General features: G+C 65.2%; 48 protein-coding genes, 1 tRNA gene and 1 riboswitch. Of the genes, 28 read left to right on the forward strand and 21 right to left on the reverse strand.

The window, feature by feature from the left end; all coding sequences use genetic code 11:
• Both NCR37_RS04660 and arfB read left to right on the forward strand, forming a co-directional pair.
• Positions 1–2,444 (forward strand): AAA family ATPase (locus NCR37_RS04660; RefSeq protein WP_502800483.1); only part of this gene is annotated, 2,444 nt, incomplete at its 5' end.
• Between the two features lie 30 nt (positions 2,445–2,474).
• Positions 2,475–2,882, forward strand: coding sequence for an alternative ribosome rescue aminoacyl-tRNA hydrolase ArfB (gene arfB, locus NCR37_RS04665; RefSeq protein WP_250471987.1), 408 nt, complete (start codon positions 2,475–2,477; stop codon positions 2,880–2,882).
• A 273-nt stretch (positions 2,883–3,155) separates the two neighbouring features.
• On the opposite strand, the gene NCR37_RS04670 is transcribed toward arfB, so the two are convergent.
• From NCR37_RS04670 to thiC, 6 genes are all read right to left on the reverse strand, one after another.
• Positions 3,156–4,094 (reverse strand): DMT family transporter, encoded by a 939-nt coding sequence (locus NCR37_RS04670; protein ID WP_250471988.1) that lies wholly within the window; start codon positions 4,092–4,094, stop codon positions 3,156–3,158.
• A 133-nt stretch (positions 4,095–4,227) separates the two neighbouring features.
• Positions 4,228–5,829 carry an L-lactate permease gene (locus NCR37_RS04675; RefSeq protein WP_250471989.1) on the reverse strand — a complete coding sequence of 534 codons (1,602 nt, stop codon included), beginning with the start codon at positions 5,827–5,829 and terminating at the stop codon, positions 4,228–4,230.
• Between the two features lie 205 nt (positions 5,830–6,034).
• A complete protein-coding gene (locus tag NCR37_RS04680; protein ID WP_250471990.1) occupies positions 6,035–6,181 on the reverse strand; it encodes a hypothetical protein in 147 nt (48 codons plus the stop codon).
• A 270-nt stretch (positions 6,182–6,451) separates the two neighbouring features.
• Positions 6,452–6,964: a hypothetical protein gene (locus NCR37_RS04685; RefSeq protein ID WP_250471991.1), complete on the reverse strand. Its 513-nt coding sequence runs from the start codon at positions 6,962–6,964 to the stop codon at positions 6,452–6,454.
• Positions 6,965–7,173: 209 nt separating this feature from the next.
• The gene (locus NCR37_RS04690) at positions 7,174–7,386 is read right to left on the reverse strand and encodes a YMGG-like glycine zipper-containing protein (RefSeq protein ID WP_244848327.1); all 213 of its coding nucleotides are present in this window, start codon (positions 7,384–7,386) and stop codon (positions 7,174–7,176) included.
• A gap of 256 nt (positions 7,387–7,642) precedes the next feature.
• Positions 7,643–9,574: a phosphomethylpyrimidine synthase ThiC gene (gene thiC / locus NCR37_RS04695; protein ID WP_250471992.1), complete on the reverse strand. Its 1,932-nt coding sequence runs from the start codon at positions 9,572–9,574 to the stop codon at positions 7,643–7,645.
• A gap of 127 nt (positions 9,575–9,701) precedes the next feature.
• Positions 9,702–9,844: riboswitch (TPP riboswitch) on the reverse strand.
• Positions 9,845–10,150: 306 nt separating this feature from the next.
• Between thiC and NCR37_RS04700 the strand changes: the two genes are divergently transcribed.
• The gene (locus NCR37_RS04700; protein WP_250471993.1) at positions 10,151–11,098 is read left to right on the forward strand and encodes an EamA family transporter; all 948 of its coding nucleotides are present in this window, start codon (positions 10,151–10,153) and stop codon (positions 11,096–11,098) included.
• A gap of 140 nt (positions 11,099–11,238) precedes the next feature.
• On the forward strand, positions 11,239–12,105 hold the full coding sequence (locus tag NCR37_RS04705; RefSeq protein ID WP_250471994.1) for a glycosyltransferase family 25 protein: 867 nt from the start codon (positions 11,239–11,241) through the stop codon (positions 12,103–12,105).
• A gap of 121 nt (positions 12,106–12,226) precedes the next feature.
• Here the strand turns inward: NCR37_RS04705 and NCR37_RS04710 are convergent, their stop codons facing one another.
• Positions 12,227–12,361: an entericidin A/B family lipoprotein gene (locus NCR37_RS04710; RefSeq protein WP_159835735.1), complete on the reverse strand. Its 135-nt coding sequence runs from the start codon at positions 12,359–12,361 to the stop codon at positions 12,227–12,229.
• A gap of 155 nt (positions 12,362–12,516) precedes the next feature.
• Positions 12,517–13,980 carry a sensor histidine kinase gene (locus tag NCR37_RS04715; RefSeq protein WP_250471995.1) on the reverse strand — a complete coding sequence of 488 codons (1,464 nt, stop codon included), beginning with the start codon at positions 13,978–13,980 and terminating at the stop codon, positions 12,517–12,519.
• A gap of 164 nt (positions 13,981–14,144) precedes the next feature.
• Here NCR37_RS04715 and NCR37_RS04720 point away from each other — a divergent pair, with 164 nt between their 5' ends.
• The 5 genes from NCR37_RS04720 (at position 14,145) to NCR37_RS04740 (ending at position 16,516) form a co-directional block, all read left to right on the forward strand.
• Positions 14,145–14,321 (forward strand): DUF1328 domain-containing protein, encoded by a 177-nt coding sequence (locus NCR37_RS04720; RefSeq protein ID WP_159835737.1) that lies wholly within the window; start codon positions 14,145–14,147, stop codon positions 14,319–14,321.
• A 100-nt stretch (positions 14,322–14,421) separates the two neighbouring features.
• A complete protein-coding gene (locus tag NCR37_RS04725) occupies positions 14,422–14,583 on the forward strand; it encodes a DUF1328 domain-containing protein (RefSeq protein ID WP_040048814.1) in 162 nt (53 codons plus the stop codon).
• Positions 14,584–14,743: 160 nt separating this feature from the next.
• A complete protein-coding gene (locus NCR37_RS04730; protein WP_175939956.1) occupies positions 14,744–15,319 on the forward strand; it encodes a ferritin-like domain-containing protein in 576 nt (191 codons plus the stop codon).
• 99 nt (positions 15,320–15,418) lie between these two features.
• Positions 15,419–16,051 carry a response regulator gene (locus NCR37_RS04735; protein ID WP_175939957.1) on the forward strand — a complete coding sequence of 211 codons (633 nt, stop codon included), beginning with the start codon at positions 15,419–15,421 and terminating at the stop codon, positions 16,049–16,051.
• A gap of 21 nt (positions 16,052–16,072) precedes the next feature.
• A complete protein-coding gene (locus NCR37_RS04740; RefSeq protein WP_250471996.1) occupies positions 16,073–16,516 on the forward strand; it encodes a response regulator in 444 nt (147 codons plus the stop codon).
• A 339-nt stretch (positions 16,517–16,855) separates the two neighbouring features.
• Here NCR37_RS04740 and NCR37_RS04745 read toward each other — a convergent pair whose 3' ends face one another.
• Positions 16,856–18,103, reverse strand: a complete 1,248-nt coding sequence (locus NCR37_RS04745) for an MFS transporter (protein ID WP_250471997.1) — start codon at positions 18,101–18,103, stop codon at positions 16,856–16,858.
• 99 nt (positions 18,104–18,202) lie between these two features.
• The gene (locus tag NCR37_RS04750; RefSeq protein WP_250471998.1) at positions 18,203–18,550 is read right to left on the reverse strand and encodes a hypothetical protein; all 348 of its coding nucleotides are present in this window, start codon (positions 18,548–18,550) and stop codon (positions 18,203–18,205) included.
• Between the two features lie 188 nt (positions 18,551–18,738).
• On the opposite strand from NCR37_RS04750, the gene NCR37_RS04755 reads away from it, so the two are divergent.
• Positions 18,739–19,020, forward strand: coding sequence for a hypothetical protein (locus tag NCR37_RS04755; RefSeq protein ID WP_250471999.1), 282 nt, complete (start codon positions 18,739–18,741; stop codon positions 19,018–19,020).
• A gap of 265 nt (positions 19,021–19,285) precedes the next feature.
• Here the strand turns inward: NCR37_RS04755 and NCR37_RS04760 are convergent, their stop codons facing one another.
• Positions 19,286–20,311: a DUF1254 domain-containing protein gene (locus tag NCR37_RS04760; RefSeq protein ID WP_250472000.1), complete on the reverse strand. Its 1,026-nt coding sequence runs from the start codon at positions 20,309–20,311 to the stop codon at positions 19,286–19,288.
• Positions 20,312–20,381: 70 nt separating this feature from the next.
• Positions 20,382–20,466, reverse strand: a tRNA-Leu gene (locus NCR37_RS04765).
• Positions 20,467–20,653: 187 nt separating this feature from the next.
• Between NCR37_RS04765 and NCR37_RS04770 the strand changes: the two genes are divergently transcribed.
• Both NCR37_RS04770 and NCR37_RS04775 read left to right on the forward strand, forming a co-directional pair.
• Complete coding sequence (locus NCR37_RS04770) at positions 20,654–21,238, forward strand: TMEM175 family protein (RefSeq protein ID WP_250472001.1); 585 nt, start codon at positions 20,654–20,656, stop codon at positions 21,236–21,238.
• A 1-nt stretch (position 21,239) separates the two neighbouring features.
• A complete protein-coding gene (locus NCR37_RS04775; RefSeq protein ID WP_250472002.1) occupies positions 21,240–21,701 on the forward strand; it encodes a metallophosphoesterase family protein in 462 nt (153 codons plus the stop codon).
• Between the two features lie 58 nt (positions 21,702–21,759).
• On the opposite strand, the gene proP is transcribed toward NCR37_RS04775, so the two are convergent.
• From proP to argA, 3 genes are all read right to left on the reverse strand, one after another.
• Entirely contained in the window at positions 21,760–23,235 is a 1,476-nt protein-coding gene (proP, locus tag NCR37_RS04780) for a glycine betaine/L-proline transporter ProP (protein ID WP_250472003.1), read from the reverse strand.
• 643 nt (positions 23,236–23,878) lie between these two features.
• Entirely contained in the window at positions 23,879–24,151 is a 273-nt protein-coding gene (locus tag NCR37_RS04785; RefSeq protein ID WP_062636188.1) for an oxidative damage protection protein, read from the reverse strand.
• Between the two features lie 90 nt (positions 24,152–24,241).
• Positions 24,242–25,612 (reverse strand): amino-acid N-acetyltransferase, encoded by a 1,371-nt coding sequence (argA, locus tag NCR37_RS04790; RefSeq protein WP_250472004.1) that lies wholly within the window; start codon positions 25,610–25,612, stop codon positions 24,242–24,244.
• A gap of 967 nt (positions 25,613–26,579) precedes the next feature.
• Here argA and hrpA point away from each other — a divergent pair.
• The 6 genes from hrpA (at position 26,580) to NCR37_RS04820 (ending at position 35,815) form a co-directional block, all read left to right on the forward strand.
• Complete coding sequence (gene hrpA, locus NCR37_RS04795) at positions 26,580–31,058, forward strand: ATP-dependent RNA helicase HrpA (RefSeq protein ID WP_250472005.1); 4,479 nt, start codon at positions 26,580–26,582, stop codon at positions 31,056–31,058.
• A gap of 156 nt (positions 31,059–31,214) precedes the next feature.
• Positions 31,215–32,237 (forward strand): YVTN family beta-propeller repeat protein, encoded by a 1,023-nt coding sequence (locus NCR37_RS04800; RefSeq protein ID WP_250472006.1) that lies wholly within the window; start codon positions 31,215–31,217, stop codon positions 32,235–32,237.
• A 110-nt stretch (positions 32,238–32,347) separates the two neighbouring features.
• Positions 32,348–33,364 (forward strand): sterol desaturase family protein, encoded by a 1,017-nt coding sequence (locus NCR37_RS04805; RefSeq protein ID WP_250472007.1) that lies wholly within the window; start codon positions 32,348–32,350, stop codon positions 33,362–33,364.
• 86 nt (positions 33,365–33,450) lie between these two features.
• A complete protein-coding gene (locus NCR37_RS04810) occupies positions 33,451–34,287 on the forward strand; it encodes an EI24 domain-containing protein (RefSeq protein ID WP_250472008.1) in 837 nt (278 codons plus the stop codon).
• A gap of 29 nt (positions 34,288–34,316) precedes the next feature.
• Positions 34,317–35,129, forward strand: a complete 813-nt coding sequence (locus tag NCR37_RS04815; protein WP_250472009.1) for a competence/damage-inducible protein A — start codon at positions 34,317–34,319, stop codon at positions 35,127–35,129.
• Positions 35,126–35,815 carry a copper homeostasis protein CutC gene (locus NCR37_RS04820; RefSeq protein WP_250472010.1) on the forward strand — a complete coding sequence of 230 codons (690 nt, stop codon included), beginning with the start codon at positions 35,126–35,128 and terminating at the stop codon, positions 35,813–35,815. The genes NCR37_RS04815 and NCR37_RS04820 overlap by 4 nt, the downstream gene beginning before the upstream one ends.
• A gap of 16 nt (positions 35,816–35,831) precedes the next feature.
• Here the strand turns inward: NCR37_RS04820 and NCR37_RS04825 are convergent, their stop codons facing one another.
• The gene (locus NCR37_RS04825; protein ID WP_244848345.1) at positions 35,832–36,296 is read right to left on the reverse strand and encodes a rhodanese-like domain-containing protein; all 465 of its coding nucleotides are present in this window, start codon (positions 36,294–36,296) and stop codon (positions 35,832–35,834) included.
• A 356-nt stretch (positions 36,297–36,652) separates the two neighbouring features.
• Here NCR37_RS04825 and glnA point away from each other — a divergent pair, with 356 nt between their 5' ends.
• The 3 genes from glnA (at position 36,653) to ntrC (ending at position 41,002) form a co-directional block, all read left to right on the forward strand.
• The gene (gene glnA / locus NCR37_RS04830; RefSeq protein ID WP_175939973.1) at positions 36,653–38,068 is read left to right on the forward strand and encodes a type I glutamate--ammonia ligase; all 1,416 of its coding nucleotides are present in this window, start codon (positions 36,653–36,655) and stop codon (positions 38,066–38,068) included.
• 167 nt (positions 38,069–38,235) lie between these two features.
• The gene (gene glnL, locus NCR37_RS04835; RefSeq protein ID WP_250472022.1) at positions 38,236–39,378 is read left to right on the forward strand and encodes a nitrogen regulation protein NR(II); all 1,143 of its coding nucleotides are present in this window, start codon (positions 38,236–38,238) and stop codon (positions 39,376–39,378) included.
• A gap of 139 nt (positions 39,379–39,517) precedes the next feature.
• Complete coding sequence (ntrC, locus tag NCR37_RS04840) at positions 39,518–41,002, forward strand: nitrogen regulation protein NR(I) (protein ID WP_250472011.1); 1,485 nt, start codon at positions 39,518–39,520, stop codon at positions 41,000–41,002.
• A gap of 14 nt (positions 41,003–41,016) precedes the next feature.
• Here ntrC and xth read toward each other — a convergent pair whose 3' ends face one another.
• Entirely contained in the window at positions 41,017–41,796 is a 780-nt protein-coding gene (gene xth / locus NCR37_RS04845) for an exodeoxyribonuclease III (protein WP_250472012.1), read from the reverse strand.
• 185 nt (positions 41,797–41,981) lie between these two features.
• Between xth and NCR37_RS04850 the strand changes: the two genes are divergently transcribed.
• From NCR37_RS04850 to NCR37_RS04880, 7 genes are all read left to right on the forward strand, one after another.
• Positions 41,982–42,089, forward strand: coding sequence for a potassium ABC transporter ATPase (locus NCR37_RS04850; RefSeq protein ID WP_250472013.1), 108 nt, complete (start codon positions 41,982–41,984; stop codon positions 42,087–42,089).
• Complete coding sequence (locus tag NCR37_RS04855) at positions 42,086–42,181, forward strand: potassium-transporting ATPase subunit F (RefSeq protein WP_175939976.1); 96 nt, start codon at positions 42,086–42,088, stop codon at positions 42,179–42,181. Before NCR37_RS04850 ends, NCR37_RS04855 begins: the two co-directional genes overlap by 4 nt.
• A complete protein-coding gene (kdpA, locus tag NCR37_RS04860) occupies positions 42,178–43,983 on the forward strand; it encodes a potassium-transporting ATPase subunit KdpA (RefSeq protein WP_250472014.1) in 1,806 nt (601 codons plus the stop codon). The genes NCR37_RS04855 and kdpA overlap by 4 nt, the downstream gene beginning before the upstream one ends.
• 13 nt (positions 43,984–43,996) lie before the next feature.
• Positions 43,997–46,126 carry a potassium-transporting ATPase subunit KdpB gene (gene kdpB, locus NCR37_RS04865; protein WP_284506788.1) on the forward strand — a complete coding sequence of 710 codons (2,130 nt, stop codon included), beginning with the start codon at positions 43,997–43,999 and terminating at the stop codon, positions 46,124–46,126.
• A 10-nt stretch (positions 46,127–46,136) separates the two neighbouring features.
• Complete coding sequence (kdpC, locus tag NCR37_RS04870) at positions 46,137–46,715, forward strand: potassium-transporting ATPase subunit KdpC (RefSeq protein WP_250472015.1); 579 nt, start codon at positions 46,137–46,139, stop codon at positions 46,713–46,715.
• A gap of 49 nt (positions 46,716–46,764) precedes the next feature.
• Entirely contained in the window at positions 46,765–49,503 is a 2,739-nt protein-coding gene (locus tag NCR37_RS04875; protein WP_250472016.1) for a DUF4118 domain-containing protein, read from the forward strand.
• Between the two features lie 491 nt (positions 49,504–49,994).
• Positions 49,995–51,269: an amidohydrolase family protein gene (locus NCR37_RS04880; protein ID WP_250472017.1), complete on the forward strand. Its 1,275-nt coding sequence runs from the start codon at positions 49,995–49,997 to the stop codon at positions 51,267–51,269.
• Between the two features lie 36 nt (positions 51,270–51,305).
• Here NCR37_RS04880 and NCR37_RS04885 read toward each other — a convergent pair whose 3' ends face one another.
• The 4 genes from NCR37_RS04885 to NCR37_RS04900 form a co-directional block, all read right to left on the reverse strand.
• Positions 51,306–53,432 (reverse strand): M3 family metallopeptidase, encoded by a 2,127-nt coding sequence (locus NCR37_RS04885; RefSeq protein WP_250472018.1) that lies wholly within the window; start codon positions 53,430–53,432, stop codon positions 51,306–51,308.
• A 164-nt stretch (positions 53,433–53,596) separates the two neighbouring features.
• Positions 53,597–54,451 carry a bifunctional methylenetetrahydrofolate dehydrogenase/methenyltetrahydrofolate cyclohydrolase FolD gene (gene folD / locus NCR37_RS04890; protein ID WP_250472019.1) on the reverse strand — a complete coding sequence of 285 codons (855 nt, stop codon included), beginning with the start codon at positions 54,449–54,451 and terminating at the stop codon, positions 53,597–53,599.
• A 175-nt stretch (positions 54,452–54,626) separates the two neighbouring features.
• Complete coding sequence (locus tag NCR37_RS04895; RefSeq protein WP_250472020.1) at positions 54,627–55,526, reverse strand: DUF2950 domain-containing protein; 900 nt, start codon at positions 55,524–55,526, stop codon at positions 54,627–54,629.
• A gap of 51 nt (positions 55,527–55,577) precedes the next feature.
• Positions 55,578–56,852: a DUF3300 domain-containing protein gene (locus NCR37_RS04900; protein WP_250472024.1), complete on the reverse strand. Its 1,275-nt coding sequence runs from the start codon at positions 56,850–56,852 to the stop codon at positions 55,578–55,580.
• Positions 56,853–57,367: the final 515 nt, after the last annotated feature.

Here is a 57,367-nt window from a genome sequence, read left to right on the forward strand (position 1 = left end):
CGCGCCGTCACGGCGGGCGCGCGCGCGAGGTCCGCGAGGCGCTGCTCGCGAGCGGCGTCGCGAGCCTCGCGCGCACGCAGTCGCCCATGCAGGCGGCGGATTTGCTGCCGCTCGTCATCGACGAGGACGGCCGGCTCTATCTCGCGCGCTACTTCGACTATGAGCGGCGGCTCGCGCTTGCGCTCGTCGAGCGGGCGCGGGCCGCGCGGGTAACGGTGTCCGGGCCCGAGCTCGCGGCGCATGGCGCGCGCATCGCGCGTTATTTCGGGAGGAGCGCGGGCGATGACATCGACTGGCAGCGCGTTGCGGCGCTCGTGGCGCTGCCGGGACGGCTGACCATCGTGAGCGGCGGTCCGGGCACCGGCAAGACGACGACGGTGGTCGGCGTGCTGGCCTGTCTGCTCGACGCCGATCTCAACCTGCGCATCGCGCTCGCCGCGCCGACCGGCAAGGCCGCGCAGCGCATGCAGGAGGCGCTGATCGAACGCGCGGACAAGCTTCCGCCCGAACTCGCGCAACGCTTGCCGCGCACGTCGTTCACGTTGCAGCGACTGCTGGGCGTGCTGCCGGACGGCGGCTTCCGGCATCATCGGGACAATCCGCTGCCGTACGACGTGATCGTCGTCGATGAAGCGTCGATGATCGACGTGGCGCTTGCGGCGCATCTGCTCGAAGCGGTCGCGCCGACGAGCCGGCTCGTGATGCTCGGCGACAAGGACCAGCTTTCCGCGGTCGAGGCAGGCGCGGTGTTCGCGGAACTGAGCGCGCAGCCGTCGTTCAGCCAGGGCGGCGCGCGGCGCATCGCCGAGGCGCTCGGCGTGGACTACGCGCGCTTGCGGGCGGCGTTGCCGTCGGGTTCGCCTTCGGTTGCTTCGTCAGACGACGATTGGGATGGCGAAGCGATCGGGACGGCGCCAAGGGAAGACGACGGAAATCTGTTCGCGCCGCGAGACGCGCGACGCGATGAGCAAACCCGCGTTGCGCCGATTGCGAGCGCTGCGGCGTTGCGCGCGGGATCGGCGTCGCGCACGCAAGCCGTTTTCGATGACCAAGGCTACGCCGACCTTTTCTCGACCATCGATACGGAGACGTATCCGGAAGACGAACCCGGCGACGGTGCGCGGCGGAACCTGGACGACGAGCAAAGTCAGCAGAAGGCACCGAACAAGCGCAATGAGCGGGGCGACAACGCCGAGCACGAACGGCGGGACGAGCTTAACGGGCAACGCGAGGGCGATCAGTCTGATAAGCGCGACCATCGATTTGAGCGTAACCGGCGCGACGAGGGAAACCAGCGCGACGACCGAAAGCAGTACGACGAGCGTGATCGGCGCGGCGAGCAGAGCGACGACAGCCAGCAGGACCGAAGCAGTGAGCAGGATCGGCACCACGAGCACTACGGCCACGACGAGCACAACGGCCGAAACGTGCGCCACGGCCACAACGAGCACGACGAGCACGACGAGCAACCGGAACGCGGGGAGCCCAAGCAGCACGCTAACCTGAACGAGCCCAGCGAAAACGACAGGCGCACCGGGTCCGACGATGCGAGCCACACCGACGCCCCGCTCACCGATTGCGTCGTCTGGCTCGCGCGCAACTACCGCTTCGGGCTGGACTCGGCGATCGGCCGCTTGTCGATCGCCATCCGCGACGGCGATGCGCAGGCTGCCCTCGCAACGCTCGATATCAGACAATCGCCCGCGACGAGCGACGCCGCCGCCACCGCTGCCGCCGCCGTGCTCTTCGACGACGCGCACGCGACGCTTTCCGAGCGCACGCTCGCGCACCTGGCGACAGGATTCGCGCCGTACGCCGACGCGCTCTCGTCCGTACTCGAGGCGGGGCGCTGCGCTTCAATCGGGACGCCGGCCGACGAAGCGCGACTCTTCGACGCGCTGAACCGCTTCCGTGTGTTATGCGCGACGCGCAAAGGCCCGCGCGGCGTCGATGAAGTGAACGCGCGCATCGCAGCGAGAGTGCGGGCGCAGGCCGGCGTTGCGCTTGCGCTCGGCGCACAATGGTTTGCCGGGCGGCCGGTGATCGTCACGCGCAACGACTACGCGCTCGGGCTTTTCAACGGCGATATCGGTATCGCGCTGCCGGGCGCGGACGGCGCGCTGCGCGTGGCATTCCGCATGGCCGACGGCTCGTTGCGCTACGTTTCGCCCGCCGCGCTGCCGCCGCACGATACGGCGTTCGCGCTCACGGTCCACAAGTCGCAGGGATCGGAGTTCGACGAGGCGGCGCTCGTCCTGCCGGGGAGCTTCGTGCGCGTGCTGTCGCGCGAGCTGGTGTACACGGCCATCACGCGGGCCAAGCGGCGGATCGAGGTAATCGGTTCGGCGGAAGTCTTCGCGCAGGCTGTGGATGCGCCGACGCGCCGCGATTCCGGCCTCGCGTCGAGGATGATGCGGTTGGTGAGCGCGAGCGCCGGGGCTTGAGGCGCGTGCCTATTCGAAGGAGTCACTCTCATGACCGATAGCCTCGCCATCTCGCCGGGCGAGATCGAGTTGACCGCCGTGCGCGCGCAGGGCGCGGGCGGGCAGAACGTCAACAAGGTGTCGAGCGCCATTCACCTGCGCTTCGACATTCGCGCGTCGTCGCTGCCGGAGCACATCAAGGCGCGTCTGCTCGCGCTCGCCGATAGCCGCGTGACGCGCGACGGCGTCATCGTCATCAAGGCGCAGGAGCATCGCACGCAGGACATGAACCGCGCCGCGGCGCTCGCGCGGCTGGACGAACTCATTCGCAGCGTGAACGTCACCCGTCGCAAACGCATTGCGACCAAGCCCACGCGTGCGTCGCAGGTACGCCGTGTCGAAGGGAAAGTGAAACGCGGCGCGGTGAAAGCGGGACGCGGACGCGTGCGGGACGAATAGAGCGGCAGTGCTGGTCCTCGAACGCGGGAAGGCAAGCGCTCGGTGACGTTCGCCGCTAGAGTCGTGCTCGCGAGCATCGGGAGCGGGACGCGCTCTTGGCTTCATATGCGCCGCGAAAAAGACGAGCGCGGATGCGGAGCCGGCATCCGCTCGGCAACTTCGGGGTTCGCGCAGCGCCCGCGCATCCTTCATCACGAGCGGCACGCGTTTATCGAGAGAAGGCCGCCAAAGCGAAGCGCCATCCCGTGCGACCTAGCCCGACGAGTGCGGAAATTACCGCGCGAGCGACTTCCGCCCGCCAAACGGCATCCGCTTGACGACGCCCGTCGCAAGCGCCGTGCCCGCGAGCACGACCGCGCATCCTTCCATCATCACGAGCGACACGTGCTCGTCGAGGAAAAGCGCGCCCCACAGGATGCCGAAAAGCGGAATGACGAACGTGACCGTCATCGCGCGCGCCGGGCCGGCCGACGCCACCAGCCCGAAGTAAAGGAAATACGCGATGCCCGTGCAGCACACGCCGAGCGCGATCACCGCCTCACACGAATGGGCGGAGATCGGCGTCGCGGGCCACGTCATCGCGGCGAGCGGGGCAAGCGCGATGGTCGCGCCGATCATGCTGCCGGCTGCGTTCGTGGTCGCGTCGACATCCATCAGATACTTCTTCGCGAAGTTGCCCGCGACGCCGTAGAGCGCCGATGCCGCCAGCGCCGCTGCGGCCGCCAGCAACCCGCGCACCGGCAGCGCCGATGCGCCCGCGTCGTGCGCGCCCGGCGTCGCGATCTGATTCCACACGAGCAGCAGCACGCCCGCGAAGCCGATCGCCATGCCGATGGTGCGTATCGTGGTCAACCGGTCCTTGAGCCACACGTAGGCGACGAGCGCGCCCCAGAGCGGCGTCGTCGCGTTGATGACGGACGTCGCGCCCGCCGACAGCGTGAGTTCCGCAAACGCGAAGAGACAGAAGGGCGCGGCCGAATTCAGAATGCCGACGACGAAAAGCGGCACGGCGCGCTTGCGCATCGTCGAGACCGTCTCGGCCCACGGGCGCCGCGCGAGCAGCATCGCGACGAGAAACAGCGCGCCGATGCCCACGCGCACGGCCATCAGCGGCGCGACGCCGAACTCGACGACACCCACGCGGATGAAAAGGAACGACGCGCCCCACATGGCGGCTAGGACGACTAATTGAAACAAATTGACGATGGACATGACGTTGCGGACTTCTTGCCTGCTGATAAAAGTCCGCGCATCTTACACCGCGCCGCGCGCCGCGAAGCGTTTGCCGAAAGAGACCGCAAGAAGCAGGAATGCGCCCCGTCGCCGAGCGGGGCGCGGGCTTTCGTCAGTGCGGGGGAATCATCCACGTGAGCACGTTCTGTTGCAGCCAGACGAGCACGCCGAGAATGATGGTGAGCAGAATGGAATGCTTGAAGGTTCGCGCGAACACGAGGCCTTCCTTGCCCTTCAGGTCGGTGGTCGCCACGCCCGTCGAAATATTTTGCGGCGAGATCATCTTGCCCATCACGCCGCCAGACGAGTTCGTCCCCGCCATCAGCACCGGATTCAGATTGAGCTGGTGCGCCGCCACCACTTGCAGGTTGCCGAAGAGCGCATTGCCCGACGTGTCACTGCCGGAGAGAAAGACCGCGACCCAGCCGAGAAACGCCGACACGAGCGGAAACAGCGGCCCGACCGACGCCACGCCCAGACCCAGCGTGTAGTTCATGCCCGAGTAGTTCATCAGATACGCGAGGCCGACAATGGTCGCCACCGTCAAAATGGCGATGCGCGTCTGCACCCACGTATCGACAATGGCCGCGCCGAATTCGCGCGCCGGCAGCTTGACGAGCGCGGCCGTGATGATGGCCGCGACCAGAATCGCCGTGCCCGTGGCGAGCGGCTGGAAGTCCCAGATCGCGCCGTACGGCTGGTTGTACAGCGTGATGTAGACGGCCTTGTCGAGCCCGGGCCAGGACACCTTCACATCGCCGATCAGGAAGATCTTCGCGACCGTCCACACGATCACGACGATCGACACCACGATCCACGGCAGCCAGCCTTGGCCGCCCGAAAGCGCGGCGCGCGTGGCGCCCGCGCGATCGACGTTCACCGCGAAGCGTTCGTCGGGCGCGGGTTTCCAGACGCGCAGGAACGCAATCGTCAGAATGAGCGAGATGAGCGACGACAGCACGTCCGTGAGCGCGTAGCTGATGTAGTTCGACGTGACGAACTGCGTCAGCGCGAACGCGCCGCCGGAGACGAGCAGCACCGGCCACACGCGCATCATGTTGCGAAAACCGGCGTACACCGCGATCACGTAGAAGGGCAGAAAGAACGCGAAAAGCGGCAACTGGCGGCCGACCATTTTCGCGAGCGCGTCCGTCGGCAGGTGCGTGACCGCGCCGAGCACGGTGATCGGCACGCCGAGCGCGCCGAAGGCCACCGGCGCCGTGTTGAAGATGAGCGTGAAGGTGAGCGCTTCGAGCGTCGGAAAGCCGAGCAGGATCAAAAGCGAACTCGTGATCGCGATAGGCGTGCCGAACCCGGAGATGCCTTCGAGCAGCGCGCCGAACGAGAAGCCGATCACCACCAGCACGATGCGCCGGTCGTTCGGCAGGTTATCGACCATCCAGAGCCGGAACGCTTCGAAGCGCCCGGAGCGTTGCGCGACGTTGTAGAGCAGGATCGCCGCGAACACGATCCACATGACCGGCCACAGCGCGAAGACGGCGCCTGCCGCGACCGAATTCAGCGCGAGGCCGACCGGGAACTTCCAGCCCGTGATCGCGATGATGAGCGCGGCGATCAGTCCCGCGAGCGATGCCTGCCACGCCGGGCGGCGCGCCCAGCCGAGCAGCACCAGCACGATGATGATCGGCAGCGCCGCCACGATGAACGACAGCGCCAGTGAACCGGCAATGGGTGTGAGTAGCTGATGGAACATCGAGTCTCCTTATCTCTCTTGTTGGCGAAGCGGCGGCCGCAGCCGCCAAGCGCGCGGAGTTCGATGTTTCAGTCGCTCACGCCCGACGTGCGCCGTCTTAAGCGCCGGCGTAACACGCCCACTAAGAATAGGTGACCGATGAACCGCGTCAAGCGGTGAAAGCCCGCGTACGCGCCGTGGTTCGTCGGGTCCGACCAGACGTGGATCATCCTTCCACGGCTGCGGCTGCGGCCGTTGCTGCCGCGCCAGCGCCGCTGTCGCGGGTGGCGGCCGGCGTTTGACGGAACACCCAGACGGTCAAGAGCGCAATCGACGCAAGCATCCAGAGCAGAAAAAATACGAAGGCCATCATGTCCTGTTCCCCGAGAACGTGAAGTGGGCGGCGGCTGTTGGCCGTCGCATCGCGGTAAATAGGGACGGTGATAAGCCAAAACCGTGCCCGTCGTCCGTCCAATTCCGCCAAACCCTTGTCAGAAAAGGAAAGTGGGGCAACGCACGAAGCCGACGACGCGGCACGACGAGCGTCCGTCGACAAAAAACGTTTCAGGAGCGTTACGGCGCGCCGATTGACGGGCGGCAAAGCGCCGAATTTTGTAACGCGGACGAACAGGCGCTGCCTTGGTCAGTGCCCGCGTCCGCCGCCGTGACCGCCCCCTCCGTGCCAGCCGCCGTATCCACCGGATCCGCCTTGCCATGTCCCGCCGCCGTGCCAGCCGCCGCCGTGGTGCCAGCCGCCGTGGTGCCATCCGTATCCGTGGCCCCAGCAGCATCCGCCGCCCCAATATCCGAAGCCCACTGAGATCGCCGGATAGCCGTAGCCGTAGTACGCCGGATAAGGGTACGGGTAGTACGGATAGCCGTAGGCCGGATAAGCGCCGTAGTAGCCGGCATAGGGGTAGACGGCCGAGTAGGGGACCTGTTCGGTCGAGTAGACGATGCCGGTTCCCGGCACCGCCGACGCGCCCGAGGCTGCGTCGGCCGGCAGCGCAAATTCGCGCTGCGCATAGATGGCGCTGACAGTGGGGTAACCCGCGCCCGGGTAGTCGGGATACGGGTAGTAACACCCGCTGACCAGAAGTCCCGCAGCGAGCGCGGCCAAGCCGCTCTTTGCGTGGACGATGCGTGCGGACATCATGATGCTGCTCCTTGAATTGCCTGCTGGACTCTTCGGGTTCAGTGATCTCGATAGAACCGATCCGGTCCGTTAGAGAGGAGCTTAGTCGATCGATGCATGGCGCGTGGCATGCGCCCGGTGAGGAACGATGGCTGGTATCGCTTCCTGTAACAGACTTGAAACACGTGCGGCGCCGACGGTGGCGCGCCGCACGCCGATGCGCGACGGCCTTACTTGCCGACCTGATTGCCGATGACCCCGCCGACGGCCGCGCCGCCGAGCGTCGAAAGCGCGCTGCCGCCGATCACGGCCCCGCCCGCCGCGCCGACGCCCGCGCCGATGGCGGTGTCGCGCTGGCGCGTGGTCATGTTGTCGCAGCCGGTCAGCCCGGCGAAAGAAGCGATGAGCATTGCTGCGGCGCCGATTTGTTTGATGTTTTTCATGTCGACTCTCCAGTGATGATGGAACGAATCGGCTGCGGCGTGACTTCCCGGACAAGACGACGGTCCGGCGCGCATGCCGCGTTTTTTCGCCGGTTCGTTCGATATGCAGCAGGAAAGATGCCCGAATCGTCTGAACGAGCGGGCAGCCTTGCTGCGCAAGGCTTCAGGCGAGAAGGAAGCAAGCAAAACGGCCTGTCGCGCTCGCCGCGCGACAGGCCGTTTCCGGTCAGGCTTTCAGTTCGTCAGAGACGGCGCATCACGTCGGCTGGTAAATTTCCGCGCCCTTCTTCACGAACTCGATCGCCTTCGTCTGCATGCCGTGGGTGAGCGCGTCGGTTTCGCTCACGCCCTGCTTCGCCGCGAAGTCGCGCACATCCTGCGTGATCTTCATCGAGCAGAAGTGCGGGCCGCACATCGAGCAGAAGTGCGCGACCTTGGCCGAGTCTTTCGGCAGCGTTTCGTCGTGGAATTCGCGCGCCTTGTCCGGGTCGAGGCCGAGGTTGAACTGGTCTTCCCAGCGGAATTCGAAGCGCGCCTTCGAGAGCGCGTTGTCCCGCACTTGCGCGCCCGGATGGCCCTTCGCCAGATCCGCCGCGTGCGCCGCGAGTTTGTACGTGATGATGCCTTCCTTCACGTCGTCCTTGTTCGGCAGGCCGAGGTGTTCCTTCGGCGTGACATAGCAGAGCATCGCCGTGCCGAACCAGCCGATCATCGCGGCGCCGATGCCCGAGGTGATGTGGTCGTAGCCCGGCGCGATGTCGGTGGTGAGCGGCCCGAGCGTGTAGAAGGGCGCTTCGTCGCACCATTGCAACTGCAGGTCCATGTTCTCTTTGATGAGCTGCATCGGCACATGGCCGGGGCCTTCGATCATCACCTGGACGTCGTGCTTCCAAGCGACCTGCGTGAGTTCGCCGAGCGTCTTCAGCTCGCCGAGCTGCGCTTCGTCATTCGCGTCGTAGATGGAGCCGGGGCGCAGGCCGTCGCCGAGCGAGAACGAGACATCGTATTGCTTCATGATTTCGCAGATGTCCTCGAAGTGCTCGTAGATGAAGCTCTCCTTGTGATGCGCGAGGCACCACTTCGCCATGATCGAGCCGCCGCGCGACACGATGCCCGTCATGCGGTTCGCCGTCAGCGGCACGTATTGCAGCCGCACGCCCGCGTGAATCGTAAAGTAGTCGACGCCTTGCTCCGCCTGCTCGATGAGCGTGTCGCGGAAGATTTCCCACGTGAGATCCTCGGCTTTGCCGTTGACCTTTTCGAGCGCCTGATAGATAGGCACCGTGCCGATCGGCACCGGCGAATTGCGGATGATCCACTCGCGCGTCTCGTGGATATGCTTGCCGGTTGACAGGTCCATCACCGTGTCGCCGCCCCAGCGGATCGCCCACGTCATCTTGTCGACTTCCTCGCCGATGGACGACGTGACCGCCGAATTGCCGATGTTCGCGTTGATCTTCACGAGGAAGTTGCGGCCGATGATCATCGGCTCGCTCTCCGGGTGATTGATGTTCGCGGGAATGATCGCGCGGCCGCGCGCCACTTCGTCGCGCACGAACTCGGGCGTGATTTCCTTCAGCGCGTCCTTGCCGAATGCCGCCGCGCCGAAAGCCTGGCCGGGATGTTGGCGGCCCATCATCTGCGCGAGCTTTTCGCCGTTCGGGCCGCTCTTGCGCAGGCTTTCGAGGTATTCGGCGCGACGCTGATTCTCGCGGATGGCGATGTATTCCATCTCCGGCGTGATGATGCCCGCGCGCGCGTAGTGCATCTGCGTGACGTTCTTCCCGGCGACGGCGCGGCGCGGCTTGCGGTGCAGGCCGGGAAAGCGCAGTTCGGCCGTGTTCGGATCGGCGGCGCGCTCGCGGCCGAATTCGCTCGACAGGCCCGCCAGTTCTTCCGTGTCGCCGCGCTTTTCGATCCAGCCGGCGCGCAGCGCAGGCAGTCCGGAGCGGATGTCGATCTTCGCGTCCGGGTCGGTGTACGGGCCGGAGGTGTCGTACACGTACACCGGCGGATTCTTCTCGCCGCCGAAGCCGTCCGGCGTGTCCGACTGCGTGATCTCGCGCATCGGCACGCGAATGTCGGGCGTCGAGCCGGTCACGTAGACCTTGCGCGAGTTCGGCAGCGGCGCGATGGCGGCGGCGTCGACGACGGCGTTTTCCGACAGAAACTTGGGATTGGCATTCATGTGCTGTCTCTCCTGTGGGACGTTTTGACATGCGAGCGTTGCCGCGCTCGGCTGACTCAGGAGCTAAACAGGGAGGAACGAGACGGAAAGGTACGGGTTCGAAAGAAGTAGTCTGATGCGGCGCGACTGTCGAAACCCGAACGCTTCCCTGCGCTGGCATTATCCAGATCAGGTTCAAAGGGTATTTCTCACCCGCGCCGCGCGAGGCGACTGCGCTCGATGAAACCGGCCGCAATCGCGATGCGCAACGCAGGACCCCCGCGTTAGCAGCCGCCACCATACACCGCACCGTGGCGTGTTGGCAACCATCCGAAAATTCGTCCGGCGATTCGTCGATCGCGCGGGGCGCTTACTGCATAATGTCGCTCGCCCCGGCCTGCGTGTTTTCCCTGACCGCCCGGCAGCCGCAATCGACGCCCCGCGTCTTGCGCTGTTTCTCCTCTGCGCCCGCGTTCGCATTCCAACTGTTTCGCCATGTCGTCCTGTCTCATTTGTCGCGCCGGAGCTTTCGCCCGTTCAATTGCGGTCTGTCGCATGCGAGACGCGGCGCTGCACTCCACGCTGGCCGGGTAACGCATGTCCGATCCGTCGCTCAGGCCGCCGCGCCTGCCGTTCTCGTTGCCCGATCGTTTTCCGTTTCGCGCGCCGCGTTCGCACAAGGGACAAGTCGCGCTCGCGCTGGCCGTCGTCTATCTCGTGTGGGGATCGACGTATCTCGCCGTGCATCTGTCGCTCGCGTCCTTTCCGCCGCTTCTGCTCTCCGGCTTGCGCAATCTGTTCGCGGGCATCGGGCTCTTCGTGTTCGCGGCGCGCCGCAAGCCGGTCTGGCCGACGTTGGCCGAAGCGCGCAATGCCGCGCTCGTCGGCACGCTGCTCGTCGGCTTGTCGAGCGGGATGCTCGCCTACGGCATGCGGACCGTCGAGACCGGGACGGCCGCCGTGATGGTCGCCACCGTGCCGCTTTTCGCGACGATCATCGCCGCGCTGACGGGCCGGCGCATCGCGCGCGGCGAGTGGGTGGCGGTCGGGCTCGGGCTGATCGGCATCGTGCTGCTGAACCATGGCGATTCGGGCTCCGGCTCGACCGCGGGCAGCATCGCGATTCTGTGCGGCGCGATCTTCTGGGCGGGCGGGGCGCACCTGGCGAGCCGCGTGAAGCTGCCGTCGGACCTCTTCATGTCGACGGCGCTGCAGATCGGCCTTGGCGGTTCGGTTTCGACGACGGTCGCGTTGCTCTCGGGCGAGCGGCTAGCGGGCATCGGCTTCGTGCCGGGGCTGTCGTTTCTGTATCTGATGCTCGTCGGAACGATGGCCGCGTATGTCGCCTACGGCTTCCTGATCCGGCATACGAGCCCGATCATCGCGAGCAGCTGCATGTACGTGAATCCGGTGGTCGCGGTGTTGCTCGGCGCGCTGCTGCTCGGCGAGGCGATCACGCGCTGGACCGTCATCGCGACGGTCGTCATTCTCCTGAGCGTGGGGCTTTCTTTCTGGTTCGATTATCGAAGGCGGGGGTTGGTGTGAGTGCTGACGAATGCCGGCCGTTTGACGAACGCCCATTACTTGATGCAACCGCTTGAAGGCGGCTATTTCGGCGCAGAATCGCGGTTGCCTAATACGGTTCGGCGTAAGTACCGAATAAACATTCTTCACGGAAACACCGCATGTTGCTTGACGGAGCATATATAAATCTGGACCGAAGCGAGGCGCGCCGTCTCGTAATGGAACGTCAACTTCAAGATCTTCATTGCGAGAATTGGATTAGACGCTTCGCCGCAATAGACGGTACAGCTGACGGCCCATTCGACAACGCTGGGCAGAACAGTATTTGGGCGTGTCGAAAGTCGCATATTGCGCTGATTGAGAGTTCCGATAAAGATTCGCTGCTATTGGTCCTTGAGGACGACGTCGAACTGAGTCGGTACTTTGCCTCCCTGGTCAATCAGGCAACAATGCACTCTTTCGCCAAAGCTCACGCGAATACCGACATTCTTTTTCTAGATTGTGTTTCGTTCAATGCTCAAGTGCCATTCTTGCTTGCTCAAAGTGACGAAAGAATGAAGAACCGCTTACAAAGCGGCTCGGAGACGGAGCGTCATCATTTCGAGGGCGTGAGCATTCTTGACGCGCACGGCATCTATGCTTATTGCACGGCATCTTATGTCGTGACGCCAAAGGGCAAGCGAGTTCTGCGTCACCTCTTCGCAAACGAGCCCGATTCAAATGTACCAATAGATATTCTGTTCAGGGACTGGATTGCTGCTGGTCGCCTCAATGCGAACATTACCGTGCCCTTCTTGGCTACGCCGCAGTTTAAGAACGAATCGACGATAAGCTACGAAAGCCTTCAGTCTAGTTCTCTCGACGAGAAGGAAGGGCGGCTTGCCAACGCCATTCGACGATTGCTTTTCGCCGGGGAACATCGCTTAGATATGGCGGAAGTGAACGCACTGATTGCCGACGTTTCGCGTTCGCCTGAATACGATCTCGGGATGAAGCTTTATCAGTCGTTCCGCGCTCTGCATCGATAGACGATGTCGGTCCAAGACGGGGCGCATAAAGAAACGCCGCCACGAGGTGACGGCGAGAATAAATTGCTATTGCGGGTCGAGCGGCGCGTCGAGCCGGCGCACCGCCCGCGCTCGCCCCGGCTTACTTATGCTCTTCCGCCGAGTTCGAGATAGCCTGGCCGCCCTTCGAGATGTCCTGACCTGCGCCCGAGACGGTGTTGCAGCCTGCCAGCGCAGCGGTGCCCGCGATCAGCAGCAAAGCGATGATTCGAGTCATGTTCAATCCCCTTGAAGTGAAGTGTCTGGATTGGCCGCTGCTCGTTCAATGGGCCTCACCGGTGTGAATAATCTTAAAAAAGCGCCCGAGCGCGCGCTGTAGGTTCGCATGTGTTTTTTGTGTCGGCGGACTCCGCATTTCGCGTCGGCATCCTCCTACGCGGCGGCGCGGGCCGACGCGCCGTCTACATCGACATCCACATGCACGCGCTCGCGCGGCATCGACACGCGAATGCTCGTGCCATGCGGCGCCGCGCGTTCTATCTCGAAGCGCCCGCCGCGTGCCGACACGCGCTGCCGCATGCCGACCAGTCCGTGCGTCTGCGTGCGCTTCAGATCCTGCGGCCGGATGCCGATGCCGTCATCGTCGATGGCGAGCGCGACATTCGCCGGGTCGAGCGTGAGCGCAATGCAAATGCGGCTTGCATGCGCGTACTTCGCGGCGTTCGTGAGCGTTTCCTGCGCCACGCGAAAGAGCGCGATCTCGATGGCTTCGCCGAGCTTCACGTCGTCGTCCGGCAGATCGGCCTCGACCGTCCAGCCGTTGCGCTGCGCGGCTTCGTCCACGAGCGAGCGCAGCGCCGTGACGAGACCGAAATTGGCGAGCACCGTCGGCCGCATGTCCTCGATGATCCGTCGCTTGAGCGCAATGCCCTGATCCAGATTGCCGATGGCGCGCGACAGTTTCTCGGCCATCGCCGGCTCCGATTCGCGCAGCTTGCCGCGCACCCACGCGACATCCATCTTGCTCGCGGTCAGGATCGAGCCAAGTTCGTCGTGCAGTTCGCGGGCAAGTTGCGTTTTCTCATCCTCGCTGACCGATTGCAAGTGCCACGCGAGCGCTTCGAGCTGGCGCGTGCGTTCGAAGACGAGTCGATCCAGTTCCTCCTGCTGCGTGATGAGGGCCTTCTGCACGCGATCCTGCTTGTCGAGCTGAATGCCGAGATTACGAAACAGCAGCAGGAACAACACGATGTTCAGCGCACAGAGCGCGGCCACGCAAAGCGTCGAAATGCGCTGATCGGCGCGGCTCGCGTCGAGCGCGTGTTGGGCGCGCTGCTCCTCGTTCAGGCGCAAGAGCGAGAGCGCGGCGTCGAGCGTCATGTCCTTGTCTGTCGATGCATCCGAAGGCGTGGCCGCCGGCTGCGCGCTGCGCTCGATGGCGTCGTTGGCCGCCGCGCGAATCTGCGCGAAGCTCGCGAGCGCCGTGTCGTCGCCGATGCGGCGATAGTAGGCATCGAGCGTGGCGAGCGCGCGGCGCACGTGCGCGGCGGTCGCTTCGAACTGGTTCTTGTAGGCGGCGTCCGGTTTCAGCGCGATCGCTTGTCCCTGCGCCGACAGCGTCGCGATGTCCGCGGCGAGCGCCGAAAGCTGCGCGGTCGCGCTTTTGGCGTCGAGCGCGGTTTCGTATTCGGCGGCAATGCGCATGCGGCCCGACTCCAGAATCACCAGCCCGCCGACCGTAATCACGATCGCCACCGTCATCGCGACGGCCCAGCTATACCGATGCATCCAATCGTTGATGCGCGCGAATCCGGCGCGCGTGCCCCGGCCCGGAGGGGACGTCGAGGCGTCGTCTTGCGCGATGCCGGTAAGCGCAGCGGGAGGAAGGTGGCTCATGGCGTGGTTCTCGATGCGGCGACGAGGCAGATGGCGCGCTTCGCGCAGCCGATTTGAAAGCAAATGTCGGTGGATTCTCACAGCAAAAAAGGAGCCAGCCCGAATGCGCGCGGGAAGGCGCGCGGCTAGCATGGGTGCGTCAACCATTCCTACGGGGAGCGATCATGCTGAGATGGGCTCTGTTTTTCGCGATCGTCGCTGTGATCGCCGGCTTGCTAGGCTTCACGGGCATTGCCGCGGGCGCCGCGACCATTGCCAAATTCCTGTTCGTGCTGTTCCTGATTCTTTGCGTCGTATTTCTGGTGCTGGGCTTCGTCATCACCAAGAAAGCGGTCGACTAGCGGCGCTTGCGCAGGTCTGCGCTTCGCCGCGCCGGGATAGCGATTCGCGCCGCGCCCGGCCGACCTTGAACGACCTTAGAACAATCACGAGGAGGGTCCCATGCTTCACTATGCAGCCGTTTTCTTCGTCATCGCGATCATCGCGGCGGTGTTCGGCTTCACGGGCATCGCGGCCGGCGCCGCTGAAATCGCGAAGATCCTGTTCTATATTTTCCTCGTCGTGTTCGTCGTGACGCTGCTGCTCGGTGTTTTCAGGACGTGACATTGCCGAATCGTCGTGCCCGCGCGCGCTCATCGGCCGATGTGCGGAGCGGGCACGCGTCATGCATCGTAGACGGTGATCGAATAGCGGAGCGCTATGAAGCCGCACGGCGATTCGCTCGACGCATCCGTCCATCCCCCCAATTCACAGGAGCAAACACATGTCCGATTCATCTGCTGTATCGACCGCGCCGGGCCAGTCCAAGGACGCTTTCGTCCTCGATGTGGAAAAAATCCGGAACGACGCGCGGCAGCACATGGACGAAGGCCCGGTCACGTCGACCTATGCCGCCGACCGCGAAACCGTGCTCAAGCTGCTCAACGACGCGCTCGCCACCGAGTGGGTCTGCACGCTGCGCTACAAGCGCCACTACTTCATGGCGAAGGGCATTCACTCGGAAGCCGTCGCGAAGGAATTCGCCGAGCACGCGACCGAGGAGCAGGAACACGCCGACATGCTGGCGGAACGCATCGTCCAGCTGGGCGGCTCGCCGGACTTCGCGCCGGACAGCCTCAAGTCGCGCTCGCATTCGGAGTACAAGGAAGGCGCCGATCTCATCGACATGATTCGCGAGAACCTGATCGCAGAACGCATCGCGATCGACACCTACCGCGAGATCATTCGCTATCTCGGCGACAAGGATGTCACCACGCGCCGCATCTTCGAGGAGATTCTCGCCGTCGAGGAAGAGCACGCGGACGACATGGCCGACTTGCTGGAAGGCCGCAACGGGTAAGCGTAAGCCTGGGCGCGGTGCGTGTTGCGCCGCGCATGGCTTTCACGCCTGCCTCGGTAGAATCACCGTTCTCTCATTACAGCAGCGCGGACGGCGTGAATGATTCGAGTCTTGATAGCCGACGACCATGCGATCGTGCGCAGCGGGTTCAGGCAGTTCGTCGCGGACGAGCCGGACATGGAAGTGGCGGCAGAAGCATCGACGGGCGATGAAACCATCGCGCTCGTACGCGAAACGGCGTTCGACGTGGTGCTGCTCGACATCGCCATGCCGGACAAGAACGGCGTGGACACCTTGCGGGTCATCAAGCAGATTCGACCGCAGCAGGGCGTGTTGATGCTGTCGGGCTTTCCGGAGAGCCAGTACGCGATCAATCTGCTGAAGGCGGGCGCGAACGGCTACCTGAACAAGGACGCCGCGCCGGACGAGATCGTGCGCGCCATTCGCACGGTGGCGCGCGGGCATCGTTACCTGTCCGAATTCATCGCGGATGCGCTCGCCGACAAGCTCGACAAGCCCGCCGCCGAGCGTCCGCACGAGTTGCTGTCCGAGCGCGAATTCCAGATTTTCTGCAAGCTCGCGGGTGGCCGGATTCCGACGGAAATCGCGCAGGAACTGCATCTTTCGGTGAAGACGGTGAGCACGTACCGGGCGCGCGTGCTGGAGAAGATGCGGCTCTCGAACAACGCCGATCTGACGTACTACGCGATCAAGAACGGATTGATCGAATAGTGCTTGCGGAGGATGCCTGCCGTGGGCGACCACATCATCACCGACGATTCGAAAGGGCGCCATGAGCCGCGCGGCGGGCCGCTCGCGGTGCTGCTGATCGAAGATTCGCCGCTGATCCGGCGCAGCCTCACCGAAGCGATCGAGGCGCTCGGTCCGTGGCGCGTGACCGCTTTCGCCGATGCGCCCGACGAGGCTATCGCGCTCTTGTCGTCGCAGCGGTTCGATGCGGTCATCGTCGATCTGCAATTGAAGCGCGGCTCGGGCATCGACGTGCTGGCGTGGCTCAAGAACGCGGACCGGTCGCCGGTCGCCGAGGGCGCTTTCGTCGTCGTGCTGACCAACCACGCCTTGCCGGCGTATCGCGAGCGGTGTCTGCAGTACGGCGCGCGGCATTTCTTCGACAAGTCGCTGGAGTTCGACCGCGTGCTCGATGCGTTGTGGGACTATGCGCGGGAGCGTGTTTGAGGCGGCTTGAGCGCGAGGTTGCGGTGTGGCTTCGAAGGCAGTCAGCCGTTGCGCGATGCGACTACGCGTGGCGCGTCGTCGCAGCTTCGTCTGGACATCGGCTTATCCGTTGCGGTTTCCACAACGCCGCGTACCTGAGGGTGAAGATTCCGCCGCTCGATTCCGGTTGAAAGTAGCCGTGCGACTAGACTCCTTTGCCGCAAAGTCGATAGGCGATGAACCGCCGATTCAACCTTCGCAATCGTACGCGCCCGTTCCCGGCTGTCAGTCCCGCGAGTCCCAGACGCGGGAACCTCAATCGACTCGCGTAAGCCTACGCAAAACCGCCGTCGCGGCTCATCACTCCTCTCGGACCTGACGCGAAACCAGCCGCCGCTCCCGCCCGCGCCAATGACTGAAACCGGCGAGTCCGGTCGCGGCGAGGCCGACGAGGCAGACGCCTGTCCATCCCATTGCATGCCACGCGAGCGACGCCAGCGCCGAGCCCGCCGCGCCGCCGATGAAGTACGCCACCATATAGATTGTGTTCACCCGGCTGCGCGCCTCGGGCTTCAGCGCGTAGATACGCGACTGATTCGATATCTGCGCGGCCTGCACGCCGATATCCAGCACGATCACGCCGACGACCAGCCCCGCGATGCTGCGCGCCGAGAGCGCGAACACGACGAACGACAACGCGACGAGCCCGATCGACAGCGAAATCACCGCGCGCGGCCCGCGTTTGTCCGCCGACTTTCCCGCGAGCGGCGCAGCGAGCGCCCCGGCCGCCCCGACGATGCCGAAGAGCCCCGCCGCCTGCGGTCCCATGTGAAACGGCTCGCCCGCGAGCAATAGCGTGAGCAGCGACCAGAACGCGCTGAAGCCGGCGAAGAGCGCGCCTCCCGTCAGCGCGGCTTCGCGCAGGCCGGGATTTTCGATGGTGAGGTGCCACATCGAGACGAGCAGCTTGCCGTAGGAAAGCGTGGATGTCGGCCGGCTCTTCGGCAGCCGCATCATCACGACGACGGCAAGCGCGATGGTCGCCGCGACCGATGCGCCGAACACCGCGCGCCAGCCGAAGTACTGCGCGACGAAACCCGAGACCGTGCGCGCGAGCAGGATGCCGAGCAGAAGGCCGCTCATCACGGTGCCGACCGCGTGACCGCGCTCGGCGGCCGGCGCGAGTTCGGCAGAGAAGGGCACGGCCTGCTGCGCGATCGTCGATACGACGCCGATCGCGAGGCTCGCCGCGATCAGCACCGCGAGCGTCGGCGCGGCGCATGCGGCGACGAGCGCGACGCCGAGCGCGGCCAGCTGAAGCAGGATCAGCATGCGGCGGTCGAAGCGGTCGCCGAGCGGCGCGAGCACGAGCATGCCGAGCGCATAGCCGAGCTGCGTGGCGGTCGGCACGGCGCCGATCAGATACGCGTTTTGCGGAAACGACGCGCGGAAGTCGCCGAGCAGCGGCTGATTGAAATAGATATTGGCGACCGAGACGCCCGCGATGGTCGCGAGCAGCCAGAGCGTGGCGCGCGAGTAGTGGGGATGCGGCTCGGGCGTATGCGCGTGGGACGATGCGGGAGACGGCTGATGCGATTGCGCGGACATGAGTTCGTTTCGTCGGACGGCAAGAAGCCGGCGTTCGGCCAGCCGCCGATCATACTGGAGACGCGCGACGTTTGCTCAGGGCGCCTCGCCACGAGCGCGTCATTCGTCCTCGTCCGTGAGCGGCTTCGGGGCGAGCTTCGCGGGCGCGAGCCATCGGAATCCGGTGAGCGTCGTTTCGCTGAACGTGCATTCCGCTGCGGCGGGCAGGTCCGATATTTTCGTCGCCGGTGGCTTCGGCGGCGTAGCGATGACGCCTCGCACGACGACGCGCGAACCTCGATAAGCGGCGCCCGAGCCGGTAATCTTCAGCGGCTCGCTCGCCGCATCCGGATACTCGGCGCGGACCTTCTCCTTGCACGTTGCCACGTTGCGGTAGTAGGACGTGCAGCCCGCCATGAATATCAGCGGAAACGAGAAGACGAGAAGCAGGCGAGAGCGAGTGTTCATCGATGATGTCTTTCGATGCCCGACGCGGTGCGCGCATCGGAGCGTGATGTGATTGTGCGGCGAAGCTTTATAACATGGCGCGGGCGGCGCGCCTCGCGCTAGCCCCGCGCCGTGAGCACGGGCGGCTTGTCGGACGGGTCGGCGCGGTAGCAGAATCGTCGCATGCGCTTGCGACGGAGGCGGCCGCCATGCGAAAGGACATTGAAGTAGGGGATCACGTGCTTGCCCTCGACGCCCTGCCGAAAGCGCCGCCCGCCGATGCCGGGGCGGAAGCGGGCGCCGAAGGCTATGCGGTCCGCGTGCGCGTGACGCGCCTCGACGGGCGGCCGGTTCACGGCTCCACGCTCGCGACGGACTCCGGTGAATTGACGGGGGATCATGGGCCGTTTGCTACCGTCGCCGAGGCCTTGGCGCATGGGGAGGCATGGGGGCGGCACTACGTCTCGCGCATCATCGGGCATGGATTGTAGCGGCGGGGCGGCGGGCGGCGGGCGTTCCGGAACGTGGGCCTTTCCGGTCGCCCGTGCGCGTCGAGGCGTCGGGACGCCTCCTTGCCATCGGGCGGGTTTTGTCGAGTGGCGGCGCGTTCGCTCGCAAAAGCGGAGCTCGAATGCGCCGTTCGCGCGGTTCTCAGACTCGACCAAAGGGCGTCAGCAAGGCGATAACGCGCTGTGCGGAACGCCTCGATACCGGCTTGTCGCCGGCCTGGGCGTTCATATTGAGGCAGGCTGTCTCTTACTGAACCAACTGAGGTTCCGGAAAGCGCCACGCGCCGCTCAATATCTCCGCGCGAGGACGATACAGCCGCACCCAGTAGGTCCAGTCCGGCGGCGTCGGCAGGCAATTCGGGATCACGCCGTCGCACCCGCCGAACTGCACCGTGACCGTACGGTCCGGGTTCTTCTTCGCGGTCACGTCGTTGACCGAGTACGCGTCGTACGGATTCTTCTCCAGGCGGCCTTGCGCGTTGTACATGGTGATGGACCAGAAGGCATCGACGGGAACGTCCTTGACCGTGAGCCGGTAGACTTTCGTGCCGTCGTTGCCGGGCGGCGTGACGGTAAGGTATGTCGCGTCCTTGTCCGGATTGCCGCCCCAGCCGGACGCGGTCGCGATGAGGTGCCGCACCGGATCGACCTCGCCGCGCGCGCCGAACATCCTGTGCGTGTCGGGCAGCGTCGCCGCGAGCGCGAGCAGGGCGTCGCGCACCTTTTTCTGACTGACGTCATCCCACGCCGGAACCTCGAAGTTGCCCCGGCTCGCCTGCTCGGTGCGGATCGCGTCCTGCAACGCATGCGCTTTGTCGAGATCGGCCGGGCTGTTCGGATCGACGAACACGCGCACGCCGAGCAGCAAATAGCGCGTGCCCACGCGCTGACGCTCGAAGCGATAGCGGCCCGCGCCGTAGTAGACGCCCGCGACATAGTGATCTTCGTCAATCGCCATGAGCGACATGAAACGTTTGCCCGCGTCGGGCATCGTGACCGTGACCGGCCCGGCGTCGAGATCGAACACGGCCGCGGAGTAGAGCGTGTCACGATTGGTGCGCACGACCACTTGCGAATCGGCGGACGCGGGAATCCGGCGGTGATCGAACGCCCCGAGACCTTTCGCTCGCGTCACGGCCTGACGGAAATAGAGATCGCTCTCGGCGCGGTTGAAGTTGTCCGCCGTGACGGGTTTCGGCGCCTCCCCGGCGCGCGCCATCGTGAGGAATGCTAAATAAAACGCTGCCGCGAAGATTTTTGATTTGACGCTCACTCAAGTCTCCTTGTGGCGTGAATTGCCGTTGTAATCTGCTTTTGAGTTCGTGATGAAAACACGATAGGCCTGGTGCCGGGGACCGGACTCGAACCGGCAAGCCGTGAGGCGGCGGATTTTAAGTCCGCTATGTTTACCAATTTCATCACCCCGGCAGGGCGGACGCGATTCTACCATTGCGCCGGGTCGCGCCAAAACCGCGTCGACGGGCGATCCGCTGCAAACGCGCGTCGATTGAAAGCCATTCGACAACCTCGCACGCCTCACGCATAATCGCCGACGGACCGGCGCGCCAGTGAACGCGCGCAACGGCAGGCCGTCGATCACGCGCAAGGACACACGATGGGCAAAACCCGGCTCGAAGCGTTCAGCGATGGCGTCATCGCCATCATCATCACGATCATGGTGCTCGAACTCAAGGTGCCGCACGGCCACGAATTCGCCGCGCTCGCGCCGCTCGTGCCGGTGCTCGCGGCGTACGTGCTGAGCTTCGTCTATGTCGGCATCTACTGGAGCAATCACCATCACCTGCTGCACGCCATCGGGCGCGTGAACGGCTCGGCGTTGTGGGCGAACCTGCATCTGCTCTTCTGGCTATCGCTCTTTCCGTTCACGACCAACTGGATGGGCGAAAGCCATCTGAGCGCCGTGCCGACCGCGTGCTACGGCTTCGTGCTGTTCATGACGGCCGTTGCCTGGTACATCCTGACGCGCGTGCTGATCGCCATGCACGGCGAAAACGCGCGGCTGGAACGCGCCGTCGGCGCGGACCGCAAGGGCAAGGTGTCGGTAACGCTGTATCTGCTGGCGATCGCCGCGTCGTTCTGGCAGCCGTGGGTCGCGGCGGTCATCTATACGGTCGTCGCGGCCGGCTGGCTCGTGCCGGACCGGCGCATCGAGCGCATGCTCGCGAGCGAGGAGCATTGACTTGCCGACGACGCGCATCGGTCTCATTTCCGACACGCACAACCTCGTGCGCCCCGAGGCGCTGGATGCGCTGCGCGATTGCGCGCACATCGTTCACGCGGGCGATATCTGCAAGCATGAGGTGCTCGACGCGCTCGCGCAACTCGCGCCGCTGACCGTCGTGCGCGGCAATAACGATGTCGCCCCGAGCGTCGCGCATCTGCCGGAGCACGCGCGCATCGAAGTGGCCGGCGCGGCGATTCACGTTGTGCACGATATCGCCGATGTCCCCGCCGAGCTCGACGGCGTCGATGTCGTCGTGACCGGGCATTCGCACAAGCCGGTCGTTGCGCGACGCGGCGGCGTGCTCTTCGTGAATCCGGGCAGCGCGGGGCCGCGCCGCTTCAAATTGCCGATCAGCATCGGCCTGCTCGACATCGGCGAGGCGGGGATCGAGGCGCGCATCGTCACGCTCATCGCATGAAAAAGGCCAGCGTCTTTTCAGACGCCGGCCTTTCGCGCTTCCTGTTTCCAGGAGTCGCTTACGCGCGGACCGTGCCTTCCGGAAAGCGGTCGTCCATCTCGGCCGCCTCGCGATGGCCGCGCAGGATCGCATGCGCTTCGGAGTGCGTCGCGACCGCGGGCGGCGAGCCCTTCAGCGGCTTCTTCGCCGTTTCGTGCAGTGCGAGCACCGAGACGATGCCGATCACCGACGCGCCCATCAAATAGTACGCGGGCATCATCAGGTTGCCGGTCTTGCCGACGAGCCATGCCGTGACGAGCGGCGTCGTGCCGCCGAAGAGCGACACCGACACGTTGAAGCCGATGGCGAGCGCGCCGTAGCGAATCTTCGTCGGGAAGAGCGCGGGCAGCGACGACGGCATCACGCCCGTAAACGTCGACAGAAGCGCGCCGAGGATCATCATGCCGGCGAAAATCGACGGCACCGTGCCCATGCGGATCAGCGAGAGCGCCGGAACCGACAGCGCCAGCAGTCCGACGCAGCCCGCGAGCATCACCGGCTTGCGGCCGATCGTGTCGGAGAGGCGCCCGGCGAGGAGCGTGAGCGGCATCATCAGCACCATCACCACGAGCACGATGAACAGGCCGTGCGTCTCGTTGAACTTGAGCGTCGCCGACAGATAGCTCGGCAGATACGAGAGCGCCATGTAGTCGGTCACGTTGAAGATCAGCACGAGGCCCACGCATTGCAACAGCGGCTTCCACTGCGCGAGCAGCGTTTCACGGAACTGCGTCTTGGTCGTTTCGTGCGCGGCCGCTTCCATCTTGTCGGCTTCGCGCTGGAACGCGGGCGTTTCTTCCAGCTTCATGCGGATATACAGACCGATCAGGCCGAGCGGCCCCGCGATGAGAAACGGAATGCGCCAGCCCCAGCTCAGAAGTGCATCTTGCGAGAGCGCGCCAGTCAGCACCGCGACGACGCCCGCGCCCAGCACGTAGCCGACGAGCGTGCCGAATTCGAGAAAGCTCGCCATGAACCCGCGCTTCTTGTCCGGCGAGAATTCGGCGATGAACGTCGCCGCGCCGCCGTACTCGCCGCCCGTGGAGAAGCCTTGCACGAGACGCGCGACGAGCAGCAGCACCGGCGCCACGACGCCAATGCTTCCATAGCTCGGAATCAGTCCGATGCAGAACGTGCCGATGGCCATCATGATCATCGTCATCGCGAGTACGCGCTTGCGGCCGATGCGGTCGCCGAGCGGCCCGAACACCATGCCGCCGAGCGGGCGCACGAGAAACGCCGCCGCGAACGTGCCGAAGGTTGCGAGCAACTGCGCGGTCGGGCTGGACGAGGGGAAGAACACCTTGCCGAGCGTCACGGCGATATAGCTGTACACGCCGAAGTCGAACCATTCCATCGCGTTGCCGATGGCCATGGCGCCGACGGCGCGCTTGAGCAGGGATTGATCGACGATGGTGATGTCGTCGAGGGAAAGTCCGTTAGCTTGATTCGATGTGTGGCGCTTGCGCCAAAGGCCGTCGTTTAGGGCGGTCATAGGTTGAAGACTCCGTGTCGAGTACCGGATGCTCGCGAAAAGCATCGGGCGCGCCGCCTGGGCAGCGCATGGGCCGGATAGTGCAGTTTCGTGACGGCGCCGCGAGCCGTTCCGACCGTCAGGACGAGAGCGAATGGCTCCGCCGAGCGTCGGACAGGGACGCCCGAAGCTGACGATCGAAGAAAAGCGGTGCCGGTGCCTCGCGGTGGAAGTCGCGAAATTGCACTCGGATAAAACAAACGAATTGGACGCGCGGACGGCGAGCCGGGAGGCAGCCGCGGGTGGAACCGCAACGTCGGCGAAAACTAAGGCCTGGAACGAAAAAGGCCGGCGTACTGCTTAACCGACAAGCCTCTTTGTATAAAAACTGTCACTACCACGCGTTACCCGATAAAAGGTATGCCGGGCAGGCCGCGCGTGAATGATGGTGAATTGCTGTTGATAACGAGCAAGATGATAACACGATGACAGACGAACTGCAAACCCGCCTGTATTTTGAGCAGTGCCGAGCCGGCGCTATCCCTTACGGGGCTTAGGATTGCGCCGAGTCGTGTCCTATGCGTCCCATGTTCTAAACGGTACGTGCAAGCAATAAAAAACCGACCCCGAGAGGTCGGTTTCTGCGACGGTCGCGGGCCGGAGATCAGCTTTGCGGCGGCACGTAGCCCGAGGCCGTATCGGCACCTTCGCCGAAGAAATACTTCTCCGTCTGCTTGAGCAGATACTGGCGCGCGCGCGGGTCGGCCATGTTCAGGCGATTTTCGTTGATGAGCATCGTCTGCTGCTTGAGCCAGCCTTGCCACGCTTCCTTCGAAACCGTCTCGTAGATGCGCTTGCCGAGTTCGCCCGGCAGCGGCGGGAAGTCCAGTCCCTCGGCTTCCTTGCCGAGCTTTGCGCATTGAACCATTCGGGCCATCTGTGTTTCTCCTTGATCGACCGGTATCGGCTTGGCCTGCCGGTCCATGATTTGCAATTCGGACAAGCGCGGCGCGCGTCCGTTGTCAGGTCAAAGCTGTTTCATCAAGACGAGCGACTTGCGCTGCCAGTTGTAAAGGCGGCGGCGGTCTTCCGGCAGATCGTCCACCGTCACCTTGACGAAGCCGCGCTTGAGGAACCAGTGTTCGGTACGCGTCGTCAGCACGAAGATGCGCGTGAGGCCGCGCGCGCGGGCGCGCTGCTCGATGCGTTTCAGGAGCCGCTCGCCGTCGCCGGAACCTTGCGCTTCGGGCGCGACCGTGAGGCACGCCATTTCGCCGATGCGCTCCTGCGTGTACGGATACAGCGCCGCGCAGCCGAAGAGCACGCCGTCGTGCTCGATGACCGAGAAGTGATCGATATCCCGCTCGATCTGATGACGCCCGCGCCGCACGAGCGTGCCGTCGGCTTCGAGCGGTTCGATCAGCGTGAGAATGCCGCCGACGTCGTCGGGCGTGGCTTCGCGCAGGCTTTCGAGGTTCTCGTACGAGATCATCGTGCCGACGCCGTCGTGCAGGAACAGTTCGAGCAGCACGCTGCCGTCGAGCGCGTACGGAATGATGTGCGCCCGCGCCACGCCGCCGCGGCAGGCGCGAATGGCGTGCTTCAGATAGAACGCGGTATCGCCCTGCAATTCGCCGGATTCGTGCAGCCGGTAGGCGTCGTCGAGCGACATTTCGCGCACCAGTTCGCCTTCCTGATCGGCGAGCCCCGGAATCTCCGTCACGAAGATGATCTTGTCGGCGCGCAGCGCGATGGCGGCCGCGGAGGCGACGTCTTCCATCGACAGGTTGAAGGCTTCACCCGTCGGCGAAAAGCCGAGCGAGGACAGCAGCACGATCTTGTTGCTGGCGAGGGACTGGCGGACGGAGTCGCCGTCGATCTTGCGCACGACGCCCGTGTGCTGGAAATCGACGCCATCCAGAATGCCGACTGGCCGCGCCGTCACGAAGTTGCCGGACACGACGCTGATGTGCGCGTGCGCCATCGGCGTGTTCGGCAAGCCCTGGCTGATGGCGGCCTCGATGTCGAGACGCACTTCGCCGGCGGCTTCCTTCGCGGATTCGAGCGCGCGGGCATCCGTTATGCGCAGTCCATGCGAGAACGACGATTCGACGCCGTGCAGGCTCAACTGTTCGTCCAGCTGCGGACGCGAGCCGTGGACGAGCAGAATCTGGATGCCCATCGCGTGCAGCAGGCCGACGTCCTGCACCAGCGCGTTCAGCCGTCCTTCCTGCACGAGTTCCCCGCCGAACGCGACGACGAACGTCTTGTTCCGGAACGCATGGATATAGGGCGCCACGGAGCGCATCCAGTCGACGAACTGGCCGAGGGAAGTCGGCGCGTCGGCTTCGCTTGCGGGCGGCTGCGACGCCAGGGTGAGGTCGGTTTGGGAATTCATGCCGGGATTATAATGCGACGCTATGCCGAATGTTTCCAGACGCCCCGTTCAGCCGGGCCAGCCGCAGTCCGCCGATAAGACCCTCACCGCTCAGGAGCAGTTGAAGAAACTGCGCGAGAACCTGTTGCGCGATGCGCGGCCGAGCGAGGCGCCGGCCGAATCGGCCGGGCTCAGCAAGAAAGAGCTGGCGGCGCGGCGGTTTGCCGGGGCGCAAGACGAGTCGAAGCAGACGCAGCCGTCGCGCGATGCCGGGGCAGGGCGCGCGCCGAAGCCGTCGGGCGACGCGGGTCCGCAAGGCCGAAGCGCGGGCGAGCGCGGATCGGATGCGGCAAAGGCGCATCGCGCTGCTGTGTCGAGCGCGGAGAGCGCCGCACGGCCCGCACAGGCGAATCAACGTGGGCCGGCATCGGGGAAGTCTGATCGCGGATTGCGATCGCCCGCTGCCCGAAGCACGGACGATGCTGCGAAGCCGGCCCAGTCTGATCAACGCGGCGCAGTTGCACCGAAGCCGGATCGCGCAACGCAAGCGCGAACTGGCAGAAGCGTGGAGGACAGCGCAAAGGCGGCAGAGTCCAGCCAACGCGGCGTGGATGCGCCGAGGCAGGATCCCGCGACTCGATCGCGCGCTGGGTTAGGCGCGGAAAGCGCCGCGGACCCCGACCAATCAAACCAACGCGGCGCAGAAGCGGCCAAGCTGGGTCGCCTCACCAAATTGCCCGGTGTCCGAGGCGCGGACGATGCAGCGCCGCCTGCTCAACGTGTGCAACGCGGCGCAGTTGCACCGAGGCCGGATCGCGCAATGCAATCGCCAGCCGGCCGCAGCGCGAGAGACGGCGCAGAGGCGACACAGTCCAGCCAACGCGGCGTGGATGCGCCGAGGTCCGATCGGGCGATTCAATCGAGCGGTGTTTTGGGCGCGGGAAACCCCGTTAAGCCTGAACAATCCAACCAACACGGTGCCGGCGGGATGAGGCTCACTCGCGCGGCGCAACCAGCGGCTGTCTCCAGCGCGGAACGCGCCGCGAACCCGGCACAATTGAACGAACGCGGCGCAGAGGCGGCGAAGCCCAGTCGCCAAACGCAATCGCCCGCCGTGCGGGGCGCGGGGACGGCACAATCGGATCAGCGCGAAACGATCGCGTCGAAGCCGCATTATGCGGACGAGTCGGACGTTGGCCGAAGCGCAAGAAACGGCACGAACGTCGAGCAGCCCGACCGGCGCGGAGCGAGCGCGGTGGAGCGGCATCGCGCGGAACAGAAACAGTCGCCCGCTGTTCCCGGCGCACAGAAGCCGGCGCAATCGAATCAGCGGGATACGGAGCGCCAGAGCGACGGCCCGGCGCGCGCTCGGTCGCAGGAACGGGCGGCGGCATCGTCGGTCGGCGAAACGAACGCCGCGCCCCGAGCGGACGACGGCGCATCCCATCGCGAAGCCCGCCGCGCGAACGCGGACGAGCACACGCACGCGGCCGCCGCCGAACGCGATGACCGCATCGCAACGCGGAACACAACGCCGGCCCATCACAATCCGCGCAGCGCCGAGAGGCCGCCCCGCGCCGAAGCCCGCGCCGAGCGCAAGCGCCACGAACCCCGCACCGTCACGCCGAATCCGATCCCGCCGATCACCTTCCCCGAGGCGCTGCCCGTCTCCGGCCGCCGCGAAGAGATCGCGCGTGCGATCGAGTCGAATCAGGTCGTCATCGTCAGCGGCGAAACGGGCTCCGGCAAAACCACGCAGCTGCCGAAAATCTGCCTCGCGCTCGGACGCGGCCTCGGCGCGGGCGGCGCCGGCTTGATCGGCCACACGCAGCCGCGCCGGATCGCGGCCTCGGCGACAGGGCGGCGCATCGCGGAGGAACTCGGCACGCCGTTCGGCGAAGTCGTCGGCTACAAGGTGCGCTTCACGGACAATCTCGCGCCCGGCGCGTCCGTCAAGCTGATGACCGACGGCATTCTGCTCGCCGAAACGCAGACCGACCCGCTGCTCAAAGCCTACGACACCATCATCATCGACGAGGCGCACGAGCGCAGCCTCAACATCGACTTCCTGCTCGGCTATCTGAAGGAGATCCTGCCGAAGCGCCCGGACCTGAAGCTGATCGTCACATCCGCGACCATCGACGCCGGCCGTTTCGCGCGCCACTTCGGCAGCGAAGAGAAGCCCGCGCCGGTGATCGAGGTGAGCGGGCGGCTGTATCCGGTCGAAATCCGCTATCGCCCGATCGAAGAGGAAAGCGAGGCGATCAAGAATGCGCAGGGCACGCCGCAGAAACGAAGCGACCGCAAGACGGACCGCGATCTGATGGAAGGCATCGTCGATGCCGTCGACGAACTCTGCCGCGAAGGCCCGGGCGACGTGCTCGTCTTCCTGCCCGGCGAACGCGAGATTCGCGACGCCGCCGAGGCGCTGCGCAAGCACCATCCGCCGCATACGGAGATTCTGCCGCTCTTCGCGCGTCTCTCGGCGCAGGAGCAGGAGCGCGTGTTCAGGCCGTCGAACGCGCGGCGCATCGTGCTGGCCACGAACGTCGCGGAGACGTCGCTGACGGTGCCGGGCATCCGCTATGTCGTCGATACGGGCACCGCGCGCGTGAAACGCTACTCGTACCGCAACAAGGTCGAGCAGTTGCAGATCGAGCCGGTGTCGCAGGCGGCGGCGAACCAGCGCGCGGGCCGCTGCGGGCGCGTGGCGGACGGCGTCTGCATCCGGCTTTACGACGAAGCCGACTTCCAGTCGCGCCCGCGCTTCACCGATCCGGAGATTTTGCGCTCGTCGCTCGCGGCGGTGATCCTGCGCATGAAGTCGCTGCATCTGACGGAGATCGAGACGTTCCCGTTCATCGAGCCGCCGCCGGGACGCGCGATCGCGGACGGCTATCAGTTGCTGAACGAACTCGGCGCGGTCGATGACGACAACGCGTTGACGCCGCTCGGCCGCGAACTCGCGCGCCTGCCGCTGGACCCGCGCGTCGGCCGCATGATTCTCGCCGCGCGCGACCATCACGCGCTCACGGAAGTGCTCGTAATCGCCTCCGCGCTTTCGGTGCAGGACCCGCGCGACCGGCCGATCGAAGCGCAAGAGCAGGCCGACGAGAAGCATCGCCAGTTCGTCGACGAGCGTTCCGAATTCCTGCAATGGACGCGAATCTGGAAGTGGTTCGAGGAAGCGGTCGCGCACAAGAAGTCGAACAAGCAGCTCGCCGACGCGTGCCGCGCCAACTTTCTCTCGCATGTGCGCTTGCGCGAATGGCGCGACGTGCATTCGCAGTTGCTGACCGTCGTGCGCGAGCAGGGCTGGCGGCTGAACGAATCGGATGCCACGTTCGAGCAAGTGCATCTGTCGCTGTTGACGGGCTTGCTCGGCAACATCGGCGTGAAGGCCGACGACGAGCCGCATTATCTCGGCGCGCGCGGCATCAAGTTCCATTTGTGGCCGGGCTCGGCGCTGCTGAAGAAAGCGGGGCGCTGGGTGATGGCGGGCGAGCTCGTCGAGACGAGCCGGCTGTATGCGCGGACCATCGCCAAGATCGAGCCGGAATGGCTCGAAACGGTCGGCGCGCATTTGCTGAAGAAGTCGCTTTCGGACGCGCATTGGGAGAAGAAGGCGGCGCAGGTCGTCGCGTTCGAACGCGCGACGCTCTACGGCCTCACCGTCTACGCGCGGCGGCGCGTGAGCTTTGGCAAGCAGGACCCGAAATATGCGCGGGAGCTTTTTATTCGCGGCGCGCTCGTCGAAGGCGAGTTCGACACGCGTCTGCCGTTTTTCGCGCATAACCGCAAGCTGGTCGCGGATATCGAGCAACTGGAGCACAAGTCGCGCCGCCAGGACGTCCTGGTCGACGACGAACTGATCTACGCGTTCTACGATTCGCTCGTGCCCGAAGGCATCTGGACGGGCGCGGCGTTCGAGCGGTGGTATCGCGACGAACAGAAGAAAGAGGGCAGGCAGCAACTGCTTTTCCTGTCGCGCGACGACCTCATGCGCCATGAAGCCGCCGGCGTCACGACCGATCTGTTCCCGAAGCGCATGACGATGTCCGGCATCGAAATGACGCTGTCGTATCACTTCGAGCCGGGCGCGCCGCGCGACGGCGTGACGCTCACGGTGCCGCTCTACGGGCTGAATCAGATCGACGCGCGCCGCGTCGAGTGGCTTGTCCCGGGCATGATCAAGGAAAAGACGCAACTGCTCCTGAAGTCGCTGCCGCAGAAGCTGCGCCGGCATGTGGTGCCGTTGCCGGAATACGCGGCCGCCTTCGCCGAGCGTCACGCGGGGCCGAAGTTCGGCGCGGGCGCGCTGATCGACGCGCTTATCGCGGATATTCGCGATCAGACGCAGATCGCCGTGAAAAGCGCCGATTTCAAGCTCGAAACGCTGCCCGCGCACCTGTTCATGAATTTCAAGGTGATCGACGAGCACGGCCGGCAACTCGCGATGGGCCGCAATCTCGCGCAACTGCGCGGGGAACTCGGCGGGCAGGCGCAGCAGCACTTCCAGAAGCTCACGGCGGAAGCGGCGAGTGTCGCGCTCGACGCGCTTTCGGGCGATTCGAACGTACCGGCCGCTCAGGCCGCGCCCGCCGAAAGCACCGCGCTCTACGAAAACCTGACGACGTGGAACTTCGGCAAGTTGCCCGAGTTGCTCGAAATCGGCCGGCGCGGGCAGACGCTTTTCGGCTATCCGGCGCTCGTGGATCGCATCACGCACTGCGACGTGGAAGTCTTCGATTCGCCGGAGGAAGCGGCGCGCATTCATCGCGCGGGCTTGCGGCGGCTCTTTGCGCTGCAATTGCGCGAGCCGATTCGCTATCTGGAGAAGAACCTGCCGGGCCTGCGCGAAATGTCGATGCAATACATGGCGCTCGGCACCGCCGACGAGCTGCGCGACCAGATCGTCGAGACGGCGCTCGACCGCGCGTGCCTGCAAGACCCGCTGCCCGACGACGACGCCAGCTTTCACGCGCGCCGCGACGCGGCGAAAGGGCGCCTCACGTTGCTGGCGAACGAAATCGCGCGCCTCGCCGGGACGATTCTCGCGGAGTACGCCGCGCTGACGAAGAAGCTGGCGCAGGCCAAGCCCTTCGCCACCGCGTACGCCGACATGCAGGCGCAATTGGGCGGGCTGATCGGCAAACGCTTCGTGATCGATACGCCGTACGCGCAGCTCGCGCACTTCCCGCGCTATCTGAAAGGCATCGCACTGCGCATCGACAAGCTCAAGGCCGACGCCGCCCGCGACGCGCGCCTGATGGCGGAGTTGCTGCCGCTCGTGCAGCAGTATCAGCGGACGTTGTCGCAGCGCGGCGGCGTCGCGGATGCGCGGCTCGCGGAGTATCGGTGGCTGCTCGAAGAACTGCGCGTGTCGCTCTTCGCGCAGGAATTGCGCACGCCGATGCCGATATCGGTGAAGCGCCTCCACAAGGTCTGGGAATCGATGCAGCGGTGACGCGTCCGCGTTCTTGCGCGAACGTGGCGGAAAGCCGCGCCAACGGGCGGCATTTCTTGCGCACGCGCATCGAATTGCGCAAAAAGAGCCGCATCGTCAACGCGTTGGAGCATGCAAACGTTCTACAATGAGGCCTGCTTTCCGACGTGTACATTCATGCGCTCCACATTTTTCTCCGGCCGCCTCCGCGCGCCCGCCGCCAGCGCCGCGCGCTTCGCGGTTCCGGCGGTCGCAGCGTTTGCCGCGACCGCGGCATTCGCCAATAACGTCATCGTGCTCAATTCGGCCGAAGCCACGCTGAGCCTCATCGACGAAAACACGCACCAGGTCATCGGCACGGTGCCCACCGGCAAAGAGCCGCATCACCTGATGCCGACGCCCGACAATTCGTCGCTGATCGTCGCGAATTCGGTGTCGAACAACCTGATGTTCGTCGACCCGAAAACGGGCGCGGTGCAACGCTGGGTGCAGGACATCGAGGATCCGTATCAGATCGGTTTCTCGCCGGACCGCAAGTGGTTCGTCTCCACCGGCCTGCGCCTCGACCGGCTCGATATCTACCATTACGACGGCAAGACCCTGAGCCTCGCCAAGCGCCTGCCGCTCGCGACCATGCCGAGCCACATTGCGTTTTCGAACGACAGTTCCACGGCGTTCATCTCGCTTCAGGTGTCGGGCGAGATCGCGGCCATCGACCTGCCGACGCAGACGGTCAAGTGGAAGATGAAGGTCGGCAAGGTGCCGGCGGGCGTCTGGCTGACGCCCGGCGACAAGTTCCTGCTCGTCGGCATGACGGGCGCGGACTATGTGGCCGTGGTCGACTGGCGCAACCAGAAGGTCGTGAAGACCATCACGACCGGCAAGGGCGCGCACAACTTCCGCTCGATGGTGGACGGCAAGCACGTTCTGGTGTCGAACCGGGTGGCGAACACCATCAGCATCATCGACGAAGATACGCTCACGAACGTCGGCGACATCACCGGCCTCTTGCCCGGACCGGACGACATGGAACTTTCCGCCGATAAAAAGTATCTCTGGGTGACGTTCCGCTTCGCGAAGCATGTCGGCGTGATCGACCTTGCAAACCGCAAGCTCATCCAGACTATCGCGGTGGGACGCTCGCCGCACGGCATCTTTTTCCTCGACCGCGCGCCGGTCACCGCGCCCAACGGCGCCTGAAGGCGGCGGCGATCGGTGACAGAAGGGCGCTTGCGGGCGCCCTGTACTACGATTGAGTCACGGGCCGCTGGGCGTCATTTCCCAGGGCCGGCCGACTTCCACGGAGCACCATGTTTCACGTCATTCTCTCGTTCCTCGACAGCTTCGTTTCTTCGGTGCAGACCACGTTGTACGTGGATGTCGTGCAGCCGCTGCTCTTCAAGATCGGCATGATGGACTACGACGAAGACACGTACGACGCGCTGTACTGGGTGATCGTCGGCGTGCTGGAAGTGATCGCGATGTACGCGATCCTGCGCCCGCTGGAAGCCTTGCGCCCCGCGGAGCAATGGCAGGACCGCAAGGGCGTGCGCGTGGACGTGCTGTATACGTGGATCGTGAAGCTGGGCATCCTCAATCTGTTTTTCTTCTTCACGTTCCAGCCTATTTTCGATTCCGCGCAAAGCTGGCTGCGCATTCACGGCGTGCCTACGCTCGAAATCGACAATCTGTGGCCGGGCGTGACCACGCAGCCGCTCGTCACGTTCGCCATCTATCTGATCCTGCTGGACCTGGCCGGTTACTGGTATCACCGGCTCGAGCATCGCTTCGGCATCTGGTGGGAACTGCACGCCGTCCATCACAGCCAGCAGAAGATGTCCCTGTGGTCCGACGACCGCAACCACCTGCTCGACGACGTTTTGCAAGCGAGCTTTTTCGCCGCTGTCGCGCTCGTGATCGGCGTGGAGCCGTCGCAATTCGTCGTGCTCGTCGCCATCACGAACCTGATGCAGAGCGTGCAGCACGCGAACATCCGGCTGCATTTCGGCTGGCTCGGCGACCGGCTGATCGTGAGTCCCGCGTTCCATCGCCGTCATCACGCGATCGGCTATGGTCACGAAGGCACGGCGTACGGCTGCAACTTCGGCGTGCTGTTTTCGTTCTGGGACATCCTGTTCCGCTCCGCGTCGTTCGACCGCACCGTGGAGCCGACTGGCATCCGCGATCAACTCGGCGCGCCGGGCACCGCGCCCGTCAGCTACGGCGACGGCTTCTTCGAGCAACACTGGCTCGCGTTCAAGCGCATCGGCGCGCGTCTCGCGGCACGGCGCGCGGCGGATTCCGGCAAGCGGTCGGCTGCCCTCTGAGCCTTTCATTCGCCTTCTTGTGGTGCCAGCGCGCCGAACCCGCGCTGGTTTATCCTGTCGCTTACTCTTCCTTTAACGAATCACGCATGAATGATCTGCTGCGTTCGTTCGTGCGCGCGCTGGCGAACGTCTTCCATCCGCGCATGCTCTGGCTCACGCTGATGCCATTCGCGGTCGCCACCGCCGTCTGGGGCGCGCTCCTGTGGTTTTTCTGGCAGACGCTCACCGGCGCGGCGAACGGCTGGCTCCACGGCTGGGCGCTGACCTCCGCGATGTACCGCCTTTTCGACGCCGTCGGCTTCTCGTCGCTGCATGCGGTCATTGCGCCGTTCCTCGTCGTCATCGTGACGATTCCGCTGATCGTCGTGACGGTGCTCCTCCTGATCGCCACGCTTTCGATGCCGGGCGTCATCAAGCTGCTCACGCGCCGTCCGAAGGGTCACTATGCAGCGCTCGAAGCGCGGCGCGGCGGCTCGTGGTACGGCAGTCTCGGGCATTCGGTCCTGACGACGATCGTGTGTCTCGTGGCGCTCGTCGTGACCTTGCCGCTCTGGCTGATCCCGCCTTTCTTCGCGCTGATTCCGCCGCTCCTGTGGGGCTGGCTCACGTATCGCGTGATGACCTACGACGCGCTCGCGGTGCACGCGAGCCCCGACGAACGGCGCGCGATCGTGCGCGAATCGCGCTGGCCGCTGCTCGCCATCGGCATCGTGAGCGGACTATTGAGTTCCGTTCCGACGCTGCTCTGGGCGTGGTCGGTCTGGCTCTTGCCGCTGTTTCCGGTCGTGGCCGCGGTGACGATCTGGGCGTATGCGTTCATTCTCGTGTTTTCGGCGCTGTGGTTCGCGCACTACTGCCTGCACGCGCTCGCACGGCTGCGGGCGAACGAGCCGCGTTATCCGGCCATCACGGCGCAGTCCTGAACGGCGGTCAACAGAAAGAAGAGGCACTCATGGGCATTGGCGTCATCATCATCGGCGACGAAATCCTGTCCGGGCGGCGCACGGACAAGCATCTGCCGAAAGTCATCGAACTGTTGGGCGCGCGCGGGCTGTCGCTCGACTGGGCGGAATATGTCGGCGACGATCCCGCGCGCATCACCGCGACACTCGCGCGCACGTTCGCGTCGGGCGACATCGTGTTTTCGACGGGCGGCATCGGCGCGACGCCCGACGATCACACGCGCCAGTGCGCGGCCAGGGCGCTCGGCGTGCCGCTCGCGTTGCAGCCCGAAGCGGCGGAACTGATCCGCGCGCGCATCCGCGACATGGCGGGCGACCAGCCTGCGGATCTCGATTCGCCCGAGAACCTGCATCGGCTGAACATGGGCATGTTCCCGCAGGGCGCTGAGATCATTCCGAACAGTTACAACAAGATTCCGGGCTTTTCGGTCGGCGACCATCACTTCGTGCCGGGATTTCCGGTCATGGCATGGCCGATGATCGAATGGGTGCTCGACACGAAATACGCGCATCTGCACCACGCGACGCCGTATGTCGAGCGTTCGCTACTTGTCTTCGGATTGCCGGAATCGCGCATCACGCCGCTGATGGTCGCCATCGAGCATGATTTCGCGGGCGTGCGGGCCTTCAGCTTGCCGAGCGTCGGCGACGCGGCGCGCGGCGCGCTCTACGCGCGGCCGCACATCGATCTGGGCGTGAAGGGCGATCCCGAGCGCGCGAACGCCGCGTTCGAGGCGCTGCGCGAAGGCGTGGCGGCGCTGGGCGGCGAAGTCGTCGAAGTGCCGCCGGAGGATGCGCGTTGATTCTGCTCGAAGTCATCGCGACGACGGTCGCGGACGCGCGCGCCGCCGAGCTTGGCGGGGCGGACCGCATCGAACTGATCACCGCGATGGGCGAGGGCGGGCTGACGCCGAGCATCGGGCTGATCGAGGCGGTCGTGGACGCGGTCGAGATTCCGGTGAACGTGATCGTCCGTCCGCATAGCCGCTCGTTCGTCTACGATGCCGACGATCTAGGCGTCATGCTGCGCGACGTTCGCGCCATCGCGAAGACCCGTGCGAACGCGATCGTCGTGGGCATGCTGCGCGAGAACCGCGAGATCGATACCGATGCGCTCGCGCGCGTGATCGACGCCGCCGGTGGCTTGCCGCTGACGTTCCACCGCGCGATCGACGAGGCGCGCGATTTATCCGCCGCCTTCGACACGCTGCTCGGCTTCGACGCCATCACGAACGTGCTGACGTCGGGCGGCCAACCGTCGGTGCTGCAAGCGCGAGGGCAAATCAGTTCGCTCGTCGAGCGCTCGAAAGGCACGCGTTGCACCGTGCTTGCCGGTGCGGGCCTGACCGTGGACGCCGTCGCGCCCTTCGTCCACGCGACAGGCGTGCGCGCGGTCCACTTCGGCTCGGGCGTGCGGATCGGCGGCAAAGGGCTCGCGCCCGTCGACGACGCCGCCGTCGCCCGCGCGCGGGCATTGCTCGACGGCTAGCGCCCGACGCGCGGCCTCACGCCCCGATCCACGGCAATCCGCGAAAGCACCATCCCGACACCGTCTTGCGGTGCCCTTGACCGTCCTTGTCGCCTTCGAAGCCTTCCAGCAGGTCGTAGGCTTTCGTGAACCCCTGATTCTGCGCGGCGACGGCGGCGAGCTTCGAGCGCGCGGCGCTGCGGCACAGAAACACGAGCGGCGTATCAGGAGTGGCGATTTGTCTTAATTGTTCGATAAACTCAGCGTTCGGCACCGAACCCGGGTAGCGGATCCATTCGATGTGCGCGTATTGCTCGCCGTTGATCGCGGGCCGGCCCACCCAGTCGAGTTCCGCGCGGGTGCGCACGTCGACCAGACGAGCGCGCGGTTCGAGTTGAAGAAACTCGAAGGCTTCGGCGGGCAGCAGCGCGCCTGCGTAGGTGAGATTGTTCTCGGCGGCCCGGCTCGCGGCTTTGCCGTACAGTTGGTCGAGCGTACTCATGGCGAGGTGTCTCCGTTGGCTAAACGTTAATTCTAGCGTGGTGTGCAAGCGCGCAACTCGGGAACACAGGAGCACGTTTTCGGTGCATCAAACGACGCAAGCACAGCCGCGGTGCGTACGGAAGACCGTGCTAGGATGGATGCACATTATTGGTGCTTGGTGGTCAGCAGGAGCGAGGCGGCAGAATGGAATATCCCTTGTGCCTCGCCGAAAATCCTAAGCAGTTCAGTCATTTAGCCAGCGCATAAAGCGCATGGCATAGAAGCTGCTTTTCCCACCCTCGATTGAAACGGCAGTGCAGAATTGGTCGAGGCGGCGAAGCGATTCGCCGACTTTTGTTAATCAGGAGATAGGTAATGAGTAAATCCGTGGCCGACGTCATGCAACTCGTCAAGGACGAGGACGTCAAGTTTGTCGATTTTCGCTTCACCGACACGCGCGGCAAAGAACAACACGTTTCCGTGCCGGTCTCGGCATTCGACGAAGACAAATTTGAAAGCGGCCACGCTTTCGACGGTTCGTCCATTGCCGGCTGGAAGGGTATCGAAGCGTCGGACATGCTGCTCGTGCCGGATGCGGACACCGCGTTCATCGACCCGTTCTACGAAGAATCCACGCTGGTTCTGACTTGCGACGTGGTGGAGCCGGCCGACGGCAAAGGCTACGAGCGCGACCCGCGTTCGCTCGCGAAGCGCGCCGAAGCGTATCTGAAGAGCTCGGGTCTGGGCGACACCGCGTTCTTCGGTCCGGAACCGGAATTCTTCATTTTCGACTCGGTGCAGTGGAACACGGACCAGTCGGGCACGTTCGTGAAGATCGGCTCGGAAGAAGCGCCGTGGTCGTCGGCGAAGGAATTCGAAGGCGGCAACACCGGCCACCGTCCGGGCACGAAGGGCGGCTATTTCCCGGTGGCTCCCGTCGACACGTTCCAGGACATCCGCTCGGAAATGTGTCTGCTGCTCGAACAGATCGGCATTCCGGTCGAAGTGCACCACCACGAAGTGGCGGGCCAGGGCCAGAACGAAATCGGCACCAAGTTCTCGACGCTGGTTCAGCGCGCGGACTGGCTGCAGCAGATGAAGTACATCATCCACAACGTCGCGCATACGTACGGCAAGACGGCCACGTTCATGCCCAAGCCGATCGTCGGCGATAACGGCTCGGGCATGCACGTTCACCAGTCCATCTGGAAGGACGGCCAGAACCTGTTTGCGGGCAACGGCTATGCGGGCCTGTCGGAATTCGCGCTGTTCTACATCGGCGGCATCATCAAGCATGCGCGCGCGCTGAACGCGATCACGAACCCGGGTACGAATTCGTACAAGCGTCTCGTGCCGCACTTCGAAGCGCCCGTGAAGCTGGCTTACTCGGCTCGCAACCGGTCGGCGTCGATCCGCATTCCGCACGTGAGCAATCCGAAGGGCCGCCGTATCGAAACGCGCTTCCCGGATCCGCTCGCGAATCCGTACCTGTGCTTCTCCGCACTGATGATGGCGGGTCTCGACGGCGTGCAGAACAAGATTCATCCGGGCGAAGCCGCGGACAAGAATCTGTACGACCTGCCGCCGGAAGAAGACGCGAAGATCCCGACCGTTTGCGCGGGCCTGGATCAGGCGCTCGACGCGCTGGACGGCGACCGCGAGTTCCTGACGCGCGGCGGCGTGTTCACGGATTCGATGCTCGACGCGTACATCGAACTGAAGACGAACGAGCTGCAGCGTTATCGTCAGGCGGTGCATCCGATCGAGTTCGAGATGTACTACTCGTTGTAACGCATGAAGGCAGCGCGTTTCGTTGATTCCAATTCGATGAAGCGCGCTCGCCGCATGTCATGAAGAACGACGGAAAAGGGACGGCGCGCCGTCCCTTTTTTAATCGCTCGCGGTTGTCACGCAACGAGAAGAAGATCGGTAGCACGAACGACCTCAATCATTGCACGATGGTGCTCAAGAATCTGATCAAGGCGCGAAAGGGTCACGCCGATGCGCTCTCCGACGATACGCAACTCGCCGCGACCGGGTTGCTGCCCGGCCTCGAAGCGCTGCCGACTGTCGTGCTGGTGCTCGACAAGCGCAATCTGAGGATCGCGTACGCGAACCCGTCGGCGGAGTCGATGCTGGAGATGTCGCGCAAGCAGCTGATGCAGACGCATTGGCCCGAACTGTTCGCGAACGCCGACGAACTGGCGATGACGATCGCTTCGATCGCGGAGAACCGCTTCAACGCGACGCGGCTCGACGCGGCGCTCGAACGCGCGGGGCGCGAGCCGGTTCATGTGCATGCGATCGTCGCGTATCTGGAAGCCGCGCCCGATTACGTGCTGCTCGAACTCTTCGAGAACGAGCGCCACTTGCGTACGGATCGCGAAGAGCGCATCCACGATCTGACGGCGGTCAACAAGCAACTCATTCGCAATCTCGCGCACGAGATCAAGAATCCGCTCGGCGGCATTCGCGGCGCGGCGCAACTGCTGGAATTCGAACTCGGCGCGCGCGAACGCGACGAGTTGCGCGAATACACGCAAGTCATCATCAAGGAATCGGACCGCCTGCAAACGCTCGTCGATCGCTTGCTGGAGCCGCACCGGCATCCGCATATCGTCGGCGACGTCAATATTCACGAAGTCTGCGAGCGCGTGCGCGCGGTGATCCTCGCCGAGTTTCCGCGCGGCCTCACGATCGAACGCGACTACGACGTGAGCGTGCCCGACCTGCGCGGCGACAAGGAGCAATTGATTCAGGCGCTGCTCAACATCGTGCGCAACGCGGCCGAGGCGCTCAAGGAGCGCATCTCGCAAGGCGACGCGAAGATCGAGCTGCGCACGCGCATCGCGCGCAAGGTGACCATCGGCAAGCGCCTGCACAAACTGGCACTGGACTTGCATATCACTGACAACGGTCCCGGCATTCCGAGCGATATCCGCGACCGCATCTTCTTTCCGCTCGTATCGGGCAGGGAAGACGGGAGCGGCCTCGGCCTCACGCTCGCGCAGTCGTTCGTGCAGCAGCACGACGGACTGATCGAAGTAGAGAGCAAGCCGGGCTGCACTGAGTTCGCCATCTTGTTGCCATTCGGAAACTGACACGCCGGGAACTGACACGGGAAATCAACCAACATCGACATTCACCAGACTGCGGGCCGCGATTCTCGCGCGAAGCCACGAAGCCTGACCGTTTCGACGGGCATACACCGAACCACACGAAGACTTCTCGCCGAACGATATGAAGCCGATCTGGATAGTAGACGACGACCAATCCATCCGTTGGGTGCTCGAAAAAGCGCTCGCACGAGAGAACTTCACGACGCGCAGTTTCTCGGGCGTGCGCGACGCGCTCGCCGCGCTCGAAACCGAAAGCCCGCAAGTGCTGGTATCGGATATCCGCATGCCGGGCGGCTCGGGGCTCGAACTGCTGCAAACGGTGCGCGACAGGCTGCCGGGGCTGCCCGTCATCATCATGACGGCGTTTTCCGATCTGGATAGCGCGGTCGCGGCATTCCAGGGCGGCGCGTTCGAATATCTCGCGAAGCCGTTCGATATCGACAAGGCGGTGGAATTGATCCGCCGCGCCGTCGACGAAAGCATGCGCGGCGAGGCCGCGTACGACGAGCGCGTGACCGAAACGCCCGAGATGTTGGGACAAGCGCCTGCGATGCAGGACATGTTCCGCGCAATCGGCCGGCTCTCGCATTCGGCGGCGACCGTGCTCATCACAGGCGAATCAGGCACCGGAAAGGAGCTTGTCGCGCGCGCGTTGCACCGACATAGCCCGCGGGCCAACGGGCCGTTCATCGCGCTCAATACGGCGGCGATTCCGAAAGATCTGCTGGAGTCCGAACTATTCGGTCACGAACGCGGCGCGTTCACGGGTGCGCAGGCCATGCGGCAGGGCCGCTTCGAACAGGCCGAGAACGGCACGCTCTTTCTCGATGAAATCGGCGACATGCCGTTCGATCTGCAAACGCGGCTTTTGCGCGTGTTGTCCGACGGGCAGTTCTATCGGGTCGGCGGCCATAATCCGCTGCGCGCGAACGTGCGCGTGATCGCGGCGACGCACCAGAATCTGGAATCGCGCGTGCGGCAGGGCTTGTTTCGCGAGGACTTGTATCATCGCCTCAACGTGATTCGGCTGCGTCTGCCGGCGCTGCGCGAACGCAGCGAGGACATTCCGTTGCTCACGCGGCACTTCCTGCAAAAGAGCGCGCGCGATCTGGGCGTCGAGCCGAAGCGCGTGTCCGACAGCGCGCTCGCGTATCTCGCGTCGCTGCCGTTTCCCGGCAACGTGCGGCAGCTCGAAAACCTGTGCAACTGGCTCACGGTGATGGCGCCCGCGCAGGTGATCGAGCAGAAGGACCTCCCGCCCGACCTCACGCCGCGGCAGGACGTCACGCCGGAGAGCATCGCTGTATCGACCGATGGCGCGGTCGCGCCGAACGGCTCGGCCATGCCGGCCTCGGCGCCTGCTTCGGCGCCGCCAGCGGGCGTGCCGGCGAGCGTGTGGGAAAATGGCTTGCGCACGGAAGTCGCGCGGCTGTTGCGCGAAAATTCCGCCGATGTCATGGACGAACTCGCGCGCCGCTTCGAAGCCGCCGTGATTCGCGAGGCGCTCGACTTCACGCGCGGGCGCAAGGTCGAAGCGGCGGAGCGCTTAGGCATCGGCCGCAATACGATCACGCGCAAGATTCAGGAACTGCATCTCGACGCGTGAGCACCAAGCACGGATCAGCAGCCGACCGTCGCCACCACAGGCGCGTGGTCGGACGGCTGATCCCACTTGCGCGGCACCTTGTCGATTTCGCATGACGTGCACAGCGCCGACAACTCCGACGACAGCAGGATGTGGTCGATGCGCAGGCCCGCGTTGCGCCGGAACGCCAACATGCGGTAATCCCACCACGTAAAGAGCTTTTCGGGCTGCTCGAACTTGCGGAATGCGTCGGTGAGTCCCAGGCCGACGAGCTGCATGAAGTGCGCGCGTTCTTCCGGCGAAACGAGGTTCTGTCCTTCCCACGCCTTCGGGTCGTGCACGTCGCGGTCTTCCGGCGCGATGTTGTAATCGCCGAGCAGCGCGAGCTTCGGATACTGCGTCATCTCTTCGCGCAGCCATTCGCGCAGCGCATCCAGCCAGCGCATCTTGTACGCGAACTTCTCGGAACCGGGCGCCTGCCCGTTCGGGAAATACGCCGATACCATGCGCACGCCGTTCACCGTCGCGGCAATCACGCGCTGCTGCAAGTCTTCGAAGCCGGGAATGTTGCGGACCACGGTGGCGTCGTGCACCTCGATGCCGTCGCGAACCAGAATGCCGACGCCGTTATACGTCTTTTGTCCCGCGAACCAGCTTTTGTATCCGGCGGCTTCGAGTTCCGCGCGAGGGAATTTCTCGTCGGGCAGCTTCAGTTCCTGAAGGCATAGCACATCCACTTGCGAGAGTTGCAGCCAGTCGGTGACGTGCTGAAGACGGACCTTGAGAGAGTTGACGTTCCAGGTGGCGATTTTCATGTGACGGCGTTGGCCTGCGGCTTCTTGAGTGTCGATCGAAGCCGGAATGATAACGCCACGACGCTTGCGCACCGTCACGCGCTCGTTTACGCGATTTTTACGCCGCCCCGCGAACTCTTGCCACGCCCTTTATCCCGGTCCTCGTACTCTTGCAGGCGTCCAATGCACAAGAGGAGAACCGAACAATGGACCTGCTTTACGTCGCCGGCATCGCCCTGTTCTGGGCGCTGTGCGCGGCGCTGACCGTGGGCTGCGAGCGCTTGCGCCGCCGTCTGCCGGGAGCGCGCGCATGACTGCATGGATGATCTGGCTCGCGGCCGCATCGACGCTGCTGCTTCTGGCCTACCTCGTGTACGCGCTGCTGCGCGCGGAGGATCTCGAATGAACGCCGACACGTTCACGCAGACGGCGCTGTTCATCATCGTACTGATCGCGCTTGCCATTCCGCTCGGGCGATACATCGCCGACGTGCTCGACGGCTCGTCGGTCGTCGTACGCAAGACGAAGCGCTTCGAAGACGCGTTGTATCGCATCGCAGGCGTCGATGCGGATGCCGAAATGTCGTGGAAGCATTACGCGCTCGCGGTGCTGCTCTTCAACGCGCTCGGCGCGCTCGTGCTCTACGCGCTGCTGCGCCTCCAACACGTCTTGCCGGCCAACCCGCAAGGCATGGCCGCGATGACGCCGGACGCCGCGTTCAACACGGCGGTGAGCTTCGTCACCAATACGAACTGGCAGGACTACGGCGGGGAGAGCACGCTCGGCTATCTCGCGCAGATGCTCGGCCTCACGGTGCAGAACTTTCTCTCGGCGGCGACCGGCATCGCGGTCGTCATCGCGCTGATTCGCGGCTTCAAGCGGCACAGCGCGCAGACCATCGGCAACTTCTGGGTCGATCTCACGCGCACGACGCTCTACGTGCTCGCGCCGCTTGCCGTGGTGTTCGCGCTCGTCTTCGTGAGCCAGGGCGTGATTCAGAACTTCAGGCCGTACCAGGACGTGTCGACGCTGCAAGTCACGAGCTATCAGGCACCCCAGACCGACGCGCAAGGCAACGCCGCGAAAGATGCCCGCGGCAATCCGGTCATGCGCGAAATGAAAGCCGACAAGCAGTCGCTGCCGATGGGCCCGGTCGCGTCGCAGGAGGCGATCAAGATGCTCGGCACGAACGGCGGCGGCTTCTTCAACGCGAACTCGGCGCATCCGTTCGAGAACCCGACGCCGCTCTCCAACTTCATGCAGATGATCGCGATGCTGCTCATTCCGGCCGCGCTGTGCGTCGTGTTCGGCCGCATGATCGGCGACAGGCGGCAGGGCTACGCCGTGCTCGCGGCGATGACCATCGCGTTCGCGGCGGCGTGCGTCGCCGAGATATCGGCGGAGCAGGCAGGCAATCCGCTCTTCGCGTCGCTTCATGTCGATACCCACGCGAGCGCGCTGCAAGCGGGCGGCAACATGGAAGGCAAGGAGACGCGCTTCGGCATTGCGCAGTCGGGCATCTTCACCGTGGCGACCACCGCGGCGTCCTGCGGCGCGGTCGACGCGATGCACGACTCGCTTACGCCACTGGGCGGCCTCGTTCCGATGCTCCTGATCCAGCTCGGCGAAGTGATCTTCGGCGGCGTCGGCTCCGGCTTGTACGGCATGCTCGTCTTCGCGCTGCTCGCCGTGTTCGTCGCGGGACTGATGATCGGCCGGACGCCCGAATACGCCGGCAAGAAGATCGAATCGTTCGAGATGAAGATGGTCGCCATCGCGATCCTGCTCACGCCGCTTCTGGTGCTCGCGGGAACATCGGTGGCCGTGCTGACGGCATCGGGCACGGCGGGCATCGCCAATCCGGGCGCGCACGGTTTCTCGGAAGTGCTGTACGCGTTCAGCTCGGCCGCGAACAACAACGGCAGCGCGTTCGCGGGCCTTTCGGTGAACACGCCGTTCTACAACGTGCTGCTCGGCATCGCGATGTGGCTCGGCCGCTTCGGCTCGATCGTGCCGGTGCTGGCGATTGCGGGATCGCTCGCGGCGAAGAAGCGCCTCGCCGTCACCGCCGGCACCTTGCCGACACACGGACCGCTTTTCGTGGTGCTGCTGCTCGGCACGCTTTTGCTCGTCGGCGCGCTCACGTATGTGCCGGCGCTCGCGCTCGGACCTGTCGTCGAGCATCTGACGATGATCGCCGCTCACTGATTTCGAGGAACAGATGACTCAACTGAATCATGCGCCGCTGCATCGCCCGGAGAACCTCGGGCAAGCGCGCACGGCGGCGCGTTCGATGTTCGATCCGGCGCTCGTCAAACCCGCCATCGCCGATTCTTTCGCGAAGCTCGCGCCGCGCACGCAACTGCGCAATCCGGTGATGTTCTGCGTGTACGTCGGCAGCATCCTGACGACGGTGCTGTGGATCGCCGCGCTCGCGGGTGAGGCGGAAGCGCCCGCAGGCTTCATCCTCGCCGTTGCGCTGTGGCTGTGGTTCACCGTGCTCTTCGCGAACTTCGCCGAGGCCCTTGCCGAAGGGCGCTCGAAGGCGCAGGCGGCGTCGTTGCGCAGCGCCAAGCACAACGTGACGGCGAAGAAGCTCAACGAGCCGCATCCGAAGTCGCCGATCCGCATTGTCGCGTCGAGCGATCTGCGCAAGGGCGATGTCGTGCTGATCGAAGCCGGCGACGCCGTGCCCGCCGATGGCGAGGTGATAGACGGCGTCGCGTCCGTCGACGAATCCGCGATCACGGGCGAATCCGCGCCCGTCATCCGCGAGTCGGGCGGCGACTTCTCGTCGGTGACGGGCGGCACGCGCGTGCTGTCGGACTGGATCGTCGTGCGCGTGACAGCCGACCCCGGCGAGGCGTTTCTCGACCGCATGATCGCGATGGTCGAAGGCGCGAAGCGGCAGAAGACGCCGAATGAAGTCGCGCTCACGATCCTGCTCGTCGCGCTGACGCTCGTGCTTCTGTTCGCCACCGCGAGCTTGCTGCCGTTCTCCCTGTTCTCGGTCGAAGCCGCGAAAGCCGGACACGTCGTCACGATCACCGCGCTCGTCGCGCTGCTCGTCTGCCTGATTCCGACGACCATCGGCGGGCTGTTGTCGGCCATCGGCGTCGCGGGCATGAGCCGCATGATGCAGGCGAACGTGATCGCGACTTCCGGCCGCGCGGTCGAAGCCGCGGGCGACGTGGACGTGCTGCTGCTCGACAAGACCGGCACGATCACGCTCGGCAACCGGCAGGCGTCGTCGTTCGCGCCGGCGCCGGGCGTGAGCGAGCGCGACCTCGCCGACGCCGCGCAACTCGCGTCGCTCGCCGACGAAACGCCGGAAGGCCGCAGCATCGTCGTGCTGGCGAAGCACCGGTTCGATATCCGCGAACGCGATATGGCCACGCTCGGCGCAACGTTCATCGCGTTCAGCGCGCAGACACGCATGAGCGGCGTCGATGTGCCGGATCGCGAGATACGCAAGGGCGCGGCCGATGCGGTGAGAAAGTACGTCGAAGAACGCGGCGGGCGTTTTCCGCAAGAAGTGCAGCATGGCGTCGACGAGATCGCGCGGCGCGGCAGCACGCCGCTCGTCGTCGCAGAGTACGTCGCGGGCAAGGCGCGCGCGCTCGGCGTGATCGAACTGAAGGACATCGTGAAGGGCGGCATCAAGGAACGCTTTGCCGAGCTGCGCAAGATGGGCATCAAGACCGTGATGGTCACGGGCGACAACCGGCTGACGGCGGCGGCTATTGCGGCGGAAGCGGGCGTGGATGACTTTCTCGCGGAAGCGACGCCGGAAGCGAAGCTCTCGACGATCCGCGCGCATCAGGCGGAAGGGCGGCTCGTGGCGATGACCGGCGACGGCACCAACGACGCGCCCGCGCTCGCCCAGGCCGACGTCGCGGTGGCGATGAACACCGGCACGCAGGCGGCGAAGGAAGCGGGCAACATGGTCGATCTCGATTCGAACCCGACGAAGCTGATCGAGATCGTGGAGATCGGCAAGCAGATGCTGATGACGCGCGGCTCGCTCACGACGTTCTCCATCGCCAACGACGTCGCCAAGTACTTCGCGATCATTCCTGCCGCTTTCGCGACCACGTACCCGCAATTGCGCGTGCTCGACGTGATGCATCTCGCGTCGCCGTCGTCCGCGATTCTTTCGGCGGTGATCTTTAACGCGCTCATCATCGTGTTTCTGATTCCGCTCGCGCTGAAGGGCGTGAAGTATCGCGCGCTCGGGGCGGCTTCGTTGTTGCGGCGCAATCTCCTCATGTATGGGCTCGGCGGCATCGTGCTGCCGTTTCCGGTCATCAAGCTGATCGACATGACGATCACCGCGCTCGGTTGGAACTAGGAGAAGAATCATGAAGAATGCATTGCGTCCGGCTATCGTCTTGTTCGTCGCGTTAACCGTCGTCACCGGCTTGCTGTATCCGCTCGTCGTGACGGCGGTATCGCAGACGGTGTTCCGGCATCAGGCGAACGGCAGTCTCATCGCGCTTGACGGGAAGATCGTCGGTTCGGAACTGATCGGCCAGCAGTTCGACGCGCCGCGCTATTTCTGGGGCCGCTTGTCCGCCACGACGCCGAATCCGTACAACGCGGGCAGCTCCGGCGGATCGAATCTCGGTCCGACCAATCCCGCGCTCGCCGAGACCGTGAAGGCGCGCATCGCCGCGCTGCACGCCGCCGATCCTTCGAACGACGCCGCCGTGCCCGTCGATCTCGTCACCTCATCGGGCAGCGGGCTCGACCGGGACATCAGCCCGGCGGCGGCCGCGTATCAGATCGCACGCGTGGCGCGGGCCCGCGGGCTGTCCGTCGCGCGAGTCAATGCGCTCGTCGTCGAGGCGACGTCCACGCGCACGTTGGGCGTGATCGGGGAACCTGCGGTGAATGTGCTTAAATTGAACCTCGCGCTGGACCGGGCGAGCGTTCGCTGAGCGCCGCCATTTCCCACGCGCGACATGACGAGAACCCGCCCAGGAGCCCATGCGTCCGACCCCCGATGAACTGCTCGACAAGCTGCAACGCGAGGAAGCGAAGCGCCAGCGCGGCCGGCTGAAGGTGTTCTTCGGCGCGTCGGCGGGCGTCGGCAAGACCTTCGCGATGTTGCAAGCCGCGCGACGCCGGCGCGACGAAGGTGTCGATGTCGTGATCGGCGTCGTCGAAACGCATGGCCGCAAGGAGACGCTCGCGCTGTGCGCGGGCCTTGCGACGCTGCCGCCCGCGCACATCGACTATCGCGGCCGCACGCTCGCGGAATTCGATCTCGACGGCGCGCTCGCGCGCAAGCCGCAACTCATCGTCGTCGATGAACTCGCGCATTCGAACGTGCAGGGTTCGCGGCACCTGAAGCGCTGGCAGGACGTGCACGAACTGCTCGACGCGGGCATCGACGTGTACACGACCCTCAACGTGCAGCATCTGGAAAGCCTCAACGATATTGTCGGGCGCATCACCGGCATTCGCGTGTGGGAGACGGTGCCCGACCGCGTGTTCGATCACGCCGATGAAGTCACGCTCGTCGATCTGCCGCCCGAGGAACTGCTCGATCGTCTGCGCGAAGGCAAGGTGTACTTGCCGGAGCAGGCCGAGCAGGCGGTGCGCAACTTCTTTCGCAAGGGCAACCTGATCGCGCTGCGCGAGCTGGCGTTGCGCCGCACCGCCGACCGCGTCGATGCGCAAATGCGCGAGTACCGCGCGGACCGGTCGATCCAGCGCATCTGGCGGGCGCGCGAGCGGCTGATCGCGTGCGTGGGGCCGGGACCGGAAGGCGCGGCGCTCGTGCGCGCGGCGGCGCGGCTCGCGGCGGCGCTGAAGGCGGACTGGCTCGCGGTCTATGCCGAAACGCCGAAGCTCCAGCGCCTTTCCGACGATGAGCGCCGCCGCACGCTCGACGCGCTCGAGCTCGCCTCGGAACTCGGCGCGGAAACGGTGACGCTCGATGGCGCGGACGCCGCCGCGACGCTCATCGACTACGCGCGCATGCGCAATGTGTCCAAGCTCGTCGCGGGCGCGCCGGCCGCGCGAAGCTGGCGGCGTGTCGTGCAAACGCCGGTCGCGGAGCGCATCGTCCGGGATGCGGCGGATATCGATGTCACGCTCGTCTCCGCCGGCCCGCGCGACGAATCGCAAACGCGGCGGGCGTCGTTAGCCGGCGCGTGGCGCGACGCCGGGCATTCGCCGCCGCGCGCCTACTTCTACGCGCTCGCCATCGGCGCGGCGATCACGCTGGTCGCGCATGGGCTGGCCGCGCGGCAGATTGCGCTCACCAATCTCGTGATGCTGTATCTGCTCGGCGTGATCTTCGCCGCCGTGCGGCTCGGGCGCGGGCCGGGCGTAATGCTGTCCTTCGTGTCGGTCGCGGCGTTCGACTTCTTCTTCGTGCCGCCCGCGCTGTCGTTTTCCGTCACCGACACGCAATACGTGCTCACCTTCGTCGTGATGCTGCTGACATCGCTCACGATCAGCCATCTCACGTCGAGCCTGCGCCGCGAGGCGCGCATCGCGTCGCAGCGGGAACGGCGCACCAGCGCCATGTACGCGATGACCAAGGAACTCGCTGCCGCGCTGATGACCGGGCAGATCATCGAGATCGGCACGCGGCATGTGGCCGAGGTCTTTCACGCGAAGGTCGCGATGCTGCTGCCCGATGCGAGCGAACGCGTGCGCCAGAAAGTGGACGAGCCTAACGCGGAAGCAATGCTCGACGCCGCGCGCATCGACTTCGATATCGCGCAATGGGTCTACGAGCAACAGAAGCCCGCGGGCCGCGGCACCGACACGCTGCCCGCCACCGATGCGCTCTACCTGCCGCTGCGCGCGCCGATGCGAACGCGCGGCGTGCTCGCGATCGTCGTCGAGCGGGAAGCGGAGCTGGCCGTGCCCGAGCAGCGGCGCATGATCGAGACGTTCGCGGCGCAGATCGCGCTGGCGCTCGAACGCGTGCATTACGTGGATATCGCGCAGGACGCGCTCGTCAACATGGAGTCCGAACGCCTGCGCAATTCGCTGCTCTCCGCGATCTCGCACGACCTGCGCACGCCGTTGACGTCGATAGTGGGTTTCGCGTCGGTGCTGGAGGAAGAGGCGCGCGCGATCGGCGGTCTTTCGGGCGAGTCACAAGAACTGGTGCACGCGATCCACGAAGAGGCGCTGCGCATGAGCGGGCTCGTGACGAACCTGCTCGACATGGCGCGCTTGCAGGCGGGCGCGATCCGGCTGAACCGGCAATGGTCGATGCTCGAAGAAACCGTCGGCGCCGCGCTCGCGACCTTGAGGCGCACGCTCGCGGGCCGACCCGTGCAGGTGCGCGTGCCGTCGAATTTGCCGCTGCTGCGGCTCGACGCGGTGCTGATGGAGCGGCTCTTCGCAAACCTGCTGGAGAACGCGGCGAAATACACGCCCGCGCATACGCCGATTTCCATCGCGGCAGAAGAAGAGACATCGGGCGATGTGCGCGTCGTGATCGACGATGAAGGGCCGGGCGTGCCGGCCGGAATGGAGACGCGCCTCTTCGAGAAGTTCACGCGCGGCGAGAAGGAATCGGCGCAACCGGGCATCGGGCTCGGGCTCGCGATTTGTCGCGCGATCGTGGAGGCGCACGGCGGGCGCATCGGCGTGGAGAATCGCGTCGACAGCGAAGGGCGCGTGTGCGGCGCGCGCTTCTGGTTCACGCTGCCGGCGGACGAAGCGCCGCCTGTTATCGAGCAGGCCGAGCGTATGTGAGGCATGCATGCGCGATCGCACGGTTGGGAAGTCGGCGCGGCGTTAGATTGTTCGAATAAAACCATCCTTCAATCGCCGACGCTTTCTTATCGATGCCGGGCTCGCACTCGGCGCGTGCAGTCTCCATGCGTATCCGCGCGCAGCATCCGCGGCGATTTCTTGGAATGCCGATGCCATCGCCCCGTTCGCGTTCGGCGCGAAGGCGACGGCCGCGCCGACGACTCCGCCGCCCCGAATGCCGCCTACGCGCACGCGCGACAGCAGCGCGTATCCGCCGTATCACTATGCGGCGCGACGTATCGCGTGACGCGCGGCGTCTATGCACGCGGCGTCTCCACGCACGGCGAGGGCGCCAGGCTCAGCGCGACGCTGGGCGGCGCGCGAGCGGGCGCGACGCGACCTGCGCTCTATCGCACACGAACCAGAGCGACGCGCCCGCGCTTTTATGTCCCGCTACAATCGTCAGAACCTCATACGCCCGAGGGCTTCATATGGATCTCATCATTCGCCGCGCAGCGCTGGTGCGCTCGACGGGGCTCGTCGATATCGGTATCGAAGCAGGCCGTATTGCTGCCATTGAGCCGCATCTGAACGCGAGCGCGCGTGAAGAAATCGACGCGAATGGTTCGCTCGTCACTGCGCCTTTCGTCGACGCCCACTTTCACATGGACGCGACGCTCTCGTACGGCTTGCCGCGCGTGAACGCGTCGGGCACGCTGCTCGAAGGCATTGCGTTATGGGGCGAACTGAAGCCCGAACTCACGCAGGAAGCCATCGTCGAGCGCGCGCTGCAATATTGCGACTGGGCCGTTGCACGCGGGCTGCTGGCGATCCGCTCGCACGTCGATGTGTGCGATCCGCGTCTTCTCGCCGCCGAGGCGCTCGTCGAAGTGAAGCGCCGCGTGAAGCCGTATCTCGACCTGCAACTGGTCGCGTTCCCGCAGGACGGCGTGCTGCGCAGTCCGGGCGCATTCGAGAACCTGAAGCGGGCGATCGCGCTCGGCGTCGATGTCGTCGGCGGCATCCCGCACTTCGAGCGCACGATGGCAGACGGCGCGGCGTCCGTCACGCTGCTGTGCGAGTACGCGGCGGAGCACGGCTTGCGCGTCGACATGCACTGCGACGAATCCGACGATCCCATGTCGCGCCATATCGAAACGCTCGCGGCGGAAACGCATCGGCTAGGGCTGCACGGCCGCGTGACGGGCTCGCATCTCACGTCCATGCATTCGATGGACAACTACTACGTGAGCAAGCTCATTCCGCTGATGCGCGAAGCGGGCGTCTCGGCCATCGCGAATCCGCTCATCAACATCACGTTGCAGGGACACTCGGACACGTACCCGAAGCGGCGGGGCATGACGCGCGTGCCCGAGCTCATGGCGGCGGGCATCGACGTGGCGTTCGGCCACGACTGCGTGATGGACCCGTGGTACAGCCTGGGTTCCGGCGACATGCTCGAAGTCGCGCACATGGGCCTGCACGTCGCGCAGATGACGGGCGTCGACGCGATGCGCGCGTGCTTCGATGCGGTCACGCGCACGCCCGCGCGCATTCTCGGGCTCGAAGGCTACGGCGTGGAAGTGGGCTGTCATGCGGACTGCGTCGTGCTCGACGCTCGCGATCCGATCGAAGCGATCCGTCTGCGCGCAGCGCGCACGGCGGTGATCAGAAGAGGGAAGGTGGTGAGCCGCAGTCCGGCCGTGCGCGCGACGCTCGCGCTGGAAGGCCGGCCTGCGGAAGTGGACTTCAGAATCCAGCGCTGACGCAAGAAACCCCGGCACGGCGGCCGGGGTTCTCGATCAGTGCACCGTCTGCGTGTGCTCGCTCATGCCGTTGTGACGCAACAGCGCGTCGATGCTCGGCTCGCGTCCGCGAAACGCCTTGAACGAATCCATCGCCGGGCGGCTGCCGCCCACCTCCAGAATCTCGCGGCGATAGCGCGTGCCGGTCTCCGCATTCAGCACCGAACCGTTCGCGGCCTTCGCGGCTTCCTCGAACGCGGCATAGGCGTCGGCGGACAGCACTTCGGCCCACTTGTAGCTGTAATAGCCCGCCGCGTAACCGCCCGCGAAGATGTGGCTGAACGTATTCGGCCAGCGCGAGAACGGCGCCTGCGGAATGACATGGAACTTCTCGTTGATCTCGCGGGCGAGGTCGTTTACGTTCTGCGTGCCGTTGGCCGGATCGTAGGACGTGTGCAGCACCATGTCGAACATCGAAAAGACGATCTGACGCAGCGTGCCGAGACCGCTCTGGAAGTTCTTCGCGGCGAGCATCTTGTCGAAGAGTTCGCGCGGCAGCGGCTGGCCCGTTTCGACGTGCGCCGACATGTCGGTCAGCACGTCCCACTCCCAGCAGAAGTTCTCCATGAATTGCGACGGCAGTTCCACGGCGTCCCATTCCACGCCGTTGATGCCCGACACGCCGAGTTCGTCCACGCGCGTGAGCATGTGATGCAGGCCGTGCCCGAATTCGTGGAAGAGCGTGATGACTTCATCGTGCGTGAAGCAGGCGGGCTTGCCGCCGACCGGCGCGGAGAAATTGCACGTGAGATACGCGACCGGCGTCTGCACGTCGCCTTGCGTGCGCTTGTGGCGGGCGCGGGCGTCGTCCATCCACGCGCCGCCGCGCTTGCCTTCGCGCGCGTACAGGTCCAGATAGAACTGCGCGACGAGCGAGCCGTCCTTGTTCTCGACGCGGAAGAAGCGCACGTCCGGATTCCACACGGCGGCTTCGTCGCGGCGAATCGAGACGTTGAACAACGTTTCGGTCACCTTGAAAAGGCCCTTCAACACCGCTTCCTGCGGAAAGTACTGCTTCACTTCATTCTCGGAGAACGAATAGCGCTTCTGGCGCAGCTTTTCGGCCGCATACGCCACATCCCACGGCTGAAGCTCCGGCATGCCGAGTTCGGTCGCGGCGAACGCGCGCAGTTCCATCCAGTCGTTTTCGGCATACGGACGCGCGCGCTTGGCGAGGTCTTCGAGGAACGCGATGACCTGCGCGGGCGACTCCGCCATCTTCGGCGCAAGCGACACTTCCGCGAAGTTCTGATAGCCGAGCGTGCGCGCTTCTTCCTGACGCAGCTTCAGATGCTGGACAATGTTCTGCGTGTTGTCCCATTCGGCTTTGCCGTGGCCGTAGGTTTCGCCGAGTTCCGACGCCCGCGTGACATACGCGCGATACATCGCCTCGCGCATCGGCCGATGCTCTGCGTATTGCAACACGGGAAAATACGAAGGAAAGTGCAGCGTGAACTTCCAGCCTTCCTTGCCTTCTTTCTGCGCGGCTTCGCGGGCGGCTTCGATCACGTCGTCGGGCAGGCCGGCGAGGTCGCTTTGCTGCGTGACGACGTAGGAGTACGCGTTGGTCGAATCCAGCACGTGATCGGAAAACGCCTTCGAGAGCGCAGCCTGTTCTTCCTGCAACTGGGCGAAGCGCGGCTTGCGGTCTTCGGGCAATTCCGCGCCGGACAGGCGGAAATCGCGCAACGCGTTCTCCAGAATCTTCTTGCGCTCGGGCGAAAGGCCCGCGAATTCGTCGCCTGCGGCGATCGCCTTGTACTTCTCGTACAGCGCGAGATTCTGGCCGACGCTCGCGGAAAACTCCGTGACGCGCGGCAGATTCTCGGCATGGGCGGCGCGCAACTCCGGCGTATCCGCGACGGCGTTCAGATGCCCGACGATGCCCCACGCGCGCGAGAGCTTTTCCGATTCGCGCTCCACCGTTTCGACGACGTCCTGCCAGGTGGCAGGCGTGTCCGGCGCGCTTGCGCGATCGACGGCGCTTTTGGCCGCCGCCAGCAGCACGTCGAGCGCCGGCGTGACATGCTCGGGCTTGATGTCGCCGAAGCGCGGCAAGTCGGAAAAATCGAGCAGCGGATTGGATGCTGCCGTGGTCGGCGTGGCTGCGGTGGTATCGCTCATGGCTCTCCCGGTTCTGTGATCGTTGAAGCGCGGAGCGGGCCAGTCATGCGAAGCCCGCGCCGCTCGTGTCCGAATGCTATTGGAGCATTATTGGGGCCGCGGGGCCAAAATCCAATGGATTGTTTCTAAGGGGACGATCGACGTTCGGGCGCGTCCCCGGCGGCTTACGCCTGTGCCGCGCGCTCGGCGGCTTCGATGGTGTTGACGAGCAGCATGGTGATGGTCATCGGGCCCACGCCGCCCGGCACCGGCGTGATGTGGCCCGCGACTTCCCTGACGCCCGCGAAGTCGACGTCGCCGCAGAGTTTGCCGGCTTCATCGCGATTCATGCCGACGTCGATCACCGTCGCGCCCGGCTTCACCATGTCGGCCGTCAGGATGTTGCGGCGGCCGGTCGCCGCGACGACGACATCCGCGTTGCGCGTGTAGTGCGCGATATCGCGCGTCTTGCTGTGACAGATCGTGACGGTCGCGCCCGCTTCGAGCAGCAACAGCGCCATCGGCTTGCCGACGATATTCGAGCGGCCGATCACCACCGCATTCGCGCCGGTAAGGTCGATGCCGTGCGCCTCGAACATCTTCATCACGCCATACGGCGTGCACGGGCGAAAGAGCGGCTTGCCGGTCATCAGCGCGCCCGCGTTCGCGACGTGAAAGCCGTCCACGTCCTTCTCCGGCGCAATGGCTTCGATGACCTTGTGGCTGTCGATGTGCGCGGGCAACGGCAACTGCACCAGAATCCCGTGAATGGCCGCATCGGCGTTGAGCTTCTCGATGTGCGCGAGCAGTTCGCTTTCGGCGAGCGTCGCGGGAAAGCGGTCGAACACCGAATGCAGCCCGTTGTCCTGGCACGCCTTCACCTTGTTGCGCACGTAGACTTCGCTCGCCGGATTGTCGCCGACGAGCACCACGGCCAGGCCCGGCTTGTGTCCGCGAGCAGTGAGCGCGGCGGCGCGGGCGGCGACATCGGCGCGAAGAGTCTTGGAAAGGGCGTTACCGTCGATGAGTTGGGCAGTCATGGCGAATCGGAATCGAGATTGGGCGGTGTGGCGAGGAGGGCGCGCAGCCGATGGGTCGCGCTGCCGGCGTGCCAGGGCGCTCGCGGCGCCCTCGAAGAAGGGCGAAATTATACCGCCGGGCGCTTTCAGGCGTCCGGCGGCGTACTGCGCCACGGTGCTCGCCGCGCTCGCTTGTCTACGGCGAGACGGACTGCCACGACGAATCGGGATCGAACGTCTTGATCGATGCCGCCACGCGCGCCGACGCCGGACCGAGGTTCTTCTGATAGAGCTGCCCGTCCTGGTCGATCATGAAGGACATCACGCCTGAGTCGCCGTACTTCGCCGGCCATGCGATCAGGCCGAAGCCGTCCGCGAGCGCGCCGCCCTGCATGTAATTTCTCGCGCCGCCTTTCGCGTGCGGCCCTTGCGCGGTGAGGATGCGATAGTGATAGCCGTAGTAGCCGCCCGAGGCCGTGGCCTTGTTCGGCATGGCCGCCGCGAGCGGGCCGAGCGGGCTTTCCGGCTCGCCGGGCGCGGTGTCCCAGTAAAGGCCGTCGTGCTTGCCGGGCGTGCTCACGAAGCGCTCGGCATAGTGGTTCGTGAGCTTGCGATAGTCGTTCTGCGCATCGACGTAGGCGAGCGCGACGCGCATCACCGATCGCTCATTGCGGCCGATGCGCCGCGTCAGCACTTCGTCGCGCGCGGCGGGCATGTCGAAGCGCCAGCCGTGGCCCGTATCGACGAGCGGAATCGGCAGAGTCCAGCCGGTGCCGCCGGTCTCGATATGCGCGCGGCGCGGGCCGCCGGCAGGCTCCGCATCCTCCACGATGCGGTGTTCCTTCGCCCACGAGCCGAGGTATTCGTAGATGTCGTCCTGACCGATGTTGTCGGTCGGCACATAGCGCGCGTGGTCCTTGCCGAGCACTTTGGAGAGCGCGGTTTCGTCGTTCGAGGCGATGGCGTCGGTAAGGGCTTGCGCCGCGGCTTCGGGCGTCGGATAGACGGCCTGCGCATGCGCGAGCGAGGCGGCGAGCAAAAGCGATGCGCAGAGAAAAGGGCGGGGCGATGCGGCAAGTTTTTTCATCGAGATCATCTCGGGCTCCTGAGTCGTGGGCATGGGTGTGGCGCAGCGTGGCTCAGCGGCTCAGCGGCGATGAAAGCCGCCGCCGCCGTGGAACCCGCCGCCCGCGCCGCCGCCCTGGAACCCGCCGCTGCGCTGGATTCCGCCGCCGCTGCTGCCGAGGCCACCGCCCGCATTCGGATGCGCGCTCGCGAACGCCTGGCGGCTCGCTTGCCCGCGCTGGATGTCCTGCCGCGCCGCGTTGCCGTCGCCTGCGCCGCGCAGCGCATTGTCGCGGTTCACGCTTTGCGCGCGCTGATGCAGATCGTTGTTGCCGACGCCGCGCGCTTCGCCGCCTTGCCGGATGTTCTGCACGCGCTGACTCGCCGACTGGTTGAGGTTCTGCCCGGTGCGCTGCTGCAGCGTCTGCGCCGCCTGCGCGCGCGCCTGATCGCGGCCGCGGAACTGGTCGCGATTCGCCGCGCCGAGATTCTGGTTCCCGAAATTCTGCCGGTTGCCGCTGTTATTGCGGTTGAACTGCGGGTCGTTGCGGTTCCAACGCACGTTGTTGCTGTTCGCGTTGATGCGGTTGTTGATGTTGATGTTGTTGTAGCGGTTCACGTTCACGTTGACGTCGTGACGGCCCCAGTCGCAATTGCCCCAGAGCGCGTTCGCAACCGCGACGCCCGTGCCGAACGCGAGCCCGGCCGCGAGACCGGAGGCGATCGCATAGCCGGGCGGCGGCGGCACGTAGACGGGCGGATAAGCGGGATACGGCCACGCGCCGTAGACCACAGTCGGGTTATACGTCGGCACGTAGACCACTTGCGGGTTGGCCGGCACGATCTGGATGGTGCTCTGCTCGACGACCACCTTCTGCTGTTCGCTGCTCTTGAGATTGCCCGCGCTCTGCGCCGCGCGCCGCAGCCGCTGCACGGAATCCATCACGTCGCCGGATTGCGCGATGAACGCGTTGCCGAGTTGCGTCACCCAGTCGGGCTTGGAGGCCATCGTCGCCAGTGCCTGCGGAAACGCAACCAGCGATTGCACGCTCGGGTCCCACGGCTCGGACTGCACGGCCTTTACCGCGTCGTCGCCCTTGATGTTCGGATTGGCCTTCGACCACTGCGCGGCCGCCTGAATGTCCTGCGGATACGTCGAGGCCATCAGCACTTGGGCGAGCAGCGCATCGGGATAAAGCGCGATCGGCGCGACGAGCGCATCGATCTGCTGGTTGGAGAGCTTCTGGCCCGCGGGCGCGGCAGGCGATGTCTGAGCGGAGGCGGCCGGCGCGTATGACAAGGTGAGCGGCACGGCGGCGAGCGTGGCGGCGAGTGCGAGCACACGCACCGGACGCATGCGCTTCGCCAGAGAGAGGCATGGCGTTTCGTTCAAGGCGGAGTCTCCTGGTTGAGGCGCCCCAAGTCCGATCAGGCCGCGAAGACGCAGCAACGTCGGCGCTCTTACTGGCGAGGGCGCGGTCAAATGATCGGATGCGGGAAATTGCGGCGCGTTAGCGAAACTGCGAGGGGAACGGCGGAAGGAAGCGGCGAGAGATTGGGGCGTGCGCGCGTGCGTGCGGCCGATAGCGAAACGTTTGCGTGGATGTGCAGCGGCTGCCTTGACGCGCATGATCGACTCCGATGTTGGGGCACGATCAAACTACGGGCGGGCGCTATTTGGTGTCAATGCGAAACACGAAATTTCACGTTTCTGTTTCGCGGATGTCACCGGCCGAGGCGGCGAGCGGAGAGTCGAAGCGGACGTGGGGGGGGGGGGGGGGGGGGGCGCCCCCCCCCGCCGCCGCTTATCGCGCTGCCGAAAAAATTGTCGATGAGCGCACTGGCGAAATCCACGACTACACTCGCAAGCGC

This window comes from Caballeronia sp. GAFFF1 (assembly GCF_023630705.1).
GTDB lineage: Bacteria > Pseudomonadota > Gammaproteobacteria > Burkholderiales > Burkholderiaceae > Caballeronia.

What these genes read in the sequence shown, in the direction of transcription:
- kdpB (WP_284506788.1), top strand. Translation starts at nt 43,997, where the DNA reads ATGACTCAACTGAATCATGCGCCGCTGCATCGCCCGGAGAACCTCGGG.
- NCR37_RS04875 (WP_250472016.1), top strand. Translation starts at nt 46,765, where the DNA reads ATGCGTCCGACCCCCGATGAACTGCTCGACAAGCTGCAACGCGAGGAA.
- argA (WP_250472004.1), bottom strand. Translation starts at nt 25,612, where the DNA reads ATGAATTCCCAAACCGACCTCACCCTGGCGTCGCAGCCGCCCGCAAGC.
- NCR37_RS04720 (WP_159835737.1), top strand. Translation starts at nt 14,145, where the DNA reads ATGCTGAGATGGGCTCTGTTTTTCGCGATCGTCGCTGTGATCGCCGGC.
- NCR37_RS04745 (WP_250471997.1), bottom strand. Translation starts at nt 18,103, where the DNA reads ATGTCCGCGCAATCGCATCAGCCGTCTCCCGCATCGTCCCACGCGCAT.
- NCR37_RS04680 (WP_250471990.1), bottom strand. Translation starts at nt 6,181, where the DNA reads ATGATGGCCTTCGTATTTTTTCTGCTCTGGATGCTTGCGTCGATTGCG.
- NCR37_RS04805 (WP_250472007.1), top strand. Translation starts at nt 32,348, where the DNA reads ATGTTTCACGTCATTCTCTCGTTCCTCGACAGCTTCGTTTCTTCGGTG.
- NCR37_RS04730 (WP_175939956.1), top strand. Translation starts at nt 14,744, where the DNA reads ATGTCCGATTCATCTGCTGTATCGACCGCGCCGGGCCAGTCCAAGGAC.
- folD (WP_250472019.1), bottom strand. Translation starts at nt 54,451, where the DNA reads ATGACTGCCCAACTCATCGACGGTAACGCCCTTTCCAAGACTCTTCGC.
- NCR37_RS04885 (WP_250472018.1), bottom strand. Translation starts at nt 53,432, where the DNA reads ATGAGCGATACCACCGCAGCCACGCCGACCACGGCAGCATCCAATCCG.
- NCR37_RS04735 (WP_175939957.1), top strand. Translation starts at nt 15,419, where the DNA reads ATGATTCGAGTCTTGATAGCCGACGACCATGCGATCGTGCGCAGCGGG.
- NCR37_RS04895 (WP_250472020.1), bottom strand. Translation starts at nt 55,526, where the DNA reads ATGATCTCGATGAAAAAACTTGCCGCATCGCCCCGCCCTTTTCTCTGC.
- hrpA (WP_250472005.1), top strand. Translation starts at nt 26,580, where the DNA reads ATGAGGCTCACTCGCGCGGCGCAACCAGCGGCTGTCTCCAGCGCGGAA.
- thiC (WP_250471992.1), bottom strand. Translation starts at nt 9,574, where the DNA reads ATGAATGCCAATCCCAAGTTTCTGTCGGAAAACGCCGTCGTCGACGCC.
- NCR37_RS04700 (WP_250471993.1), top strand. Translation starts at nt 10,151, where the DNA reads ATGTCCGATCCGTCGCTCAGGCCGCCGCGCCTGCCGTTCTCGTTGCCC.
- xth (WP_250472012.1), bottom strand. Translation starts at nt 41,796, where the DNA reads ATGAAAATCGCCACCTGGAACGTCAACTCTCTCAAGGTCCGTCTTCAG.
- glnA (WP_175939973.1), top strand. Translation starts at nt 36,653, where the DNA reads ATGAGTAAATCCGTGGCCGACGTCATGCAACTCGTCAAGGACGAGGAC.
- NCR37_RS04785 (WP_062636188.1), bottom strand. Translation starts at nt 24,151, where the DNA reads ATGGCCCGAATGGTTCAATGCGCAAAGCTCGGCAAGGAAGCCGAGGGA.
- arfB (WP_250471987.1), top strand. Translation starts at nt 2,475, where the DNA reads ATGACCGATAGCCTCGCCATCTCGCCGGGCGAGATCGAGTTGACCGCC.
- NCR37_RS04810 (WP_250472008.1), top strand. Translation starts at nt 33,451, where the DNA reads ATGAATGATCTGCTGCGTTCGTTCGTGCGCGCGCTGGCGAACGTCTTC.
- NCR37_RS04900 (WP_250472024.1), bottom strand. Translation starts at nt 56,852, where the DNA reads ATGCGTCCGGTGCGTGTGCTCGCACTCGCCGCCACGCTCGCCGCCGTG.
- NCR37_RS04675 (WP_250471989.1), bottom strand. Translation starts at nt 5,829, where the DNA reads ATGTTCCATCAGCTACTCACACCCATTGCCGGTTCACTGGCGCTGTCG.
- NCR37_RS04705 (WP_250471994.1), top strand. Translation starts at nt 11,239, where the DNA reads ATGTTGCTTGACGGAGCATATATAAATCTGGACCGAAGCGAGGCGCGC.
- NCR37_RS04670 (WP_250471988.1), bottom strand. Translation starts at nt 4,094, where the DNA reads ATGTCCATCGTCAATTTGTTTCAATTAGTCGTCCTAGCCGCCATGTGG.
- NCR37_RS04690 (WP_244848327.1), bottom strand. Translation starts at nt 7,386, where the DNA reads ATGAAAAACATCAAACAAATCGGCGCCGCAGCAATGCTCATCGCTTCT.
- NCR37_RS04710 (WP_159835735.1), bottom strand. Translation starts at nt 12,361, where the DNA reads ATGACTCGAATCATCGCTTTGCTGCTGATCGCGGGCACCGCTGCGCTG.
- kdpC (WP_250472015.1), top strand. Translation starts at nt 46,137, where the DNA reads ATGAAGAATGCATTGCGTCCGGCTATCGTCTTGTTCGTCGCGTTAACC.
- NCR37_RS04815 (WP_250472009.1), top strand. Translation starts at nt 34,317, where the DNA reads ATGGGCATTGGCGTCATCATCATCGGCGACGAAATCCTGTCCGGGCGG.
- ntrC (WP_250472011.1), top strand. Translation starts at nt 39,518, where the DNA reads ATGAAGCCGATCTGGATAGTAGACGACGACCAATCCATCCGTTGGGTG.
- kdpA (WP_250472014.1), top strand. Translation starts at nt 42,178, where the DNA reads ATGAACGCCGACACGTTCACGCAGACGGCGCTGTTCATCATCGTACTG.
- NCR37_RS04880 (WP_250472017.1), top strand. Translation starts at nt 49,995, where the DNA reads ATGGATCTCATCATTCGCCGCGCAGCGCTGGTGCGCTCGACGGGGCTC.
- NCR37_RS04755 (WP_250471999.1), top strand. Translation starts at nt 18,739, where the DNA reads ATGCGAAAGGACATTGAAGTAGGGGATCACGTGCTTGCCCTCGACGCC.
- NCR37_RS04725 (WP_040048814.1), top strand. Translation starts at nt 14,422, where the DNA reads ATGCTTCACTATGCAGCCGTTTTCTTCGTCATCGCGATCATCGCGGCG.
- NCR37_RS04855 (WP_175939976.1), top strand. Translation starts at nt 42,086, where the DNA reads ATGACTGCATGGATGATCTGGCTCGCGGCCGCATCGACGCTGCTGCTT.
- NCR37_RS04715 (WP_250471995.1), bottom strand. Translation starts at nt 13,980, where the DNA reads ATGAGCCACCTTCCTCCCGCTGCGCTTACCGGCATCGCGCAAGACGAC.
- NCR37_RS04825 (WP_244848345.1), bottom strand. Translation starts at nt 36,296, where the DNA reads ATGAGTACGCTCGACCAACTGTACGGCAAAGCCGCGAGCCGGGCCGCC.
- NCR37_RS04685 (WP_250471991.1), bottom strand. Translation starts at nt 6,964, where the DNA reads ATGATGTCCGCACGCATCGTCCACGCAAAGAGCGGCTTGGCCGCGCTC.
- glnL (WP_250472022.1), top strand. Translation starts at nt 38,236, where the DNA reads ATGGTGCTCAAGAATCTGATCAAGGCGCGAAAGGGTCACGCCGATGCG.
- NCR37_RS04770 (WP_250472001.1), top strand. Translation starts at nt 20,654, where the DNA reads ATGGGCAAAACCCGGCTCGAAGCGTTCAGCGATGGCGTCATCGCCATC.
- NCR37_RS04750 (WP_250471998.1), bottom strand. Translation starts at nt 18,550, where the DNA reads ATGAACACTCGCTCTCGCCTGCTTCTCGTCTTCTCGTTTCCGCTGATA.
- NCR37_RS04800 (WP_250472006.1), top strand. Translation starts at nt 31,215, where the DNA reads ATGCGCTCCACATTTTTCTCCGGCCGCCTCCGCGCGCCCGCCGCCAGC.
- proP (WP_250472003.1), bottom strand. Translation starts at nt 23,235, where the DNA reads ATGACCGCCCTAAACGACGGCCTTTGGCGCAAGCGCCACACATCGAAT.
- NCR37_RS04850 (WP_250472013.1), top strand. Translation starts at nt 41,982, where the DNA reads ATGGACCTGCTTTACGTCGCCGGCATCGCCCTGTTCTGGGCGCTGTGC.